General features: G+C 70.1%; 54 protein-coding genes. 27 read left to right on the forward strand and 27 right to left on the reverse strand.

Annotation, left to right across the window (positions count from 1 at the left end; translation table 11 throughout):
- On the forward strand, nt 1-486 hold a 486-nt coding region (locus ACIBQ1_RS58905; RefSeq protein WP_397292075.1), incomplete at its 5' end, for an aldehyde dehydrogenase family protein.
- A 177-nt stretch (nt 487-663) separates the two neighbouring features.
- Here ACIBQ1_RS58905 and ACIBQ1_RS58910 read toward each other — a convergent pair.
- The 4 genes from ACIBQ1_RS58910 to ACIBQ1_RS58925 all read right to left on the reverse strand — a co-directional run bounded on the left by ACIBQ1_RS58910 (nt 664) and on the right by ACIBQ1_RS58925 (nt 5,907).
- Nucleotides 664-2,106, reverse strand: a complete 1,443-nt coding sequence (locus ACIBQ1_RS58910; protein ID WP_397292076.1) for an amidase — start codon at nt 2,104-2,106, stop codon at nt 664-666.
- A gap of 577 nt (nt 2,107-2,683) precedes the next feature.
- Entirely contained in the window at nt 2,684-2,968 is a 285-nt protein-coding gene (locus ACIBQ1_RS58915; protein WP_397292078.1) for a hypothetical protein, read from the reverse strand.
- Nucleotides 2,969-3,019: 51 nt separating this feature from the next.
- Entirely contained in the window at nt 3,020-5,521 is a 2,502-nt protein-coding gene (gene hrpB, locus ACIBQ1_RS58920) for an ATP-dependent helicase HrpB (RefSeq protein WP_397292080.1), read from the reverse strand.
- Entirely contained in the window at nt 5,521-5,907 is a 387-nt protein-coding gene (locus ACIBQ1_RS58925; RefSeq protein ID WP_397292081.1) for an ArsR/SmtB family transcription factor, read from the reverse strand. The genes hrpB and ACIBQ1_RS58925 overlap by 1 nt, the downstream gene beginning before the upstream one ends.
- 87 nt (nt 5,908-5,994) lie before the next feature.
- Between ACIBQ1_RS58925 and ACIBQ1_RS58930 the strand changes: the two genes are divergently transcribed.
- From ACIBQ1_RS58930 to ACIBQ1_RS58940, 3 genes are all read left to right on the forward strand, one after another.
- Nucleotides 5,995-7,143 carry an MFS transporter gene (locus tag ACIBQ1_RS58930; RefSeq protein ID WP_397292083.1) on the forward strand — a complete coding sequence of 383 codons (1,149 nt, stop codon included), beginning with the start codon at nt 5,995-5,997 and terminating at the stop codon, nt 7,141-7,143.
- 26 nt (nt 7,144-7,169) lie between these two features.
- Nucleotides 7,170-7,571, forward strand: coding sequence for a hypothetical protein (locus tag ACIBQ1_RS58935; protein ID WP_397292085.1), 402 nt, complete (start codon nt 7,170-7,172; stop codon nt 7,569-7,571).
- Nucleotides 7,572-7,651: 80 nt separating this feature from the next.
- On the forward strand, nt 7,652-8,326 hold the full coding sequence (locus tag ACIBQ1_RS58940) for a hypothetical protein (protein WP_397292087.1): 675 nt from the start codon (nt 7,652-7,654) through the stop codon (nt 8,324-8,326).
- On the opposite strand, the gene ACIBQ1_RS58945 is transcribed toward ACIBQ1_RS58940, so the two are convergent.
- Both ACIBQ1_RS58945 and ACIBQ1_RS58950 read right to left on the reverse strand, forming a co-directional pair.
- Entirely contained in the window at nt 8,318-9,148 is an 831-nt protein-coding gene (locus tag ACIBQ1_RS58945; protein WP_397292089.1) for an undecaprenyl-diphosphate phosphatase, read from the reverse strand. The genes ACIBQ1_RS58940 and ACIBQ1_RS58945 overlap by 9 nt on opposite strands.
- Nucleotides 9,149-9,292: 144 nt before the next feature.
- Nucleotides 9,293-10,096 (reverse strand): NmrA family transcriptional regulator, encoded by an 804-nt coding sequence (locus ACIBQ1_RS58950; RefSeq protein ID WP_397292091.1) that lies wholly within the window; start codon nt 10,094-10,096, stop codon nt 9,293-9,295.
- 75 nt (nt 10,097-10,171) lie between these two features.
- Between ACIBQ1_RS58950 and ACIBQ1_RS58955 the strand changes: the two genes are divergently transcribed.
- The 4 genes from ACIBQ1_RS58955 (at nt 10,172) to lipB (ending at nt 12,604) form a co-directional block, all read left to right on the forward strand.
- Nucleotides 10,172-11,089, forward strand: a complete 918-nt coding sequence (locus ACIBQ1_RS58955; protein ID WP_397292092.1) for an AraC family transcriptional regulator — start codon at nt 10,172-10,174, stop codon at nt 11,087-11,089.
- Entirely contained in the window at nt 11,086-11,592 is a 507-nt protein-coding gene (locus ACIBQ1_RS58960; RefSeq protein ID WP_397292094.1) for an HAD domain-containing protein, read from the forward strand. Before ACIBQ1_RS58955 ends, ACIBQ1_RS58960 begins: the two co-directional genes overlap by 4 nt.
- A gap of 62 nt (nt 11,593-11,654) precedes the next feature.
- Nucleotides 11,655-11,849, forward strand: a complete 195-nt coding sequence (locus ACIBQ1_RS58965; RefSeq protein ID WP_355392851.1) for a PspC domain-containing protein — start codon at nt 11,655-11,657, stop codon at nt 11,847-11,849.
- A 119-nt stretch (nt 11,850-11,968) separates the two neighbouring features.
- Entirely contained in the window at nt 11,969-12,604 is a 636-nt protein-coding gene (gene lipB / locus ACIBQ1_RS58970; RefSeq protein ID WP_397292096.1) for a lipoyl(octanoyl) transferase LipB, read from the forward strand.
- Between the two features lie 8 nt (nt 12,605-12,612).
- On the opposite strand, the gene ACIBQ1_RS58975 is transcribed toward lipB, so the two are convergent.
- From ACIBQ1_RS58975 to ACIBQ1_RS58990, 4 genes are all read right to left on the reverse strand, one after another.
- Entirely contained in the window at nt 12,613-13,002 is a 390-nt protein-coding gene (locus ACIBQ1_RS58975; protein ID WP_397292097.1) for a type II toxin-antitoxin system VapC family toxin, read from the reverse strand.
- Nucleotides 12,999-13,226, reverse strand: a complete 228-nt coding sequence (locus ACIBQ1_RS58980; RefSeq protein ID WP_397292099.1) for a FitA-like ribbon-helix-helix domain-containing protein — start codon at nt 13,224-13,226, stop codon at nt 12,999-13,001. The genes ACIBQ1_RS58975 and ACIBQ1_RS58980 overlap by 4 nt, the downstream gene beginning before the upstream one ends.
- 64 nt (nt 13,227-13,290) lie before the next feature.
- Entirely contained in the window at nt 13,291-14,820 is a 1,530-nt protein-coding gene (locus ACIBQ1_RS58985) for an amino acid permease (protein WP_397292100.1), read from the reverse strand.
- A 97-nt stretch (nt 14,821-14,917) separates the two neighbouring features.
- Complete coding sequence (locus ACIBQ1_RS58990) at nt 14,918-15,271, reverse strand: zinc-binding dehydrogenase (protein ID WP_397292102.1); 354 nt, start codon at nt 15,269-15,271, stop codon at nt 14,918-14,920.
- Here ACIBQ1_RS58990 and ACIBQ1_RS58995 point away from each other — a divergent pair.
- The 6 genes from ACIBQ1_RS58995 to ACIBQ1_RS59020 all read left to right on the forward strand — a co-directional run bounded on the left by ACIBQ1_RS58995 (nt 15,240) and on the right by ACIBQ1_RS59020 (nt 21,395).
- A complete protein-coding gene (locus ACIBQ1_RS58995; RefSeq protein ID WP_397292103.1) occupies nt 15,240-15,503 on the forward strand; it encodes a heavy-metal-associated domain-containing protein in 264 nt (87 codons plus the stop codon). The two genes, ACIBQ1_RS58990 and ACIBQ1_RS58995, sit on opposite strands and share 32 nt — an antisense overlap.
- A 172-nt stretch (nt 15,504-15,675) precedes the next feature.
- The gene (locus ACIBQ1_RS59000; RefSeq protein ID WP_397292104.1) at nt 15,676-17,490 is read left to right on the forward strand and encodes an ABC transporter substrate-binding protein; all 1,815 of its coding nucleotides are present in this window, start codon (nt 15,676-15,678) and stop codon (nt 17,488-17,490) included.
- Nucleotides 17,487-18,542, forward strand: a complete 1,056-nt coding sequence (locus ACIBQ1_RS59005) for an ABC transporter permease (protein WP_397292106.1) — start codon at nt 17,487-17,489, stop codon at nt 18,540-18,542. Before ACIBQ1_RS59000 ends, ACIBQ1_RS59005 begins: the two co-directional genes overlap by 4 nt.
- The gene (locus ACIBQ1_RS59010; RefSeq protein WP_397292107.1) at nt 18,539-19,420 is read left to right on the forward strand and encodes an ABC transporter permease; all 882 of its coding nucleotides are present in this window, start codon (nt 18,539-18,541) and stop codon (nt 19,418-19,420) included. The genes ACIBQ1_RS59005 and ACIBQ1_RS59010 overlap by 4 nt, the downstream gene beginning before the upstream one ends.
- A complete protein-coding gene (locus tag ACIBQ1_RS59015) occupies nt 19,417-20,391 on the forward strand; it encodes an ABC transporter ATP-binding protein (RefSeq protein WP_397292109.1) in 975 nt (324 codons plus the stop codon). Before ACIBQ1_RS59010 ends, ACIBQ1_RS59015 begins: the two co-directional genes overlap by 4 nt.
- Nucleotides 20,388-21,395 (forward strand): ABC transporter ATP-binding protein, encoded by a 1,008-nt coding sequence (locus tag ACIBQ1_RS59020; protein ID WP_397292110.1) that lies wholly within the window; start codon nt 20,388-20,390, stop codon nt 21,393-21,395. Before ACIBQ1_RS59015 ends, ACIBQ1_RS59020 begins: the two co-directional genes overlap by 4 nt.
- Here the strand turns inward: ACIBQ1_RS59020 and ACIBQ1_RS59025 are convergent.
- Together ACIBQ1_RS59025 and ACIBQ1_RS59030 are read right to left on the reverse strand one after the other, a co-directional pair.
- Nucleotides 21,392-22,039 (reverse strand): response regulator, encoded by a 648-nt coding sequence (locus tag ACIBQ1_RS59025; protein WP_397292111.1) that lies wholly within the window; start codon nt 22,037-22,039, stop codon nt 21,392-21,394. The two genes, ACIBQ1_RS59020 and ACIBQ1_RS59025, sit on opposite strands and share 4 nt — an antisense overlap.
- Complete coding sequence (locus tag ACIBQ1_RS59030) at nt 22,036-23,133, reverse strand: sensor histidine kinase (protein WP_397292113.1); 1,098 nt, start codon at nt 23,131-23,133, stop codon at nt 22,036-22,038. The genes ACIBQ1_RS59025 and ACIBQ1_RS59030 overlap by 4 nt, the downstream gene beginning before the upstream one ends.
- 109 nt (nt 23,134-23,242) lie before the next feature.
- On the opposite strand from ACIBQ1_RS59030, the gene ACIBQ1_RS59035 reads away from it, so the two are divergent.
- On the forward strand, nt 23,243-24,319 hold the full coding sequence (locus tag ACIBQ1_RS59035; RefSeq protein WP_397292114.1) for an alpha/beta hydrolase family protein: 1,077 nt from the start codon (nt 23,243-23,245) through the stop codon (nt 24,317-24,319).
- On the opposite strand, the gene ACIBQ1_RS59040 is transcribed toward ACIBQ1_RS59035, so the two are convergent.
- Both ACIBQ1_RS59040 and ACIBQ1_RS59045 read right to left on the reverse strand, forming a co-directional pair.
- Complete coding sequence (locus ACIBQ1_RS59040; RefSeq protein ID WP_397292115.1) at nt 24,280-25,104, reverse strand: NmrA family NAD(P)-binding protein; 825 nt, start codon at nt 25,102-25,104, stop codon at nt 24,280-24,282. The two genes, ACIBQ1_RS59035 and ACIBQ1_RS59040, sit on opposite strands and share 40 nt — an antisense overlap.
- A gap of 60 nt (nt 25,105-25,164) precedes the next feature.
- Complete coding sequence (locus ACIBQ1_RS59045) at nt 25,165-26,343, reverse strand: FAD-dependent monooxygenase (protein ID WP_397292117.1); 1,179 nt, start codon at nt 26,341-26,343, stop codon at nt 25,165-25,167.
- A gap of 73 nt (nt 26,344-26,416) precedes the next feature.
- Between ACIBQ1_RS59045 and ACIBQ1_RS59050 the strand changes: the two genes are divergently transcribed.
- Nucleotides 26,417-26,983 carry a TetR/AcrR family transcriptional regulator gene (locus ACIBQ1_RS59050; RefSeq protein WP_397292118.1) on the forward strand — a complete coding sequence of 189 codons (567 nt, stop codon included), beginning with the start codon at nt 26,417-26,419 and terminating at the stop codon, nt 26,981-26,983.
- Between the two features lie 48 nt (nt 26,984-27,031).
- On the opposite strand, the gene ACIBQ1_RS59055 is transcribed toward ACIBQ1_RS59050, so the two are convergent.
- From ACIBQ1_RS59055 to ACIBQ1_RS59065, 3 genes are read right to left on the reverse strand one after another with little or no spacing between them, the layout of a single operon-like run.
- Entirely contained in the window at nt 27,032-27,670 is a 639-nt protein-coding gene (locus ACIBQ1_RS59055) for a maleylpyruvate isomerase N-terminal domain-containing protein (protein ID WP_397292119.1), read from the reverse strand.
- 19 nt (nt 27,671-27,689) lie between these two features.
- Complete coding sequence (locus tag ACIBQ1_RS59060; protein ID WP_397292121.1) at nt 27,690-28,004, reverse strand: DMT family transporter; 315 nt, start codon at nt 28,002-28,004, stop codon at nt 27,690-27,692.
- Complete coding sequence (locus ACIBQ1_RS59065; RefSeq protein ID WP_397292122.1) at nt 28,001-28,630, reverse strand: FMN-dependent NADH-azoreductase; 630 nt, start codon at nt 28,628-28,630, stop codon at nt 28,001-28,003. Before ACIBQ1_RS59065 ends, ACIBQ1_RS59060 begins: the two co-directional genes overlap by 4 nt.
- Before the next feature lie 72 nt (nt 28,631-28,702).
- Here ACIBQ1_RS59065 and ACIBQ1_RS59070 point away from each other — a divergent pair, with 72 nt between their 5' ends.
- On the forward strand, nt 28,703-29,263 hold the full coding sequence (locus ACIBQ1_RS59070) for a TetR/AcrR family transcriptional regulator (RefSeq protein WP_397292123.1): 561 nt from the start codon (nt 28,703-28,705) through the stop codon (nt 29,261-29,263).
- Here ACIBQ1_RS59070 and ACIBQ1_RS59075 read toward each other — a convergent pair.
- The 3 genes from ACIBQ1_RS59075 to ACIBQ1_RS59085 form a co-directional block, all read right to left on the reverse strand.
- Nucleotides 29,244-29,972, reverse strand: coding sequence for a nucleotidyltransferase domain-containing protein (locus tag ACIBQ1_RS59075; RefSeq protein ID WP_397292125.1), 729 nt, complete (start codon nt 29,970-29,972; stop codon nt 29,244-29,246). The two genes, ACIBQ1_RS59070 and ACIBQ1_RS59075, sit on opposite strands and share 20 nt — an antisense overlap.
- An 80-nt stretch (nt 29,973-30,052) precedes the next feature.
- Nucleotides 30,053-30,991, reverse strand: coding sequence for a ribose-phosphate diphosphokinase (locus ACIBQ1_RS59080; protein WP_397292126.1), 939 nt, complete (start codon nt 30,989-30,991; stop codon nt 30,053-30,055).
- 58 nt (nt 30,992-31,049) lie between these two features.
- Nucleotides 31,050-31,679 carry an HAD family hydrolase gene (locus ACIBQ1_RS59085; protein ID WP_397292127.1) on the reverse strand — a complete coding sequence of 210 codons (630 nt, stop codon included), beginning with the start codon at nt 31,677-31,679 and terminating at the stop codon, nt 31,050-31,052.
- A 133-nt stretch (nt 31,680-31,812) separates the two neighbouring features.
- Here ACIBQ1_RS59085 and ACIBQ1_RS59090 point away from each other — a divergent pair, with 133 nt between their 5' ends.
- Complete coding sequence (locus ACIBQ1_RS59090) at nt 31,813-33,612, forward strand: alkyl/aryl-sulfatase (RefSeq protein WP_397292129.1); 1,800 nt, start codon at nt 31,813-31,815, stop codon at nt 33,610-33,612.
- A gap of 23 nt (nt 33,613-33,635) precedes the next feature.
- Here ACIBQ1_RS59090 and ACIBQ1_RS59095 read toward each other — a convergent pair whose 3' ends face one another.
- Both ACIBQ1_RS59095 and ACIBQ1_RS59100 read right to left on the reverse strand, forming a co-directional pair.
- Entirely contained in the window at nt 33,636-34,100 is a 465-nt protein-coding gene (locus ACIBQ1_RS59095) for a hypothetical protein (RefSeq protein ID WP_397292130.1), read from the reverse strand.
- 35 nt (nt 34,101-34,135) lie between these two features.
- Nucleotides 34,136-35,545 carry a purine-cytosine permease family protein gene (locus ACIBQ1_RS59100; protein ID WP_397292131.1) on the reverse strand — a complete coding sequence of 470 codons (1,410 nt, stop codon included), beginning with the start codon at nt 35,543-35,545 and terminating at the stop codon, nt 34,136-34,138.
- Nucleotides 35,546-35,657: 112 nt separating this feature from the next.
- Here ACIBQ1_RS59100 and ACIBQ1_RS59105 point away from each other — a divergent pair, with 112 nt between their 5' ends.
- The gene (locus tag ACIBQ1_RS59105) at nt 35,658-37,004 is read left to right on the forward strand and encodes an MFS transporter (RefSeq protein ID WP_397292133.1); all 1,347 of its coding nucleotides are present in this window, start codon (nt 35,658-35,660) and stop codon (nt 37,002-37,004) included.
- 112 nt (nt 37,005-37,116) lie between these two features.
- Nucleotides 37,117-37,494 (forward strand): hypothetical protein, encoded by a 378-nt coding sequence (locus ACIBQ1_RS59110; RefSeq protein WP_397292135.1) that lies wholly within the window; start codon nt 37,117-37,119, stop codon nt 37,492-37,494.
- Nucleotides 37,495-37,497: 3 nt separating this feature from the next.
- Here ACIBQ1_RS59110 and ACIBQ1_RS59115 read toward each other — a convergent pair whose 3' ends face one another.
- Nucleotides 37,498-37,920, reverse strand: a complete 423-nt coding sequence (locus tag ACIBQ1_RS59115) for a nuclear transport factor 2 family protein (protein WP_397292136.1) — start codon at nt 37,918-37,920, stop codon at nt 37,498-37,500.
- 110 nt (nt 37,921-38,030) lie between these two features.
- Here ACIBQ1_RS59115 and ACIBQ1_RS59120 point away from each other — a divergent pair, with 110 nt between their 5' ends.
- The 3 genes from ACIBQ1_RS59120 (at nt 38,031) to ACIBQ1_RS59130 (ending at nt 39,654) form a co-directional block, all read left to right on the forward strand.
- Nucleotides 38,031-38,453 carry a hypothetical protein gene (locus ACIBQ1_RS59120; protein ID WP_397292137.1) on the forward strand — a complete coding sequence of 141 codons (423 nt, stop codon included), beginning with the start codon at nt 38,031-38,033 and terminating at the stop codon, nt 38,451-38,453.
- Nucleotides 38,454-38,511: 58 nt separating this feature from the next.
- Nucleotides 38,512-38,838 (forward strand): DUF4190 domain-containing protein, encoded by a 327-nt coding sequence (locus ACIBQ1_RS59125; RefSeq protein ID WP_397292138.1) that lies wholly within the window; start codon nt 38,512-38,514, stop codon nt 38,836-38,838.
- Nucleotides 38,839-39,165: 327 nt separating this feature from the next.
- Nucleotides 39,166-39,654: an NUDIX domain-containing protein gene (locus ACIBQ1_RS59130; protein WP_397292140.1), complete on the forward strand. Its 489-nt coding sequence runs from the start codon at nt 39,166-39,168 to the stop codon at nt 39,652-39,654.
- Between the two features lie 8 nt (nt 39,655-39,662).
- Here the strand turns inward: ACIBQ1_RS59130 and ACIBQ1_RS59135 are convergent, their stop codons facing one another.
- Nucleotides 39,663-40,052 (reverse strand): hypothetical protein, encoded by a 390-nt coding sequence (locus tag ACIBQ1_RS59135; protein WP_397292141.1) that lies wholly within the window; start codon nt 40,050-40,052, stop codon nt 39,663-39,665.
- 118 nt (nt 40,053-40,170) lie between these two features.
- On the opposite strand from ACIBQ1_RS59135, the gene ACIBQ1_RS59140 reads away from it, so the two are divergent.
- Complete coding sequence (locus ACIBQ1_RS59140) at nt 40,171-40,392, forward strand: hypothetical protein (RefSeq protein ID WP_397292142.1); 222 nt, start codon at nt 40,171-40,173, stop codon at nt 40,390-40,392.
- On the opposite strand, the gene ACIBQ1_RS59145 is transcribed toward ACIBQ1_RS59140, so the two are convergent.
- Nucleotides 40,368-41,537, reverse strand: a complete 1,170-nt coding sequence (locus ACIBQ1_RS59145; protein ID WP_397292144.1) for an MBL fold metallo-hydrolase — start codon at nt 41,535-41,537, stop codon at nt 40,368-40,370. The genes ACIBQ1_RS59140 and ACIBQ1_RS59145 overlap by 25 nt on opposite strands.
- A 7-nt stretch (nt 41,538-41,544) precedes the next feature.
- On the opposite strand from ACIBQ1_RS59145, the gene ACIBQ1_RS59150 reads away from it, so the two are divergent.
- Entirely contained in the window at nt 41,545-42,990 is a 1,446-nt protein-coding gene (locus tag ACIBQ1_RS59150; protein WP_397292145.1) for a beta-N-acetylhexosaminidase, read from the forward strand.
- Nucleotides 42,991-43,371: 381 nt separating this feature from the next.
- Nucleotides 43,372-43,998 carry a hypothetical protein gene (locus ACIBQ1_RS59155; RefSeq protein WP_397292146.1) on the forward strand — a complete coding sequence of 209 codons (627 nt, stop codon included), beginning with the start codon at nt 43,372-43,374 and terminating at the stop codon, nt 43,996-43,998.
- A gap of 398 nt (nt 43,999-44,396) precedes the next feature.
- Here ACIBQ1_RS59155 and ACIBQ1_RS59160 read toward each other — a convergent pair whose 3' ends face one another.
- Nucleotides 44,397-45,020, reverse strand: a complete 624-nt coding sequence (locus ACIBQ1_RS59160) for a DJ-1/PfpI family protein (RefSeq protein WP_397292148.1) — start codon at nt 45,018-45,020, stop codon at nt 44,397-44,399.
- A gap of 249 nt (nt 45,021-45,269) precedes the next feature.
- Between ACIBQ1_RS59160 and ACIBQ1_RS59165 the strand changes: the two genes are divergently transcribed.
- Nucleotides 45,270-46,064, forward strand: a complete 795-nt coding sequence (locus ACIBQ1_RS59165; RefSeq protein WP_397292149.1) for a phosphatase PAP2 family protein — start codon at nt 45,270-45,272, stop codon at nt 46,062-46,064.
- A 419-nt stretch (nt 46,065-46,483) separates the two neighbouring features.
- On the opposite strand, the gene ACIBQ1_RS59170 is transcribed toward ACIBQ1_RS59165, so the two are convergent.
- Nucleotides 46,484-46,870: a DUF6228 family protein gene (locus ACIBQ1_RS59170; RefSeq protein WP_397292150.1), complete on the reverse strand. Its 387-nt coding sequence runs from the start codon at nt 46,868-46,870 to the stop codon at nt 46,484-46,486.
- Nucleotides 46,871-46,966: the final 96 nt, after the last annotated feature.

A 46,966-nucleotide genomic window follows, 5' to 3' on the forward strand; every position in this document is an offset into this window, starting at 1 on the left:
GCCGCCGTGCGCGGGGCGGCCAATCCGGTGGCGGGCCCGTACTTCAACCTGTCCTCGCCCGAGCCGACCGGCGTGGTGGCCGTGATCGCGCCCGCCGACCCGCTGCTCGGGCTGGTGTCGGTGGTCGCGCCCGTGATCGTGACCGGCAACACGTGCGTCGTCGTGGCGTCCGAGCGCTCGCCGCTCGCGTCGATCACGCTGGCCGAGGTCCTGGCCACGTCCGACCTGCCCGGAGGCGTCGTGAACGTCCTCACCGGGCACCAGGCGGAGCTGGCGCCCTGGCTGGCGGCGCACATGGACGTCAACGGGCTCGACCTGACCGGGGTCGAGGACGCCGACCTGGCGCTGAGCTGCGAGCAGGCCGCGGCCGAGAACCTCAAGCGCGTCCTGCGGCCCTCCCGGCAGGACTGGACGGCAGACCCCGGGACCGGCCGGATGACGCGGTTCCTGGAGACCAAGACCGTCTGGCATCCGGTCGGCGTCTGAGCACGGCACTCCGCGGCGGGCGCACCGGCGTGCGCCCGCCGATCGGGGGCCGGGAGAGGGGACCGATGAGCCTCGGTGAGTTCCTTCGAGCCCGGCGCGCCCGGCTCCAGCCCCAGGACGTGGGGCTCGGGCCGGGGGTGCGGCACCGGCCAGAACTCAGGGGCCAGAACCCGGGGCTCAGAACGCGAAGCCGGGTGGCCTGAGCGGCGGATGGGCGGCCTGGAGCTGGGCGGCCAGGCCGAGGAGGTGGGGTTCGCCGCCGGGCGGGGCGACGATCTGGACGGCGATGGGCAGCGCGCTGGAATGCGTGGCCAGGGGGACCGTGATGGCGGGCCAGCCGCACATGTTCCAGGGGCCGGTGGCGGGGGCGTACCTGACGTTGGTCAGCGCGTTGCGGACGAAGCCGCGCTCGCCCCAGCGTTCGGCCTTCGGCGGGATGGCGGCCAGGGCGGGCGTGATCAGCACGTCGGCGTCCCCGAACCACTGGTCGGCCCCGTAGCCGCTCCAGCGCTCCCGGCCGCGCGCGCCGTCGAGCTTGAGCGCGCCGAGCACCCGGCCCGCGCGGGCGAGCCCGCGGGTGCGGCGTTCGAGGCGGCGCCGGTCCAGGCCGTCGGCCGACTCGGCGGCCCTGGTGAGCCAGGTGGCGATCGTGGCGGGGCCGAGCCAGGCGGGCAGCCTGTCGCGGTGCTCGACCACCGTGTGCCCGGCCTGGCGCAGCGTCTCCGCCGCCCCGCGCACCGCGGCCTGGAACTCCCTGTCCATGGGCAGGCCGACCGGGAGCGGCTGGGGTGCGTACGCCACCCGCAGGTCGAACGGCTCGGGGCTGTCCTGGGGCGGCTGCGGCTCCCAGATCTCGTCATCGTCCGCCCACACCGAGCGCAGCATGGGCGGGCGCGGCTCGACCCGCCGGCCGCCGCGCCAGGACTCGGCGAGCGCCGGGTCGGCCGCCAGCACGGACAGCGCCAGCGCCAGGTCGGACGCGGTGGTCGTCAGGGGACCGTTCTCCGAGAGCCCGTCCCAGTGGTCGCTCGGCGGGGGCACGAGCCCGGTGCCGGGCTTGATCGCCAGCACGCCGCAGCAGGCGGCCGGGATGCGTAGCGAGCCCATGCCGTCGTTGCCCAGCGCCAACGGCACCATGCCCGCCGCCACGGCCGCGGCGCTGCCCGACGACGACCCGCCGGCCGTCCTGGCCGGGTTCCAGGGGTTGCGCACGATGCCGTACGCGCTGTCGCCGAGCGCGACGAGGCCCAGCTCGGGCAGGTTCGTCAGGCCGACAACCACCGCGCCCGCGGCCCGCAGTCGCGCCACCGTCACGTGGTCCTCCGGCGCGGGCGCGTCCGCCGTGACCGCGGACCCGCCGCGGGTGGCCTCGCCCGCGACCTCCAGGTTGTCCTTCACCGCCACCGGCACGCCGGCCAGCGGCAGCTCCGCCAGGTCGCGCCGTTTCTGTACGGCCTGCGCCTCCTCCACCGCCTGCTCTCTGATCAGCCGGAACGCCCTTACCCTGGAATCCCGCTCCGAGATGGCGTGAAGGTGCTCCTCGACGACGGTCGTGGCCGTGACGTCCCCACGCCGGACGGCCGTCGCGATCTCGACAGCGGACCTGCCTGCCCACAACATGACTAGAGTCTGCATCCTGGCCGCCCGGCTCGATAGGGTCGATACGCGTGAACGGACCATCCCTCGCCCTCCGCCAGCGCTCGCTGGGCGCCCCCGCGACCGAGTTTCCGCTGGTCCCGCCGCTGACGCGGGGCTGTCCCAGGACCAGCACCGACGAGATCGCCTATCCGCTGGAGATCACGTACGACTACGGGTGGGTGGATCGGCGCCTGTTCGAGCAGGAGCCGGGTCACGGTCAGCGCCGCAGTCGCCTCCGGCGTGCAGCAGGTCACACTAAGGGCGTTGGACCGCACTCAAGCACGCCGACCACCCTAACGGCGGGAATCATGCGGTAAGTGGCTCTTTAAATCGTGGCCGCACTCGTCATCGTCCCCGTAAAGTGCTTGCTGCTGTAGCCAAATGGGCCATGCGTTCGCGTATCAGTTAACCATCCGAGCGTCGGTATTCGCTCGTGTTAAAGAGCGGGATGGGTGGGCTCACCTTCTGCAAGGCGTTGAGAATCGATCGATTCCCAACCCTCAGCGGCTGAGCTCGAAGCAGGCCGCTGAATATCCGAACTCGAGATCGGAACCGTCACCTACCCCAGCCTTTCGCTGTTGATGAGCCCGCCCCAGTCCACGCTGTAGATGATCCCACCCCAGTCCGGTTTTGCGGCAGCGGCAGCTGGTGACGCGATGAAGCTGCCAAGGGCAGCAATCGCAGCCAAGACGAGCGTGATGCGGCGCATGGCGCCCTCCCTGCAGTCGGAAATTGATGGCTTGGCGCTGGACGCTTTGTCGACAAAGCCGAAGCCGTCGGGATATTGGCCTCTTCTGCCCCATTGCATCGCCACGCTTAGGAATGGACTGTAGGAGGTGAACACGACGGCGGCTATCCAGACGGCGTCATACGAAATGCATTCTTCGGATAGCCCTCATGCTCGCCTCTCCTTGGCGCGGCGGGTGGGAGGCGCGGTCAGCGGGTCCTCCGGCCAGGGGTGCCTGGGGTAGCGGCCGCGGAGCTCCGCGCGTACGGAACGGTAGCCGTCGCGCCAGAACGACGCCAGGTCCGCGGTGACGGCCACCGGGCGGCCCGCGGGGGAGAGCAGGTGCACCAGGACGGGCACGCCGGAGATCTCGGGCGTCTCCTGCCAGCCGAACAGCTCCTGCAGCTTCACCGCCAGCACCGGCCGGTCGCCCGAGTAGTCGACGCGGATGTGGGAGCCGCTGGGGACCTCGATGCGTTCGGGGGCCGCCGTCTCCAGGCGCTCGCTCCAGGGGATCAGGCGTTTCAGCGCCGCGGCCACGTCTATGCGTTCCAGGTCGGCCCGGCGGCGGGCCCTGGACAGCTCGGGCTCCAGCCACTGGTCCGCCAGGTCGATGAGCGCGTCCGTCGAGGGCCAGGGGGCGCCGACGGCGCGGTGGCAGAAGGCCAGACGATCCTTCAGGTCCTTGGCCTGTTTCGTCCAGGTCAGGACGTCGGGCTCGGTGCGCAGGCCGTACAGGACGGCCTCGCGGACGTCGGCGTCCTTGAGCGGGGTGGCGGACAGCTCGATCGCGCCCAGGCGCTCGACCCTGCGGGCGAGCACGTCGCCGCGCCGCTCGCCCGGGGGGACGTGCCAGGCGATCTCGTCCCGGGTGGTGGCGGGGTGCGCCAGCCTGGCGGTCTCCTCGTCGATCTCCACGGCCTGCCTGATGCGGGCCGACGCCGAGCCCGTCTGCCGGTCGGCGACCGCGATGGCCAGCCACTGGGCGGTGTGCAGCTTGGACCCCTCGGGGAGCTGGGCCTGTGTGCCGGACGCCATGAGGTAACCTGCGCCCCGCCTGCGGGCCACCCGCTCGGGGAACGCCAGCGCCACCGCCGTCCCGGCCAGCTCGTCGTCGGGCAGACCACGACGTCCCTCGGCGGCCTGGCCGGTGGCCTGGTGAGCGGTCCGGCGGGTGGTCTGGTGAGCGCTCTGGCCGGTGGTCTGGTCGGTGGTCTGGCCGGTGGTCTGGTCGGTGGTTTGCTTGGCGGTCTGGCCGGGGGTTCGCTGGAGGCGCCTGGTCTCCTGGCGCCAGCGGGCGGCGAAGCCGGTGCCGCCCCGGCGGGCCGTGCGCCAGACCTCCACCAGGTCGTCGCCCGCGTCGCGCGGCAGCTGCTCCGACAGCAGGGCCACCACCTCGGCCGCCTGCGGGCCGAGATCGAGCAGGGCCCTGGCCAGGCGGGGGTGCACGCTCGCGAGCGCCATCCGGCGCCCGCGGTCCGTCACCCGCGCGGCGGGGTCGAGCGCGCCCAGCGCCTCCAGGGTGCGGCCGGCGGCGGACATGGCGGCGGGCGGCGGCGGGTCCAGCAGGGCCAGGCCCGAGGCGTCGGGCGCGCCCCAGCAGGCCGCCTGCAACGCGAACCCCGTCAGGTCCGCGAGCGCGATCTCCGGCCGCGCGTGGTCGGAGAGGCGATCGTGGTCGGCCGCCGACCAGCAGCGGTAGACCGTGCCCGGCGCCTCGCGCCCCGCCCGGCCCGCGCGCTGGCCGGCCGACGCCTTCGAGACCCTGACCGTGGTGAGAGAGCCCAGGCCGCGGGCGTGGTCGGTACGGGGTTCGCGGGCCAGGCCGGAGTCGACCACCACCCGCACGCCGGGGACGGTCAGGCTCGACTCGGCGACGGACGTGGCCAGCACCACCCTGCGGCCCGAGCCCGGTGCGAGCACGGCGTCCTGGACGTGGGCCGGGGCCTGCCCGTGCACCTGCAGCACCGGCACGCCGTCCAGCATCCCGGCGACCTTGCCGATCTCGGCCACGCCGGGCAGGAAGCACAGCACGTCGCCGTCCCGCTCCGCCAGCGCCCTGCGGACCACCGAGGCCACGTGGGACAGGAGCGCGGTGTCGACGCGCAGGCCGTGCGGCGGGGCGACCGGGCGGGCGGGCGGGGCCCACACCGTCTCGACGGGGTACGCGGCTCCGGTGGCCGCGACGATCGGGCCGCCGATCAGCCGGGACCACGGCTCGGCGTCGGCGGTCGCCGACGTGGCCAGGAGGCGCAGGTCGGGCCGGAGCGTGTCGCGTACGTCCAGGAGGAACGCCAGGGAGGTGTCCGCGTCCAGGTGCCGCTCGTGGCACTCGTCGAGCATGACCGCGTCCACCCCGGCCAGCTCCTGGTCCCGCTGGAGGCGCTGGAGCAGGACGCCGGTGGTGACGACCTCGACCATCGGGTTCGCGCCCGTGTGGCGCTCGCCCCTGATCGTGTAGCTCACGCCCATCCGCCTGGCCGCCGCGCGTACGGCCAACCGGCGCGGCTCGGCGACCAGCACCCGCATGCCCGCCTTGGCCAGGGCCAGCGGCACGACCGTCGTCTTGCCCGTGCCGGGCGGGGCCGTGAGCACGGCGCTGCCGCGCCGGTCGAGCGCGGCGAGCAGCTCGGGCAGGACGTCCCGGATGGGCAGCGAGTCGCGGCGCATCAACGCTGGGCGGGCACGCCGGCGCTCGCGGCGGCGCTCGGGCTCAGTGCGGCGGTCGGGCTCAGGACCGTGTTCGGGATCCCGGCCGCCGAGAGGACCGAGTCGAGCAGGCCGGGGAAGCGGGACTCGAGGTCGTCGCGGCGCAGGCTCATGTACTTCACGCGCCCCTCCTGCCTGGTCATGACCACGCCGGCCGCGCGCAGGGTGCGGTAGTGGTGCGAGGCGGTCGACTTGTGCACGCCGAGAGCGTCGCCCGCTTCGCCGCAGTTCATCACGCCGCTCAGGGCGAGCCGGACGACGATCTCCAGGCGGACGGGGTCTGACAGCGCCCGCAGGACCTCCGTGAGCTCGATGTCCTCCGTTGCCGGGTGAGGTAGCAGGCGCATGGTCCAACCCTACCTTCGTTCTATTGTTTGACAACGATCCAACTATAAGACAGTTTGATGTGTGTCCAACCGTGCTCTGGAGGCTTGATGACTTCGCGGCTCTACCCGCTTGCTGCCGGAAATTTCGCGATCGGCACAGGCATGTTCGTGACCGCCGGGCTCTTACCGCCCATCTCGAAGGACCTGGGGATCTCGTCCTCCGCGGCGGGCCAGCTCATGACCGTCTTCGCGCTGGCGTACGCGGTGCTGTCGCCCGTCCTCGCCGCCCTTACCGCCCGCCTGTCGCGCAGGACGCTGCTGCTGGTGGGGCTCGGCGTGTTCGTGCTGGGCAACGTCCTGACCGCGCTGGCTCCGACGTACGCGCTGGTCATGGCCACCCGGGTGGTCGCGGCGGCGGGGGCGGCGATGTTCACCCCGACCGCGTCGGGCGTGGCGAACGCGCTGACCGAGCCCGAGCGGCGCGGGCGCGCGCTGGCGCTGGTGATGGGCGGGTTGTCGGTCGCCACCGCGATCGGCGTGCCCCTGGGCACCTGGCTGGGCTCGGTCTCGGGCTGGCGGTCCACGTTGTGGCTGGTGGCGGGGCTGGGCGTGATCGGGTTCGCCTGGGTCGCGGCGGTGGTGCCGGCGGTCAGGATCCCGACGTCGGGGCGGCTGCGGGAGCGCCTCGCGCCGCTCGGCGACCGGCAGGTGCTGGCGGTGCTGGTGACGCAGCTGCTGATGTTCGCGGCGGCCTTCACCGCGTACACCTACATCGGGTCGCTGTTCGACCTGCCGCTGCCCGCCGTGCTGTGGGCGTGGGGGATCGGCGGCATCGTGGGCAACCAGCTCGGCGGGCGTTTCACCGACCTGTACGGGCCGCGCAGGATGGTGCTCCTGGCCCTGGGCGCGAGCACCGTGTTCCTGGCCCTCATCCCCGTCGCGAACCTGGCCCTGCCCGTCGCCCTCGTGTGGGCGTTCCTGTGGGGTGCGCTCGGCTGGCTGGTGGCCCCCGCCCAGCAGTTCAGGACCGTCTCCGTGGTGCCCGGCAACGTGCCGATCGGCCTGGGCCTGCTGTCCTCCGCGCAGTACGTGGGGCTGTTCATGGCCGGGCTGGCCGGCGGCGCGACGCTCGACTGGTACGGCAGGGCGGGCGTGATCGTGCTGGCCACCGCGTTCGGGCTGGTGGCGCTGCTGTTCACGCTGGCGACCTACCGCCCGGCGGCGGTTTCGCCGAGGGAGAGTGTGTCCGTCGGATAGCGACGCCGTCGGCCAGAATGGTGATCGTGGCAGATGACATCGACCCACCCGCCGACCCGGAGGACGACCCGCGTGACGAGCCCGCCCCCTTCGGGCTCGTGGTGCTTCTGACGGCCGCCTCGGCGGTGGCGGTCATGGCGCTCGCCGCGTTCCTGTCCGACCCGCCCGGACTGAAGTTCCTCCTGTTCGGCCCGGTCGCTCTCGTGGCGTTCGAGGTGATCGCCCACGACGTGTGGTGGCAGCGCTGGTGGGGCGCGATCCCCGGGGCGGTGGCGGGCCTGGCGCTCTACTTCGAGGGCCGCGCCGCGCTGAGCGACCTCATCGGCGACGCCTGGGCCCATCCCGTCGCGTACGTCGCCGCCTGGACCCTCTTCGCCGTCGTCTTCGCCGTCTGCAGCCGCTACCCCCGGACCCTCCGGCCGACCTGATCTTCTCCACCGCGCAGGGGACCCGAGGTCGGCCCGCAGGCGGACGACGGGCGGCGGGCGCGGCGCCTACCGTCGTCGGCATGTTGAACGACCAGGTGACCTTCCGGCGCGTCGCGGCGGGCGTGCTGCTCGTCGTGGCCCCGCTGCTCCAGGCCGTCGCCGTCGTCGTCGATCCCGGCACCTGGGGCGACGACCGGGAGGCGGTCAGCTACGGCGCGAACCCCGCGCTGGCCCAGACCGAGTCAGCGCTCTACCACTGGAGCTGGATGCTCATGGCCGTGGCCGCGCTCGGCCTGGCCCATCTGACCCGGCGCAAGGCCACGCGGCTCGGCCACGTGGCGGCGGGGATGACGGTGATCGGCTATCTCGCGATGTCCGCGCTGCTGATGGTGGACCCCGTGGAATGGTGGCTGGGGCAGCACCACCCGCCGGAGGAGGCGCAGCGGATCCTCGACGAGATGCTGAACCTGCCCGGGGTGGTCTTCGGTTTCCAGCTGCCGTGGATGTTCTTCGCCATCGCCGGCCTGCCGCTGCTGACCGTGGCCGTGTGGCGGGCCGGCTTCGTCGGCTGGTGGGTGCCGCTGCTCGTCTTCGTGGGGTACGTCGTCTCGTTCCCCATTCCGTACGGGCCCGCGACCGTGCTGTTCTGGGCCCTGCCCGCCGTCGCCCTCGGCTGGACCGGCTTGAAGATCCTGCGCATGGGCGACGACGCGTGGGCGGCGTACTATCCGGCTCCGGCCCTCGTGTCAGCCTAGGGACGGGATCCAGCCCGCGGTGGTCGCGAGGATGAGGAAGAAGCCCAGGATGATCCGGTAGATCACGAAGCCGGTGAAGCGGTGGGTGCTGATGTAACGCAGGAACCAGGCCACGGCCAGATATCCGACGATGAACGAGATGACCGTGGCCAGGATCGTCGGCCCCCACGCGGGGGCCGGGCCCTCGCCGATCTCACGCAGCTCGTAGACGCCCGAGCCCAGCACGGCGGGGATGGCCAGCAGGAACGAGTATTTCGCGGCGTCCTCGCGGCGGTAGTCGAGCAGCAGGCCCGCGGTCGTGGTGCCGCCCGAGCGGGACACGCCGGGGATCAGGGCGAGCGCCTGGGCGAAGCCGTACACGATGGCGTGGGCGAAGCTGAGGTGCTTCTCCAGCGTGAGCTTGTTGCGGGCGGTGCGGTCGGCGAACCACAGGAGGAGGCCGAAGACGATCAGCGTGGTGCCCACCAGGCGCAGGTCGCGGAAGACGCCCTCGATCTGGTCCTTGAACGTCACGCCGAGCACCACGATCGGCAGCGAGCCGACGATGATGTACCACCCCATGCGGGCGCCCCACCGGCCGCGCAGGTCCTTGTTGAACAGGGATCTGGTCCAGGTGGAGATGATCTCCCAGATCTCCTTGCGGAAGTAGATCAGCACGGCCAGTTCGGTGCCGATCTGGATGACGGCGGTGAACGCCGCCCCCGGGTCCTGCCAGCCGGCGAAGGCGGAGACCACCCGGATGTGGGCGCTGGAGGAGATCGGCAGGAACTCCGTGAGCCCCTGGACCAACCCCAGAACCACCGCTTCTAGCCAGCCGATCACGACGACAACCTTCCGAGAATGCGGGAGTGACGAGGGTGAGGCTAGCGGATGCGGGGGCCGATCAGTTGCTCGCGTAGCGTACGGACTCCCGGCCGGCCCCCACGAGCATCGCCGAGTCTCACGCCTGTCTCCCTCGCCGAGATCTCACGGGCGCTGCCACATCGCGGCGGCGGCCGCGGCGTAGTCGGTGAAGTCGCGGGCCGGGCGGCCGAGGGCCTGCCGCACGCCGTCCGCCACGGAGGAGTTGCGGCCGTCCAGGATGCCGGTGAACAGCGCGGCCAGCCCCTCGGCCTCCTCCTGGGGCAGGCCGTCCTTGACGGCCGCGGTCACGTACTCCTCCCGCGTCACCTGGACGGACGAGATCTCCCTGCCGGTGGCCCCGGACAGCTCCTCGGCCGCCTGCGCGAACGTCAGCAGCCGCGGCCCCGTGAGCTCGTAGAGCCGGCCCGCGTGGCCGTCCCGGCTGAGGGCGGCGGCGGCCACGTCCGCGACGTCGTTCACGTCCAGGAACGGCTCGGGCACGTCGGCGACCGGCAGCGCGATGACGCCTTGGAGCACCTGGTCGAAGAGGAAGCCTTCGCTGAAGTTCTGCATGAACCAGCTGCAGCGGACGATCGTCCACTCGGCCCCGGACTCCTGGACGGTCCGCTCGCTGGCCTCCGCCTCCGGCTCGCCCCGCCCGGACAGCAGGACCAGCCGCCGCACGCCGCCGCTCACGGCCAGCTCGGTGAACGCCTTGATGTCCTCGTACGCGCCGGGAAAGGTCAGATCGGGGTAGTAGGCGAGGTAGACGGCCGTCGCGCCGTCGAGCGCGGTCCGCCACGTGGAGCGGTCCCGCCAGTCGAAGAGGGGCCGGGAGCCGACCCGCACGGGCAGGCCGAGAGCGTTGAGCCGGTCAACCACACGGCGGCCGGTCTTGCCCGTGCCGCCCAGAACCAGAATCGTCATGCGTCCAGTAAGCCGCCATACCCATAAGACTCTCCATGGTTGAGAAGCGCATTGGCATATGCGATCGTCTAACTCATGGACCAGCTCGCGGCGCTACTCGACGGCCCGCGGGCCCGTGGCGCCTTCCTGCTCCGCTCGATCCTGGATCCGCCCTGGTCGATGCGCATCCAGGACGAGGCCCCGCTGTCGTTGATCGCGCAGGTGCGCGGGGAGTCGTGGATCGTGTTCGACTCGGCCGAGCCCGTGCGGCTGTCGCCGGGGGAGGTCGCGATCACGCGGGGGCCGGAGCCGTACACGGTGGCCTCCGACCCGGACCTCAAGCCGCAGGTCGTCATCCTTCCCGGCCAGCGGTGCAGCACGGTCGACGGGGAGTCGCCCTACGACACCATGTCCATGGGCGTGCGCACCTGGGGGAACGACGCGTCGGGCGGCACCGTTCTGCTCACCGGCACGTACAACCTGGAGGGCGAGGTGAGCAGGCGGCTGCTGGACGCGCTGCCACCGCTGCTCACCCAGCCCGGAGACCCGATCATCTCGCTGCTCGGCGCCGAGATCGTCAAGGACGAGCCGGGCCAGGAGGCGGTCCTCGACCGGCTGCTCGACCTGTTGCTCATCGCGGTGCTGCGCTCGTGGTTCGCCACTCACGCGGACGAGGCGCCCGGCTGGTACCGGGCGATGGGCGACCCGGTGGTGGGCAGGGCCATGCGCCTGCTGCAGAACAACCCGGCCCACCCGTGGACGGTCGCCGCCCTGGCCGGCGAGGTGGGCGTGTCCAGGGCGTCGCTGGCCAGGCGCTTCACCGAGCTGGTCGGCGAGCCGCCGATGTCCTTCCTCACGGACTGGCGCCTCGCGTTGGCCGCCGACCTGCTGCGGGAGCCGGCCGCGACGATCGGCTCGGTGGCCAGGAAGGTGGGGTACGGCAGCCCGTTCGCGCTCAGCGCGGCCTTCAAGCGCGTGCGGGGCATCAGCCCGCAGGAATACCGGGCCGGATGAAACCACTGCTGCTGCTGGACGTGGACGGCGTGCTCAACCCGATGGGACGGCCTACGCCGGACTTCCGGCGATACCGGTGCACGATCGACGGCGACGTCTACACCGTGCACCTCAATCCGCGCCACGGCCGCAGGCTTCTCGACCTGGCCATCGCGACCGGCTCCGAGCTGGTCTGGGCGACGACGTGGGAGCAGCACGCCAACGAGTGGATCGCTCCCAGGATCGGCCTCCCCTCGCTGCCCGTCATCCCCCTGAACCCGGACGTGGTCTCGGAGCAAGGGGAGATGTTCAAGACGCGGCACGTGGCCCGGTACGTCGGCCGGCGGCCGTTCGTCTGGTTCGACGACCAGGTGTGGGCGGAGGACGAGGAGTACCTCAGGGTGCGTCAGGGTCTGGCCGACTTCCTGCTCATCCACGTGGACCCGGCGCGGGGGCTGACCAGCCGGCATCTGGGCATGGCGCATGAATGGCTGACCCTTACAGGGTTTTCTCAGGGTTCCTGACGGGAGTCCGTGGGCCCGGCCGTCCGTTGAACAGGTAGGTCGTCACACACGGAGGGAACATCATGTACCGCTCACGAGAGCACAGGATTCTGGCCGGCGTCTGCGGCGGTCTCGCCGACAAGATGGGCCTGCCCCCCACTCTCGTCCGGATCCTGTGGCTGCTGCTGTCGCTCATCCCCGGGCCGCTGTGGGTCGTCTACGTCGTCATGTGGATCCTCATCCCGGAGGAGCCGAAGGGCTACCGCTCGGCCGCGTAGCGCCCGCCGTGTCTCGGCCGAGATCGTCCTGCGCGCCACGCCAGGCGATCTCGGTGCCGAGGCCGGGAGCCGCCCGGGGCGCGTGCGCCGATGCCCGGAACGCGGCTTATCCTCGAAGGATGAGGGCAAGGCCGCTGACGCTCATCCAGGATGATCTCGTCGACTACGACACCGCGATGGAGCGCATGACCGACCTCGTCGGCCAGCGCCAGCGGGATGAGCGGCCGGACACGCTGTGGCTGCTCAGCCACCCGTCGGTCTACACGGTCGGGCGCCGTACGCCGCTGTCCCACCTGCCCGCCCCCGAGCGCGGCATCCCCGTCATGGAGACGGGGCGCGGCGGCCAGCTCACCTACCACGGGCCGGGCCAGCTCGTCGGCTACCTGATCGTCAAGCTCGCCGAGGACCAGGGCATCGTCGACTACGTGCGCGAGGTCGAGCTGCGGCTGGTGGAGGCGCTGGGCAAGCTGGGGCTGCCCGCCGAGCGCCGCGACACGCCGCGGGGCTCGGAGCTGCTGACCGGGGTCTGGACGACCGGGACCAGCCGCAAGATCATCTCGATCGGGATGCGGCAGAGCCGGGGCGTCACCAGCCACGGGTTCGCGCTCAACGTGGACGGCGACCTGCAGCCGTGGGACTGGGCGGTCGCCTGCGGCATGCCCGACGTGGACATGACCTCGCTCAAGCGCGAGCTGGGCACGGCCTCGATGGACGAGGTCCGCACGGTCGTAGCCACCGCCTTCGAAGCCTCCTGACCGCTCCTTCAGCCGCGCGGGAAGACCCGCACGTCGGCGCCGTGCCCGCCACCGCCGAGTTTGCCGTCGCAGGTGTAGAGCGGGGCCTCAAGCGCTTCGGCGAGCGCGAGATAGGACGCGGCGTAGGACGTGTAGTCGTGCCGCAGCTCCCAGACGCGTTCCGCGACACCCTTGATCTCGTAGCGGGCGATCCCCAGCGTGAGATAATCGGCTCGCGCCTGCTCCGCCGCGGCCGTGCTGAGCTTGCCGCCGAGCGCGAGACCTCGCAGGGCCGAGAGCACCTCGACGTCGAGCAGGTGAGGGGCGTGGATGCTCCCCTGGAGGGCATCGATGAGCTCGGCATCCGCCTCGCGTCCCGCCAACGCCTCGACCATCGCGGACGAGTCGATGACGATCATCGTCTGCCCTCGTGGGCGGCGTCGAGGATGTCAGCGGTGGACGGCCCTTGGGATCGATCGCGAGACTTGAGCCGCTTGACTATTTCGGCATTGGTCGGCCTGGCAGCGATGTCTGCCAACTCCCGCGCGACGTAGGCCGAAAGGGACAGGCCTGCTTCCGCCGCGCGCTCCTTCAACGACTCGGCGACAGGCTCAGGCACATCACGGATGTAGAGCGTTGCCATACAAGGATGCTAGCAGGTTGCAAGCAGGCGGGTACGGCCGTGGCGGCCGTACCCGCCTGGCGGGTCAGGAGATCGGGACCTCGTCGATCGTACGGCGGGGGCCGGTGAACCAGTGCTTGGCCGACAGGGTCCACCACAGGGCGATGCCGATCAGCACCACCCCGACCGCGATCGGGGCGTAGTTGACCGAGGTCCAGGTGAAGGTCTTGTCGCCGGGCACCCCGGCGGGCGAGATGGGCAGGATGAAGTAGATCGACACGACGACGATCTCGACGCAGGCGATCCAGCAGAGGGCCTTGTACTTGCGGCCGAGCGTCCACGGGCCCGGCTTGAAGGAGTCGCCCGCGCGGAGCCGGAGCCAGATCGGGATGAGGAAGGCCAGGTAGAGGCCGACGACCGCGATCGACACGACGGCCAGGAACGCGACCGGCGTGGTCAGCCCGGGAGGCGCGTAGAGGGCGGGCAAGGTGATCAGGGCGGCCACGACGCAGCCTCCGATGATCGCGTTGACCGGGGTGCGGTTGCGGTCCACCTTCGACCACAGCCGCCAGCCGGGCACGCCGCGGTCGCGGGAGAACGCGTACGTCATGCGCGACATCGACGTCACGCAGCTCATCCCGCAGAAGAACTGGCCGATCGTGGAGATCGCGAACACCGCCGTGGCCAGCGGGGCCGAGAGCGCGGTCTCGAAGATGGCCCCTACGAACCCGCCTTGTTTGTTGATCTCGTCCACGTTCGTGGCCGCGAACAGGAACGACAGCAGCAGGATCCAGCCGCCGATCGCCGAGTAGAAGATCGACTGCCACAGCCCGCGGGCGGCGGTCCTGGCCGCGCCCTGGGTCTCCTCCGACACGTGCGCGCAGGCGTCGAAGCCGGTGATCGTGTACTGGGTGAGCAGGAAGCCGAGCGGCAGCACGTAGAACCAGAACGGCAGCCCGTCGGAGCCGGAGCCGAAGCCGGAGTTGTTGTTCGTGCCGCCGAAGACGAAGCCGAGCGACTGGTGGTGGTCGGGCGCGAAGATCAGGATCCCGACCACGATCGCCGCGCCCGCGACGTGCCACCAGACGGAGATGTTCTGCAGCAGCGAGATGAGCTTGTGGCTGTAGATGTTGATCAGGGCGTGCGCCACGAGGATGATCACGAACAGCAGGAACGCCTGAGACAGCGTGGCTTCCCACGCGCCGTCGGTGACCAGCTTGAGCGTGGTGTTGAGGAACGTGGCGCAGCCGTAGTCGACCGACGCGGTGACGGCGATGAGGCCGATCAGGTTGAGCCAGCCGGTGAACCAGCCGTGGATCGGCTTGCCCAGCGTGGCGGCCCACCAGTAGATGCCGCCCGCCGTCGGGTACGCCGATACCAGCTCCGACATGCAGAAACCGATGATCAGGATGAACGCGGAGATCAGCGGCCAGCCCCAGGAGATGGCGATCGGGCCACCGTAGTTCCAGGCTTGACCGAAGGTGGTGAAACAGCCGGCGAGGATGGAGATGATCGAGAAGGAGATGGCGAAGTTCGAGAAACCGCTCCAGGTGCGGGCCAGCTCCTGCTTGTAGCCGAGCTCGGCCAGTCGCCTGGAATCCTCTTCAGTGGTCATTGAGGTCTCCCTGGGGGGGCGGAGGACGCTCCATTTGGACTACATCTAGACCATTTCTTACGAGAGGACAAGGCGTTACAGGGGGGTTTCGGCCTCGTCAGGGCGTGTGGCCAACCTGCAGGACGATCTTCCCGGTGACGGCACCGCCGAGCTGGGCGGCCTTCGCGTCGTCCAGGTCCTCCCATGAGCCGTGCCGCCCGATCTCGACGGAGAGGCCGCCCGTGGCGACGAGGGCGAGCAGGTGGGCGAGGTCGTCGGCGGGGTGGCGCGGCTCAAGTCCTCGGTCAGGGGTCTGGCCGAGGCCCTGCTCTGAACCGCGTGGCGGCCTGGCAGGACGCCATGAGGTCTGCGCGTGCTGAGCATATTTACCCCTTGGGGGTATAGTGGGCGGCCGAGGATCAAGAGTGAAGGAGCGAGGCATGACCGTCACGACGTACCAGGTTGAGGGCATGACCTGCGGCCACTGCGTGAGCGCCGTGACCGAGGAGGTCGGCAAGGTCGATGGCGTGAGCGGGGTCGAGGTGGACCTGGCGACCAAGGCCGTGACCGTCACGAGCGAGGCGCCGCTCGACCGCGGGTTGATCGACGCGGCGGTGGTGGAGGCCGGCTACGAGCTGGCGGGCGCGATCGAGATGCTGCCGCAGGCAGGGGGTTCGTGCTGCGGCTCGGGCGGCTGCCACTGACGCCGCGCAGTCCCCTTGGGAGCGCCGGACCACGGCGGCCCCAAGGGGACTGAAAATTTACACCGCGAAAGGAAACGAGAATGAAACAATTTTCCGCAGCGCGTTGACACGCGGTCTCCGTATGGTGTGCCTTTCTCTACACAGGAAAACCCCGCCTGAAGGTGAGGCACATATGAGGAAATGGATCGCGCGCCTGGCAGTGCTGGGTGTCGCGCTGTTAGTGGCGGGTCAGGGCGCGACGGCCGCCCATGCCCAGGAGCCCGCGGCGGGGAAGAAGGTCCTGCGCGTCGGGGCCACGCAGTCGATGGACTCGATGAACCCGTTCCTGGCGGTCCGCCTGGTCTCGACGTCGATCCACCGCTGGATGTACGGCTTCCTCACGGTGCCCGACTCCAAGACGCTCCAGCCCAGCGCGGACCTGGCCGAGTCGTGGACCACGTCGCCCGACGGGCTCACGTGGACGTTCAAGATCCGTGCGGCGAAGTGGTCGGACGGCAAGCCGATCACGGCCGATGACGCGGCCTGGACGTTCAACAAGATCATGACGGACGAGGCCGCCAAGACGGCCAACGGCCCGGCGGTCGAGAACTTCGAGAGCGTCACCGCCAGCGGCCAGGACCTGACGATCAAGCTCAAGGCGCCGCAGGCGTCCATGCTGGACAACCCGATCCCGATCATGCCCAAGCATGTCTGGGAGTCGGTCACCGACATGGCCAACTACGACGCCGAGAAGTACCCGGCCGTCACCAGCGGCCCGTACATCGCGATCGAGCACAAGAAGGACCAGTACGTCAAGCTGCAGGCCAACCCCAACTACTGGCGGGGCAAGCCCAAGATCGACGAGCTGCAGGTCATCTTCTACGACAACCCGCAGGCCGCCATCGCCGGTCTGAAGAACGGCGACATCGACCTGATCGGCCGGCTCGCCCCGCCCGAGTACCAGGCCATCCAGAACGACCCGAACATCGAGGCGTGGAACACCCAGGGCCGCCGCGCGGCGTACCTGCAGCTCAACCACGGCGCCACCACCACCGACAACAAGCCCGTCGGTGACGGCCACCCGGCCCTGAAGGACGTCAAGGTCCGCCAGGCGCTGCACTACGCCATCGACAAGCAGAAGCTGGTCGACGAGGTCCAGAACGGCCTGGCCAAGCCCGCCGACGGCTCGATCGTTCCGCCGATGTACAAGGACTTCTTCTGGGAGGCCACGGGCGACGCGAAGGTCACCTACGACCCCGCCAAGGCCAACAAGATCCTCGACGACGCCGGCTACAAGAAGGGCTCCGACGGCGTCCGCACGATGCCCGACGGCAAGCGCAAGCTGGAGTTCCGCTTCAGCATCCACACCGACACCCCGATCGAGGACAAGCTCGCCGAGTACCTGACGGGCTTCTTCAAGGAGATCGGCATCACGCTGACCACCAAGAAGGTCGACTCCAGCAAGTTCTCCGAGGAGACGGGCGTCACCGGTCTGTTCGACATCGCGATCAGCGGCTGGTCGGTCAACCCCGACCCCGAGGAGGTCCTGGCCACGCACCTGTGCAGCCGCAGGCCGGCCCCGGGCGGCGAGGGCGGCGGCACCGAGTCGTTCTTCTGCGACGAGACCTTCGAGAAGCTCTACCAGGAGCAGCTGAAGGAGCTCGACCGGCCCAAGCGCGCCGAGACCATCAAGAAGATGGAGGAGCGGCTCTACACCGAGGCCCCGATCATCGCGATCTACTACCCGAACGACCTTGAGGGCTACCGCAAGGACCGGGTCACCAGCATCACCCCGATCCCTGAGGACAAGGGCCTCCTGTACGGCGGCAGCGGCTACTGGCCGTTCTACACCGTGGACGTCAAGGCCGCGGCGGCGAGCGGCGGCAGCGGCGGGGGCGGCTCCAACACCGGCCTCATCGTCGGCGTCGTGGGCGGCGTCGTGGTCATCGGACTGGCGGTGTTCCTCGTGAGCAGGCGGCGTAAGACCGTCGCCGACGAGCGCGAATGACCACTCCGCTGGAAGCAGCAGAGCCCGCCGCCCAGGCGGCGGGCCCTGGTGATGACGAGCGCTCCACCCACCGCGGCACGCTGCAGTACGCGCTGTCCAAGGTCGGTGGGGCGCTGTTCAGCATCGCCATGGTGATCGTCGGGACGTTCTTCGTGTTCCGGCTGCTGCCCGGCGACCCGGTGCGCAACCTGGCGCAGGGCCGCAACATGACGCCGGAGCAGCTCGACCTCGAACGCCACCGGCTCGGCCTGGACAAGCCGGTGCTCCAGCAGTTCTTCGACTTCGTGGGCAACACGCTCAGGCTCGACCTGGGAACGTCCTACGAGTACAAGCGCCCGGTCCTGGACCTGATCGGCGAGCGCATCGGCCCGACGGTGCTCCTCGCGGGCACGGGTCTGGTCATCGCCGTCAGCCTCGGCATCTGGCAGGGCACGCGGGCCGGATGGCGGCCGGGCACCAGGACCGACCGCTTCTCCACCGGCGTGTCGCTGGTGCTCTGGTCGGTGCCCACGTTCTGGCTGGGGCTGCTGCTGATGATGGTGCTCGGCGTCGGCATCGGGCCCATTCCCGGGATCTTCCCGTTCAGGGGCATCGAGAGCGTGGACGCGCCGGACGGCATCGCGTACGTGCTGGACGTGGCCTCGCACATGGTGCTGCCGTGCCTGACCCTGGTGGGCGTGGTCTACGCCCAGTACCTGCTGGTCATGCGCTCGTCGCTGCTGGAGGAGATCAGCCAGGACTACGTGACCGTGGCCAGGGCCAAGGGGCTACGGGACGACGAGGTCCGGCGCCGCCACGCGGTGCCCAACGCCTTGCTGCCCACGGTGACGCTGGTGTTCATGCGCATCGGGTTCGTGGTCGGCGGCGCGGTCACCGTGGAGACGATCTTCACCTGGCCGGGCTTGGGGCAGCTGTTCTACCGCGCGATCAAGGTGCCTGACTTCACCCTCATGCAAGGGACGTTCCTGCTGATCACCGTGGCCGTGATCGTCATGAACACGCTGGCCGACGTGGTCTACCACATGCTCGACCCGAGAGTGAGGTCGGCATGACCAGCGTCGCCGCGGCCCGCAGAAAGCTCGCCATGAGCCGGTTCTGGGCCGACTTCCGCACCCACAGAGCAGGCGTCGCCGGGACGGTGGTCCTGCTCGTCGCCGTGGTGCTCGCACTGATCGCGCCGCTGTTCATCGACGAGGGCGTGACCAGCGTCGTCGATGCCCCCGGGGACGAATTCGCCGCGCCGAGCCTGGCCTTCCCCTTCGGGACCGACGAGTCCGGCCGCTCGATCCTGCTGATGGTCTGGTGGGGATCGCGCACCTCGCTGCTCATCGGCTTCCTCGCCGCCGTGCTCAGCATCGTGATCGGCACGGTCATCGGCATCGCCGCGGGGCACTACCGCGGATGGGCCGGCGGCGTGCTCATGCGGGTCACGGACTGGTTCCTGGTGCTGCCTTCGCTGGTGACCGCCCTGGTGCTGGCGGCCATCCTGGGCGGGACCACGTTCACGGTGATCATGGCGATCGCGGTCACCTCCTGGCCGTCCACCGCCCGCCTGATCAGAGCCCAGACGCTCGCCGTCGAGGCCAGGCCCTACATCGAGCGGTCGAAGGCGCTCGGCGCCGGGCACTGGCACATCACGACCAGGCACGTGCTCCCCAACGTGGCGCCGCTGCTGCTGGCCAGCACCACGCTGGAGGTGGCCAGTGCGATCGTCACCGAGTCCACGCTGGCCTTCCTGGGCGCCAGCGCGAACAAGACGTCGTGGGGGACCATGTTGCGCTCCTCCTACGACTTCGGCGCGGCCACGCAGGGCGCGTGGTGGTACATCCTCATCCCCGGTCTTGCCATCCTGGCCGTCGTCATGGCGTTCACCCTGGTCGGGCGGGCGCTGGAGGCCGTGCTGAACCCGCGGCTCAGGAGGGCGGCATGAGTCTTCTCGAACTGGACGACTTGTCGGTGACGTACCGCATCGCCTCGGGCGAGGTGCCCGCCGTACGCGGTGTGTCGCTGAAGCTCGACTCCGGAGCGGCACTCGGAGTCGCCGGCGAGTCAGGGTCCGGCAAGTCGACGCTGGCCATGGCGCTGTTGCGGCTCCTGCCCCGCGACGCGCGCGTCGAAGGCCGGATCCTGCTCGACGGTGAGGACGTGCTCACCATGAAGTGGGGCCGCATGCGCGCCGTACGGTGGGCGGAGGCCTCGATCGTGTTCCAGGGCGCGCAGCACGGGCTCAACCCCGTGCGCAGGATCGGCGACCAGATCGCCGAGCCGCTGCTCGTCCACGGCCTGGCCAAGCCGGAGGCCGCCCGCAAGCGCGTGACCGAGCTGCTCGAACAGGTCGGCCTGCCCGCCTGGCGGGCGCGCAGCTACCCGCACGAGCTGTCCGGCGGTCAGCGGCAGCGCGTGATGATCGCGATGGCGCTGGCCTGCTCGCCCCGGCTGATCATCGCCGACGAGCCGACCACCGCGCTCGACGTGATGGTGCAGGCCCAGGTCCTGAGCCTGATCAAGGAGCTGGTCGCCGAGCACGGCATCTCGCTGATCATGATCTCGCACGACCTGTCGGTGCTGGCGGACGTGTGCGACCGGCTCGCGGTCATGTACGCGGGCCGCGTGGTCGAGTACGGGCCGTCCGCCGAGGTGTTCCACGACGCCAAGCACCCCTACAGCCGGGCGCTGGCGGCGGCGTTCCCGACGGTGGGCGACCCGGCCTCGCGGCTGGCGCCGAAGGGCCTCGGGGGCGACCCGCCCGACCCGATGCAGCTTCCGGGCGGGTGCTCGTTCCACCCGCGCTGCCCGGTCGCGCTGGACGAATGCGCCACGCTGGACGTGGAGCTGTGGCCCGCGGGTGAGCGCCGTACCGCCGCTTGCGTGCACGTACGCGAGAAGGAGGGGGCCTCATGACCGAGACGCAGACCACCGCCGAGGCGGTCTCGACGGCCCGGCCGAGCCTGCTGGAGGCCCGCGACCTGCACGTGGAGTTCTCCTCCCGCGGTCGCCGCGCCAAGGCCGTGGACGGCGTGAACCTGGCCGTCGGCGAGGGCGAGATCGTGGCCCTGGTCGGCGAGTCCGGCTGCGGCAAGACCACGCTGGCCCGCACGCTGCTCGGCCTCGAACGCCCCACCTCGGGCGAGGTCCGGTACGGCGGCGCGGCCCTGGACTACGGCTCCAAGGCGCTCAAGGCGTACCGCAGGCAGGTGCAGCTCGTCCTGCAGGACCCGACCGGCTCGCTCAACCCCAGGCACACCGTGTACGAGGCGGTCGCCGAAGGGCCGCGCATCCACGGACTGCCGGACGAGCGGGAGGTCGTGGCCGAGGCGCTGTCCAGGGCGGGGTTGCGCCCGCCCGACCGGTTCTTCCTGCGCTACCCGCACGAGCTGTCCGGCGGGCAGCGGCAGCGCGTGGTGATCGCCGGCGCGCTGGCGCTGAACCCGAAGGTGCTGGTCGCCGACGAGCCGGTGGCCTCGCTGGACGCCTCCGTACGCGGCGAGATCCTGGCCCTGCTGCTGCGGCTGCGCGACGAGCTGGGGCTGTCGGCGCTGGTCGTCACCCATGACCTCGGCCTGGCCTGGAACATCGCCGACCGGGTGGCGGTCATGTACCTCGGCAGGATCGTCGAGTCGGGGCCGGTGGAGCAGGTGCTGACCGCGCCGCGGCACCCGTACACGCAGGCCCTGATGTCGGTGCTGCCGGAGTCTCCCGAGCGGGTGGTGCTGACCGGCGAGCCGCCGGACCCGACCAGGATCCCGGGCGGGTGCCGCTTCCACGCCCGCTGCCAGGTGCTCGCCTCCGGGAAGGCGGCCGAGGCGGGGGTGGACGCCAGGTGCCGGTCGGAGCTGCTGGACATCCTGCCCGCCGTGCCCGAGGCGCAGGCGGCCTGCCACTACGCGGACGCCGTCGGCGGTTAGCCCAGGTCGGCGTCGTGGACCAGGATGGCGGCCTGGACCCGGTTGGCCAGGCCCAGCTTGGCCAGCACGCGGCTGACGTGCGCCTTCACCGTCGCCTCGGTCAGGCGTAGCTCGCGGCCGATCTCGGCGTTGGACAGGCCGCGGGCGAGGGCCCTGATCACGTCCTCCTCCCGCCCGGTGAGCTGGGCGAGCTGCCTGCGCGCCACCTCGGCGCGGGAGGGGGCGCGGTTCGCGTACGAGGCGATCAGGCGCTTGGTGACCGAGGGCGAGAGCATGGCCTGGCCGCCGGCGACCGTGCGGACGGCGGCGGCCAGCTCTCTCGGCGGGGTGTCCTTGAGCAGGAACCCGACCGCGCCCAGGCGCAGCGCCTCGTGCACGTACTCGTCGAGGTCGAACGTGGTCAGCATGATCAGTTTGGGCGCGTCCGGCTCGGCCAGGAGCCGCGCGGCGGCGGTCAGGCCGTCCATGCCCGGCATGCGGACGTCCATCAGCACGACCTCGGGCCGCAGCCGCCGCACGGCGGACAGGGCCTCGGCGCCGTCGCGGGCCTCGCCGGCGATGGCGATGTCGCCCGCCGCCTCCAGGATCAGCCGCAGCCCCGAACGGACGAGCTCCTCGTCGTCCACGACCAGCACCCTGATCATGCCGGGATCCTGGCGATCACGAGGAAGCCGCCGCCGTCCTGCGCACTCGTGCGGAGCGTGCCGCCGAGCAGCTCGACCCGCTCCCGCAGTCCCACCAGCCCCCAGCCCGCGCCGGGCAGCTCCTCGGGCGGCTCCTTGGGCGCCTCGTTGCGCACCTCCACCTCCAGTTCCTCGGGCCGGTAGCGGATGAGCACGTCCGTGGCGGCGTCGCCCGCGTGCTTGTGCACGTTGGTCAGCGCCTCCTGGACCACCCGGTACGCGGTCCGCTCCACGGCCTGCTCGACCGGTCGCGCCTCGCCCTCGTCGTGCCTGGTCACCGTGATGCCCAGGGCACGGGACTGGTCCAGCAGCCGGTCGAGGTCCTCCAGGGTGGGCGGCGGCCGGAGCGCGGAGTTCTCAGGCGTGCGCAGGACGCCCAGCACGTCGCGCAGGTTGGCCAGCGCCTCGCGCCCGATCCCGCCGATCAGGGCGGCGGCCCGCTCCGTCTCCTCGTCGGGCGCCCGCAGCTCCAGCGCCCCCGCGTGCAGCACGACGAGCGAGACCCGGTGCGCCACCACGTCGTGCATCTCCCTGGCGATCCTGGCCCGCTCCTGTGCCCTGGCCTGCTCGGCCCGCATGATCTGCTCGTGTTCGAGGCGTTCCGCGCGCTCCCTGGCCGCGTCCAGGCGGGCGCGCACCAGGAGACCGAGCGCCAGCGGCAGCCCGATCACGGCCAGCGCCAGGAACAGGGCGTTGCCCGTGGTGGCGGTCATCAGCTCGTACGGGCCGCTCCGCCGCGCGCCCGCGAGCGCGGCGATCCCGCACACCGCCAGGCAGCCGCCGAGGTACGCGCCCAGGCGCCGCCCGCTCAGGGTCAGGCCCGCGTAGTAGGAGGCCACCAGCAGCGGCGGCCACATCACCAGCCACACGTAGCCGACGGCGCCCACCGCGGCCAGCGGCCACCAGGACCGCCGAACCTGCCAGGCGGCCAGGCCCGCGACCCCCGCGACCGCGACGAGCACCGGGAAGGGCAGGCTCGACGCCACCCCGCCCTGCCCCATCACCACGAGCAGCGAGACCCCGAACACACCTCCGCCGAGCAGCACGAACCGCATGCCTCACAGCGTATGGGCCGACCGGAAAGGGACATTACGACGAAAGTAGTAGGAGCCGATCGACGATCGGGGCGTCCCGGGCGGCGGCCCCCGGCACCAGCCTGGGCCCATGCGTAAAACCCTTGCGACAGTCGTGACGTCCCTGGCCGTCCTCGCCGGAGCCGCTCCGGCGCATGCCGCCGACCTCTCTCTTCCGAAGCCGACCGGGCCCCGGCCCGTCGGCACGACCAGCCTGCATCTGGTGGATTCGAGCCGCCCCGACCCCTGGAACCCCGAGGCGTCCCGGCGGGAGCTGATGGTCTCGCTCTGGTACCCGGCCGAGAAGGCCGCGGGGCGGCCCGCGCCGTACGTGACGCCCCAGGAGTCGGCCGCCATCCTCAAGAGCTTCCCGGACGTCTCCCCGGAAGCGCTCACCAGGACCAGGACGTACGCCAGGCTCGGCGCCCCCGTCAGAGGGGGCAGGCTGCCCCTGGTCGTCATGTCGCCGGGCTTCTCCTTCCCGCGCGCCACCCTGACCTCCCTGGCCGAGGAGCTGGCCAGCAGGGGATACCTGGTGGCGGCGGTGGAGCACACGTACGAGTCGGTCGCGACCACGTTCCCCGACGGCCGGACCACCACCTGCCTGGCCTGCGTGAAGGGCCAGGACAACGTCAAGGTGGCCGCGAGCCGGGTCAAGGACGTGCGGTTCGTGCTCGGCGAGCTGCTCAAGGGCCGGTGGGGCAAGGTGATCGACCGGTCGCGGATCGCCATGGCAGGCCACTCCATGGGCGGGTTCGCCACCGCTCAGAGCATGCTCGCCGACACCCGGATCAAGGCCGGCGTCAACCTGGACGGCACGTTCGAGCTGGACGAGCCGCTCGACCGGCCGTTCATGCTGGTCGGGGCGCCGGCGCACGCGCCCGGCTACGGCTCCTGGGACAAGGCCTGGGTCAACCTGAAGGGCTGGAAGCGCTGGATCACGGTCGCGAAAACCGACCACTCGGCGTTCGTCGACTACGCCGTGCTCAGGCCGGCGCTCGGTCTGCCCGCGCAGGAGCTGGACGGCGCGCGGGCCCTGCGGATCACCCGCGCTCACCTGGTCAGCTTCCTCGACCGGCACCTGCTCGGCAAGCGGACCCCCGTGGAGGACTATCCCGAGGTCACCGATCACGCCCGGAAGGCGTCGGCGTTCTCCGAGGCCCACTGAGCGAAACCGAGCGCGTCCCGGCCGGTGACCTCGCGCACGGTCGGGACCACCGTGTAGCCGACCTCCGGGGTGTTCCCCAGCGCCTGGATCAGGAACTCGATGGTCTGCTCGCCCATGCCGTCGGCGGCCCACTTGGCCCGCGCCTCGTCCACGGTCAGCTCCACGTACGCGACGTCGCGGCCGATCGACGCCGCCAGGATCTCGACCTTCTGCCTGAGCGTGATCGCCTCGGGGCCCGTCAGCACGTACGTCCTGCCGCCGTGGCCGCCCTTGACCAGCACCGTCGCGGCCACGGCGGCGATGTCGCGCTCGTGCACGAGGGCGCTCAGCCGGTCGCCGAACGGCTCCTTGATGACGCCTTCCGTCTTCACCGTGTGCGCCCACCAGCGCAGCGTGTTGGACATGAACTCGACCGGGTGGAGCAGCGTCCACTCCAGGTCGGTCGCGGCCAGCGCCTGCTCAAGGGGGCCGTCCTCGCGGCCGCCCAGCACGGTGACCCGCCGCACGCCCGCCTGGACGGCCAGCTCCACGATCGCGGCGCCGTCCGGCAGGGGCGTGTAGTCGTCGCCCGCGAAGTTGATGAAGTGCGCGCCGGTGACGCCCTCGAAGGCGTCCTTCAGCGAGTCGGGCCGGGCGAGGTCTCCGGCGACGACCTCGACGCCCTCGGGGAGTCCGGCCTTGGCGGGGTTCCTGGTCAGGGCGCGTACGCGCTGCCCGGCCGCGAGGAGCTCGTCGACGACGAGACGGCCGACGGTCCCGGTGGCTCCGGTGACGAGGATGGTCATGGCGAACCCCTTTTCTTTGGAACGGAACGTTCTGCTCTTAGATTAGCAGAACGGAACGCTTTATTCCACATAGTTCTTGAGCGAGATGGCGTTCGCGGCGCGGTGGATCGGGCCGGTGATCCTCTCGATCATCCGGTCGCGGCCGGGCAGGTGCGGGAGCAGCCTGATCATCCTGGTCTGGAACCAGACGGCCGCGGCCGAGCCGATCACCATGCCCTTGACGTTGGCCGGGCCGAGCGCCTGGTTGGCGTCGACGTACTCGCGCATCTCGCGTTCGTAGCCCTCCACCCCGCTGCCCTTCGCCAGCTCGCCCGCCAGCACGTACGCGCCCACGAGTGCCAGGCTCGTGCCCTGTCCCGAGGCCGGCGAGGCGCAGTACGCCGCGTCGCCCACCAGCACGACGCGCCCCTTGGACCAGCGGTCCATGTGGATCTGGCTGACCGAGTCGAAGTAGAAGTCCTTGGCGTCGCGTACGGACTCCAGCAGCTCGGGCACCTCCCAGCCGACGCCCGCCATGGCCTTCACCAGCAGGTTCTTCTGGCCCTCGATGTCGCGGTGGTCGTAGGCCAGCGGCTCGGACGACCACATGAACAGGGCCTTGGCGCCGGTGCCCCGGCGGGTGCTGTAGACGTTCGCGGTCCGGCCGGGGGCCACGTGCACGGCCTCCTCGCGGTCCAGGCCCAGCGTGTTGGGGACGGTGCAGATGGAGATGTAGTAGCCGAGGTCGCGGGCGTATTCGGACTCCTCGCCGAAGGCGATCCTCCTGGTGTTGGAGTGGGCGCCGTCGGCCCCGACGACCAGGTCGAACCTGCGGGGCGCCGAGCGCTCGAACGTCACCGTGCCGTCCTCCGCGATGCCCGTGACGGAGTCGCCGAAGACGTACTCGACGTCGTGGCGGGTGAGGTCGTACAGGAGGTCGTTGAGGTCGCCGCGCATGATCTCGGCGTCGTCGCCCGTGCGCCCGCCGAACAGGTCGGCGTCCATGCTCGCGACCTTCCTGCCCCTGGCGTCGTAGTGGGTGGCGATCCGCATGTCCGTGCTCGCCTCGCGAACCGCCGCCATGAGGCCCATGCGCTCGACGACCTGGAGCGCCGCGCCCCGGATGTCGACCTTGTAGCCGCCCTCGCGGATCGCGGGGGCCCGCTCGACCACGGTCACGTCGAAGCCGTGCCGCCTGAGCCAGTACGCGGTGGAGGTGCCGGCGATGCTTGCGCCCGAGATGAGGATGCTCTTCGTCATGGCCCTGACGGTACATGTGTCTCAGACGCTTGTCTAGGACGAATTTTCCAGACACTTGTGCTAGTCTGCGAGCATGGGAAACAGGGAAGATCTGCTGGCCGGGGCCAAGCGGTGCTTGATCGAGAAGGGTTACTCGCGTACGACGGCGCGCGACATCGCCAACGCGTCCGGGGTGAGCCTGGCGGGCATCGGTTACCACTTCAAGTCGAAGGAGGCGCTGATGAACGAGGCGCTCTTCGAGGCGATGCGCGAGTGGGGGGACGACCTGGCGGTGATCCTGTCGACCGACGTCAAGCCGGATGCGACGCCGCTGGAGCGGTTCGAGGCGGCCTGGGATCGGGTGGTGGAGTCGTTCACCCGCCTCCGGCCGCTGTGGCTGACGCAGTTCGAGCTGCTGGGGCAGATTGACCACCTGCCGGAGGTGCGCGAGCAACTGGTGGCCGCCACGGCGGAGGCGCGGCAGGGGCTGGCCGAGCTGTTCGAGGGGGTGGCGCCGGGGGGCGACCCGGAGCGGGAGCGGCTGGCGGGGACGCTCTACCAGGCGCTGCTGACGGGGTTCCTGTCGCAGTGGCTCCTCGACCCGGACAGCGCGCTGTCGGGCCGCGAGGTCGTCACGGCCCTGCGCTCCTTCGCCTCCTGACCCCGCCCATCCCAACGTCCAGTGGTGGTGCTGGCCGGTGGCTGTGGGTCAGAAGGCGCTGATGGTGGCCGGGGCGCGCTCGGCGCGGCTCAGCGTGCGGATGACCGCCGTGGCCCCGTGCCGGTGGACGGCGAGCCGGGCCAGCAGTTCGACCACGGGGTCGATGATCGAGGACGGCAGCTCCGGCGTGTCCAGGCCCACGCTCGCCGCCAGGTCGTCCGAGTGCACGACCAGCTCCATCAGCCGCGTGAGCAGGAAGTCGTCGAGCCGCAGCGACCAGCCCGTCCACGGCAGGTGCACGACCCGGTCGCCGGGCTCGGCGGGCAGTGCGGCGGTCAGCAGGTCGAGCAGTGCCTGCGTCCGGTCCACCAGCGCCGCGGGCCCGTCCGCGGCGGCGGCCTGGCCGCCGCGCCGGACGCTCACGTTGCTCTCGTGGTCGAGCCCCGCCTGCACCCACGGCGACCTCGTAAAGTGCTCCAGCAGCTCGATCGGCTCGCCGGTCTCCCCGTCCGGAGTGAGCACGTCGCGAACCCTGACGAGCTGGTGGGCCAGGTGCCCCGCCAGCCCCGCGACGCTGAACTCGGTCAAGGCGCTCGGCTTGTCCCAGGCGGACGCCACGGCAGGATCGCTCAACAGCGACACCGCCGACGCCGCGGCCACCAGATAGGACTGCCTGATCTCCCCCATTTGCCGCCCTTTCCCTGGTTTAGGTGGTAATTCGCGCCAAGACTATCCCTCCGACGATCAGGGCGAGCGCCGCCAGCCTGCCGAGAGAGACGGGGTCGCCGCTGACCGCGATGCCCAGGGTGATCGCGCCGACCGCGCCGATGCCGGTGAAGACGGCGTACGCGGTGCCGACGGGGAGCGTGTTCATCGCCTGGGAGAGCAGCCAGATGGCGGCGGCCATCAGGACGAGGCACACGAGCGTGGGCGCGGGGCGGGTGAAGTTCTGTGTCGGTTTGATGCTCTGCGACCAGGCCACTTCGACGAGGCCGGCGAGGAGCAGGACGAGCCAGTTCACCGGGCCGCCTCCTTGAGCGCCGCGGTCAGGGACTCCTCGTGCCGGTCGCGCAGGTGTGCCAGGGCCGGGTCGAGCCGCGCGTTGACCAGCTCCGCGTGGATGAACGTCACGTCCTCGACCCTGAAGTGCCCCTTGAAGAAGTCGCGCAGGTAGCGCTCCTGGTGGTCGTAGGGCTCGCGGGGCGTGCCCGGCCCGTACGCGCCGCCCCGCGCACTCGTCACCACGAACGAGCGGCCTTCGAGCGACATCTTCGGGAACGTGATCTGGTCGAGCCAGGCCTTCAGCGATGAGGGGATCGAGTAGTTGTACATCGGCGTGCCGATCAGGATCACCTCCGCCGCCACCACCTCGTCGAGCAGCGGCTCCACGACGGCCCACGCCTGCCGCCGGGCGGGCGTCCGCACCGCCTCCCGATATCGCGAAATGTCGGTTATCTCGTGTTCGAGGATGTGGTCGCAGAGCTCGGTCCACGCCTCGCCGATGTGCGGCACCGGCTGTTCGGCCAGGTCCCGGTAGACGTACCGGCGATCGGGATGCGCGGCCCGCCACGTGTCGGCGTACACGGCGGACAGCCTGCGCGAGAACGACGACGCCCGGCGCGCGCTCGCGTCCAGATGCAGCAACATGGTCTCTCCTTGAAGTGGACACGCTGTCCACTTCAATATAACCGGACGATGCGTCCACATACAATCGGAGGCATGGAGAGAGCCGACGCCGCGCGGAACCGCGCGCGGATCCTGGAGGCGGCCGCCCGGCTCTTCGCGGAGCGGCCCCCGCAGGACGTGACGATGGAGGACATCGCCAAGAAGGCCGGGGTGGGCCGGGGCACGCTCTACCGCCGCTACCCCGACCGGGCGTCGATCGCGGTCGCGCTCCTCGACGAGCACGAGCGGGCGCTGCAGGAGCGGCTGCTGCGCGGCGACCCGCCGCTCGGCCCGGGAGCGCCGCCCGGCGAGCGGCTGGCCGCCTTCTACGCCGCGATGGTGCGCCTGCTGGAGGACCATCGGCACCTGGTCCTCGGCTCGGAAGTGGGCCGCTCGCGCTTCGAGACGGGCGCGTACGGTTTCTGGCGGGCGCACGTGCGCGCGCTCCTGGTCGCCGCCCGCACCCCGGACCCCGACGCCCTGGTGGACGTCCTGCTCGCGCCCCTGGCCCCCGAGGTGTACGGCTACCAGCGCTCGGCGCTCGGCCTGACCCCGGAGCAGATCACGCGGGCGCTGGCCGAGCTCACGGCGACCCTCAGGTCAGGGCCTTCCTGATGGCGGACCTGACGAACGCGCGGGCCAGCCTCCCCCTCCTGAACCGGCTCAGCACCGGCCGCTCCGTGCCGTAGCGGCGGGCCCGGATGTCGGCCACCACGTTCTCCGGGGCCCCCAGCTCGGCGAGCACGTCGAGGGCCTCCCGCTTGGTGATCATCCGCCCTTCCCGGAGCGTGACCGTGGCGCGGGCGACCGTGAGCAGGCCCAGGTCCACCCAGATGTCGCGCAGCCAGCGCCGCCGGGCCCGCGTCTTGACGAGCCAGTAGTCGCGCAGGTCGCCGCGGACGAAGTCGGCCAGCTCCTCGTCCGGCACCGGCGGCAGCAGCCCGGCGGGCGACGGCCCGTACAGCTCCAGGGCGCCCTCGTGCAGCTCGCGGCGGGTGACCGCGGTGACGGGGCGGCGGAAGATGCGCTCGTGCGCCCAGGTCACGTGCTCGATCGAGGGGTCGGCCAGCTCTTCCCTGGCCAGGTACGAGCAGTGCAGCTGGGCGGTCAGCGGCCCGTCGAGCGCCCGGTGGGCGGCCTTGATCCGGCGCCACTGCTCCATCGTCACCGGTGTGTCGACGATCGCGATCAGGTCGAGGTCGCTGCGCCCAGGCTGGTAGTCATCGGTGGCCAGCGAACCGTGCGCCCATAACGCGACCAAGGGCACGGCCGGTTCGACCGCCCGGAGAAAGTCGCTCAGCAGTCGTTCGGTCCCCGCGTGCATACTGGCAACTATGATCGATAAAGGGTGGAGTGGGAAAGCCGCGCAGATCACAGCGGGTCCCCGCGGCTCCGGTCAGGCCCTCACGACGCGTTGAACAGCGCGCTCACCGACTCCCCGTCGTGGATGCGGCGCATGGCCTCGGCCAGCGCGGGCGCGATCGACAGCACCGTGAGCTTGTCGCTGGGCCTGGGCGACGGCACGGTGTTGGTGCAGACGATCTCCGTGACCTCCGGCAGCGCGCTCAGGCGCTCCACCGCCCCGCCGGCGAACAGCCCGTGCGTGCAGGCCACCCGCACCGAGCGCGCCCCGCGCTCGCGCAGCCGGTCGAGCAGCTCGATGACCGTGCTGCCCTTGGCGATCTCGTCGTCCAGGATGATCACGTCCTTGCCCCCGACGTCGCCGATCACGGAGCTGATCACCACGCGGTCGTCGCTGAAGCGCTGCTTGGCGCCCATGGCGACCTCGGTGCCGAGCAGGCGGGCGAAGTGGGCGGCCTCCTTGGCGTTGCCGAGGTCGGGGGAGACGACGACCGTGTTCGACAGGTCGTACCGGCGGAAGTGCGCGGCCAGCTCGCGCAGCGCGTGCAGGTGGTCGACGGGGACGCTGAAGAAGCCGTGCACCTGCGGCGAGTGCAGCGTCATCGCCAGCACCCGGCTGGCGCCCGCGGCCACCATCAGGTCGGCGACCAGCCGCGCGCCGATCGAGATGCGCGGGGCGTCCTTCTTGTCCGACCTCGCGTAGGCGTAATGCGGGAGGACGACCGTGGTCCGCGCCGCGGACGCGCCCCGCGCCGCGTCCAGCATCAGCAGCAGCTCGACCAGATGCTCCTGTACGGGCGGCACGAGCGGCTGGATGAGGAACACGTCGCGCTCACGGCAGTTGGCCTGGAGCTGCACTTCGAGGACGTCGTTGGCGAAGCGCTCGATGCGCACCGGGTGGAGCGGCGTGCCCAGGTGCTTGCAGATCTCTTCCGCCAGCTCAGGATGGGCACTACCAGAGAAAACCGTGATGTCTCGCACGATTCCGTAAGCATAGCCACCCGACCTCGGCGTTCACGAGAGCGACCCGGCGCTGTGCTCAAACAAGCAGCAGATCGGGGGTCAGCTCGTCGAGACCGGGCAGGACGCGCCAGGCCAGCGCCAGCGCGTCGGGAGTGGGCGGATAGCGCGGGTGCGGCACGGCGATCACACGCATGCCCGCCGCGTGCGCCGACCGCAGCCCGTTGCTCGAATCCTCCACCGCCACGCACTTCCGCGGATCCGCCCCGATCCGCCGGGCGGCCTCGAGATACCCGTCGGGCGCCGGCTTGCCGCGGGCGACCTCCTCGGTCGAGACCGTGGCCGCGAAGCACTCCTTGAGCTCGGCCGCGTCCAGCACCGCGTCGATCAACCTGCGCGGCGAGGAGCTGGCCAGCCCGAGCGTGACGGCGTCGGACAGCCGCCGTACGGTCTCGACCGCCCCCGGCATCAGCGGCACCTCGTCGCGGTAGCGGGCGGCCATCTGGTCCACCACGCCCCGCGCGATCTCGTCGGGGGGCATCGACACCCCGAGCGAGTGCAGGTACGCGGCCCACTCCCCGGTGCTCATGCCCATGAGCCTTGACTGCGTGTCGGGCTGCCAGGTGCCGCCGTGCTCGGCGACGAACGCCCGGCGCACCTCCTCCCACACGGGTTCGGAGTCCACCAGCACGCCATCGAGGTCGAACACGCACGCTTCCACCCGACAAGCCAACCACACGGCCTCGCGAACCCGAGCCAGGACTGTCCTTATTGCCCTAGATTCATGCTATTAGGGGTGTTTGTTGAGCTACCTGGTGTGATTCCCGGGCACTCGGCTAGACATGGCAGACCTTCCATTTCACGACAAGGACGACTTCGCCGACGCGGACCGCGGGTTCATCGCGAAGCTGAGTCCGGCAGTGATCCAAACGGTGGACGGCCGGGTCATCTGGGACAACGACTCTTACGACTTCCTTCAGGCGGAGTGCCCGGCGACGGCCCACCCCAGCCTCTGGCGCCAGGGCCAGCTGTGCGCCAGGCAGGGTCTGTACGAGGTCGCCGAGGGGGTCTACCAGGTACGCGGCCTGGACCTGTCGAACATGACCCTGGTCGAGGGCGAGCGCGGCGTCCTCGTGATCGACCCGCTGATCTCCACGGAGTGCGCCGCCGCCGCGCTCCGGCTCTACCGCGAGCACCGCGGCCACCGCCCGGTCACCGGCGTGGTCTACACGCACTCGCACATCGACCACTTCGGCGGCGTACGCGGCGTCACAGGGGGAGGCGTGCCGATCCTGGCCCCGGAGGGGTTCATGGAGCACGCGGTGTCGGAGAACGTCTACGCGGGCCCCGCCATGACCCGCCGGGCCGTCTACATGTACGGCCCCGCCCTGCCCCGCTCGCCCGAGGGCCAGATCGGCTGCGGCCTGGGCATGACCAACTCGACGGGCACCGTGTCGCTCATCCCGCCCACGGTGGACGTCACCCGCACCGGCCAGGAGGAGACCGTCGACGGGGTCCGGATGCTCTTCCAGCTCACGCCCGGCACCGAGGCCCCCGCCGAGATGAACTTCCTCTTCCCCGACCGCCGCGCCCTGTGCCTGGCCGAGAACGCCACGCACAACCAGCACAACATCATCACCTTGCGCGGCGCGATGGTCCGCGACGCCCGCGCCTGGGCGCGCTACCTGGACGAGGCCGTCACGCTGTTCGCCGGCCGGGCCGACGTCGCGTTCGCCTCGCACCACTGGCCCACCTGGGGCCGCGACGGCATCGTACGGTTCCTGGAGCAGCAGCGGGACATGTACGCGTACCTGCACGACCAGACGCTGCGGCTGCTCAACAAGGGCCTGACCGGACCCGAGATCGCCGAGGTCATGCACATGCCGCCCGAGCTGGAGCTGGCCTGGCACACGCACGGCTACTACGGCTCGGTCAGCCACAACGTCAAGGCCGTCTACCAGCGCTATCTGGGGTGGTTCGACGGGAACCCGGCGCATCTGTGGGAGCACCCGCCCCGGGAGAGCGCCGTCCGGTACGTCGACTGCCTGGGCGGCGGCTCGGCCGTGGTCGCGTTCGCCAGGCGCTACATCGACGAGAACGACCTGCGCTTCGCCGCCCAGCTGCTCAACCACGCCGTCTTCGCCGACGAGGGCAACAAGGAGGCCCGCGACCTGCTCGCCGAGGTCTACACCAGGCTCGGACACGGCGCCGAGAACGCCGTGTGGCGCAACTTCTACCTCATGGGCGCCCTGGAGCTGTCAGAAGGCATCGTGCCCGCCACCGTGGACTCCACCTCGCTCGACCTGCTCACCGCGCTGTCCGTGGAGCAGATCTTCGACTCGCTCGCGATCCGCGTGGACGGGCCGCGTGCCTGGCACGAGCGGCTCTCGATCGACTGGCACCTGACCGACCTGGGGGAGCGCTACCGTACGACGCTCTCGAACGGGGCGCTCATCCAGCAGCGGGAGCCCGCGGACGAGAGCGCCGACCTGACGCTCCGGCTGACGAAGGACCAGCTCGTGGGGCTGCTGGCGGGCAAGGGCGTCGGGGGCGTGGAGCGCGAGGGCGACACGGGGGCGCTGCAGCGGCTGGTCGCCGTGCTCGACCGCTCGGTGCCCGACTTCGCCATCGTGACCGCCTGACCGGGCCCTCCCCTCCGGGCCCTTTACTCCGGCCGTTCGACCTCGCGGCGCAGCGCCTTGCCGGCCAGCGCCAGCAGCGTCACCACCGCGGCCCCGATGCCCGGCCCGACCACCAGCGGCAGGGTCAGCTCGCCGGCGTGCCACGCCGCCGCGAGGATCGCCGCCGAGGTCAGCACCGTGACCCCGAACATCGCCCCCCATAGCGGCAGCACGTCCAGGTACGCGAACAGCAGCGGAAAGGCCAGCCACACGTACGGCGGCGCCGCCACGGCCAGCACCACCCACCCGGCGGTCACGACCCCGAGCCACACGCCCCGCCGGCCTCCGGACACCACCAGGCCGGCGGCATGGGCGAGGCCGAGCAGCAGACCTCCGGCGGCCACGGCCATCTGGCCCTCGCGCAGCGAGCTCACCACTGCGAGCACGAGAAGCCCGCAGGCCGTGACATGCACAGCCCACCGCAGCAGCCGCGACGGAATGTCCATCATTACTCACCAAGAGTAACCCCAGGGCCTCGGCGGCGTCACGTCCCGCTGCGCCGCCGGGTGAAGACGGTGATCAGGAAGTACAGCAGCCCGGCCGACACGAGGGCGATGACCACGCCGATGTTCGCCCCTGCGAACGTGCCCGTCCTCATCTCGTCGCTCATCAGGAAGCCGACGATCCTGGCGATGTTCGGGTCGGCCGACGTGATCAGCCCGAGCCCCACGGCCGACGCCACGACCAGCGACACCAGGCCGGCCCAGCTGAGCGCGGGCGCGCCCGGCCGCAGCAGCCGCTCGTCGTAGGACCTGCCGCCCGCGCGCAGCCGCCACATGTCCACCAGGAAGATCGCCACCCAGGCCGCCATCACCACCCCGATGATCGCCAGGAACGCCTGGAAGGTGCCGAGGAAGCTGCCGGACACGAACAGCAGGTAGTAGCCGCCGAGCACCATGAGCACGCCGTCGATCAGCACCGCATAGTGCCGCCTGACCGGGACGCCGAGCGCCAGCATCGACAGCCCGGACGAGTAGATGTCCATGATCGCCCCGGCCAGGAAGCCGCCGATGGCGGTCAGCAGGTACGGCAGCAGGAACCACGTCGGCAGCGCCCCGGCCAGCGCGCCCACCGGGTCGCCGCCGGCCGCCTCGGCCAGCTTCGGATCGCCGCCCGCCAGCAGCACGCCGAACACGAGCAGCACCATGGGCGGCACCGCGCCCCCCAGCGTCGTCCACAGCGCCACCGATCGCGGCCGGGAGTTCGCGGGCAGGTAGCGGGAGTAGTCCGCGCCGCAGTTGACCCAGCCCAGGCCCAGCAGCGTCATGGCGAAGACGACCCCGCCGACCCATTCGCCGGGACTCCCGCCACTCTTCAGCGATCCGCCGAGCTTCGGCAGCATGAGGGCCATGTAGACGATCGTCAGCACGACGAACGCGTACGTCAGGTACCGCTGGACCGCCATGATCATGGCGTGGCCGTACACGCCGACCGCGATCACCACGACGGCCGCGACGGCGAAGCACGCAGCGGTGGCCGTGGTGGCGGGGATGCCGGGCGCCAGCCGCGCGAGGATCGCGGCGCCGCTCTGCGCGGAGAGCGTGACGAGCACGATCTCCCAGCCGACGTTCGAGACGTAAGACAGTACGGCGGGCAGCTTGTTCCCCTGGTAGCCGAACGGCGCCCGGCCCAGCGTCATCGTCGGCACGCCCGACCGCGTGCCCGCGACCGCGACCAGGCCCACCAGCAGGAACGACAGCGCGTACCCGATCGCCCCGGTGATGATCGCGGGGATCACGCCCAGGCCGAGACCGACCATGTACACGCCGAAGGCGACCCCGAACAAGGAGAGGTTGGAGCCCGCCCACGGCCAGAAGAGATCCCCCGGCCGGCCGTGCCGCTCGGCCTCGGGGACCGCGTTGATGCCGTTCTGCTCGACGGTCATCGTGTCCATGATCGGACGTTACTCGCCCTCTACCCGGTAAGAGAACCCTAAGGAGGGCGGTGAGAATCTGGGCACGACGAGCGCGGGGACCGGGTTCGGCAGGCGGCGGCGCGCGCTGGCCGTGTGCCTGGTCGCGGCGTTCATGACCGGCCTGGACGTGAGCATCGTCAACGTGGCGCTGCCGTCGATCCGCGCCGGCCTGCGCGCGACGGAGGACGGCCTGCAGTGGACGGTCTCCGGCTACGCGCTGACGTTCGGCCTCCTGCTGATCCCGGCCGGGCGCTTGGGGGACGCCAGGAGCCGCAGGACGCTGTTCATGTGGGGCGTGGCGCTGTTCACGCTCTCCAGCGCGGCGTGCGGCCTCGCCTGGGACATGACGGTGCTGATCGTGGCCAGGCTCGTGCAGGGCCTGGCGGCCGGAGCGGTGAACCCGCAGGTCTCGGGGCTGATCCAGCAGATGTTCCAGCGGCACGAGCAGGGCCGGGCGTTCGGCGCGCTGGGCGCCACCATCGGCGTCTCCACGGCCGCCGGGCCGCTGATCGGTGGCGCCCTGGTCACCCTGTCCGGGCCCGAGCTGGGGTGGCGATGGGTGTTCCTGGTGACCGTGCCGATCGGGCTGGTGCTGCTGCCCCTGGCCTGGCGCGTCCTTCCGGCCCCGCGGCAGGACGTGCCGCGGCGGCGGGAGAGCATGGACCCGGTGGGCGTCCTCCTGCTGGGCGTGGGGGTGGCGGGCCTGCTGCTCCCCTTCATCCAGCGCCACCAGTGGGAGGGGAACGCCAAATGGCTGCTCATCCCCGCCTCGCTCCTGGTCCTGGCGGGGTTCGTGACGTGGGAGCGGTTCTACCGCCGGGAGCCCCTCGTGAACCTGGCGCTGTTCAGGAAACGCTCATATCGCCTCGGCACGGCCATAGCGCTGTTCTACTTCGCCGGATTCACCGGCATCTTCTTCATCTTCACGATGTACCTGCAGAGCGGGCTCCACTACAGCGCCCTGCTGGCGGGCCTGTCGATCACGCCGTTCGCCCTCGGCTCGGCCTCGGCCAGCGTGGTGGGAGGGCGGCTGGTGTCCCGCGCGGGGCGCCGCGTGGTGGCCATCGGCCTGATCACGGTGATCGTCGGCCTGGCGGCGACGACGGCCGCCACCGTACTGGTGCCGGGCCCCGGCGCCGGCCTGGCCACCGCCCTGCCCCTGCTGGTCGCGGGCATCGGCAGCGGCCTGGTCATCGCGCCCAACCAGGCCATCACCCTGTCGGAGGTCCCGCCCGAGGGCGGCGGGAGCGCGGCGGGGGTCCTGCAGACGGGCCAGCGGCTGGGCTCGGCGATCGGCATCGCGACGGCCGGCTCCACGTTCTTCGGCGGGCTCGGGGCGGGCTGGGCGACCGCGTTCCGCCACGGCCTGCTGGTGGTCCTGCTGTTCGTCCTCGTCGCCCTGTCGGCCGCCGCGTACGACCTCGCCCGTACGCGTTGACGCTCGTTCCGGGACCCCTCCCGGCGGATGGCTTGTAGAAAGGCCTCACCCCCTGCGGCCGAACTACGCGAATACGTACGAACCGGCCGCGACAGCCGACGAAAGGGAGACCATGCACCCTCGGATGGCCATCACCGCCCTGACCCTCGCCTGTGCCATGGTCGCGACGCCGGTCCTCGCCGCGGCCCCGGCCGCCGCCGCGGCCAAACCGAACCTGCGGGCCTGCTACGACGGGAAGTGTAAGTTCACGTTCACGAGGGCCGTGAGCTTCCGCGTCTCCAGCCGGTACGGGTTCACCAGAGTGCGCGTCTCCAAGGAGTACATGGGCGGCATCTTCAACCAGGACATGGTCGTCGTGCGGGCCCCCGGCCTGACCTCGTCGCTGGGGGAGGGCGCCAGGGGGGAGTTCCGGTACGGGAAGAAGCGCACCCTCAACTTCCGCGTGTTGTCGATCACCGACGGAGGGGCGACGATCCGGTTCGAAGGATGACCGTCACCGGGCCGTGCCGAACACCATGCGGTGCCCGCGCGCGGTGTCCATGTACTCGCGGACGCGGTGGATCAGCCCGTCCTTCAGCTCGAAGACGAAGCAGTAGTCGTTGACGTAGGCGTTCCCGTTCGCCAGGGTCGCGCTCATCGTCTCCTCCACGATCACGCGATCACCCGCCGCGTAGACGCCGTGGAACTCGACGGCGACATCTCGTACGAAGAGCCGGGGGAAGTCGTCGGCGATGAACCGGGCGATCGCCTTCCTGCCGATCATGTGGCTCGGGCCGTCGAGCGCGAGGGCGGTCGCGTTGCCCTCGGGGGCCAGCCACTCGGCGTCCTCGGTGAAGAAGGCCGCGATCTGCTCGGCGTCGTGAGCGGCGAAGGTCCGCCACGCGCTGATGACGGTGTCCCGGTTGTCCTGTGCCATCCTCAAGATCGTAGGGAGGCGCCGGACACCGGACTGGCGGAAATCGGACCTCATCGCCGGTGCCGGGTTGGCTAGGCTTCGACACGGGGGTGATCACCATCCGGACGAGGTTGCGGAAGCTTCACGCGGGCGGGCGGGAGTTCGTGTGGAAGGGCGAGCTCCATCACGTGTCCGGCGGGCGCGACTGCCACAGGTGCGTCCGCCTGCGGGTCTGGGGCGCCGGGAAGAACAGCCGCGTGCTCCAGGCGGACCTGCTGTCGACGGCGGTCCTGCCGTGGGGCTGCGCGAGCGACGGCTCCTACCCGACGCCGGGGGACGTGCGGAAGGTCGTCGACCACGCCCTGACGCGTGGCTGGGACCCGGACGCCGCCGGCGGGGTCTTCTTCCTGGGCGAGGAGGAGCACGCCGCCGGGTTCGAACTGACCGGCTTCCTGCTCACCGAGCGCCTCAGAGACGAGAGCGCACCGGACCCGACCGCCCGCGTGCTCGCCGTCTTCGAACGCACGCGCTCTTGTGAGGGCGGCGGCTCTTGATCGGCGGGAAGAAGTGGGAGATCGTGGCGGCTCGAAGCCCTTTCAGGACGGAGACGAGATGCAGCCGCCGCGGCAGTTTCCTCCCGGAAATCCTGCGCCGACGTCGGGCCTCGCCGTCGCCAGCCTCGTCTTCGGCATCATCGGGCTGGTCAGCAGTTGGTGCCTGCTCGGCATCCCGTCCATAGTGGCCATCATTCTGGGCCATGCCGCCACCGGAAAGACGAAACGCGGCATCAGGCCGGGCCACGGCATGGCCGTAGCCGGTCTCATCCTCGGCTATGTCGTGGTCGTACCGGCGTTTCTCGTCATCGGGTTCTTCGCCCTCACGCAGCCCGATGAGCTCGCTCAATTGGTCAACCTGGGTTTCGACTGGCTCAACCTCTGACGGTGCCGGCCAGTGCGTTGACGCCTTCCGGGGCCCAGGCGTACTCGATCACGGGCAGCTCGAAGCCTCCAGGCACGCGCTCCCAGAAGTCGCCGCGACGAGGTCGGCGTCGCGCGGGGTGCCCGTTCTGAATCGCATGGGACAGAGCGTGCCATAGCGTGAAGGCCTATCAGGCTCTCGACCTCAGCCGTTGCCACCACGAAGGCCGCTGGGTGGCGGGGCCTGCCGCGACTTCCTGCGCACCATCCACTCCTACGTCCCGGTCCGGATCCTGCTCCGATCTTCCCATCGCTGCGGGCGCTGATTCACGGCGTTAGCCTCATGATCGTGGCAACCAGAAACTCGCACTGCTCCTCCTGCGGCACGCCCTACCTCCCGGACCAGGCCTGGCCCCGAACCTGCACCACCTGCGGGCACACTGGCTACCTCAACCCGCTGCCCGTCGCCGTGATGGTGCTGCCGGTGGACGAGGGCCTGCTGGTGATCCGCCGCGGCATCGAACCGCACCGTGGCGGTCTCGCCCTGCCCGGCGGCTTCATCGACATGGGCGAATCCTGGCAGCAGGCGGCCGTTCGAGAGCTTCGGGAGGAGACGGGCATCGCCGTCGACGCGGACGACGTCCGGCTGTTCGACGTGCTCAGCGCCCCCGACGGCACCGTACTGGTCTTCGCTCTGGGGCCGCGTACGAGCTCGGCCGCCCTGCCGCCGGTGACCGCCACGGCCGAGACGACGGAGTGGCTGCTGATCGACCGGCCGCGGGAGCTGGCGTTCCCGCTGCACACCCGGATCGTGACGAAGTACTTCACCACGCAGTGACGCCGGATTCAGTCGGGTAGGGAGGGCCTGGTGTCGTTCCAGCCCGAGTCCACGACCAGCCAGTTGTCCAGCGTCCTGCCGGGAACCTGCCACTTCTCGCTGTCGGGCCCCGGTTCGAGCTGGACGTCACGCCGGCCCAGGAGCTTGCCGGTCCGCTGGTCGAAGAACACCTGGTTCTGGATCGTCCCGCGACCGTCGGCGCTCTCGAACGGGGCGGCGAGGGCGACCGCGGCGCGGCCGAGCGGATCGGTGACGGTGCCCAGCTGCCGTACGCCGGGATAGTCGGTGATCAGGCGCATGAGCCCGGCTCGCACCTTGGGCGGCACGGGTGTGGCCGCGAGGACGGTGAAGACCCGGCCGAGCACGCCCGGGGGATCGGCCAGGTATGGCTCATTCATTCAGAGGCCTTGTGGTTAGCGGACATCGGTCACCTGTTGTTGTCCGCAGCCCGCTCTCGCCTTCCCCTGGAATTCCGCCCGTACGTGTCCGGAAGTCATAGGGGTGACGACCACTCGCGTGAACCTGGACGAAGCCGGTGAAGCCCTGCTGGACGGCACGCTCGCCCCGGCGGAACTGGCCCGGGCATTGTCGGCGGCGCAACGCTTCGCCGACTCCTACCTGCACAGGGGCGCCACTTTCCCACCGCCGCCGGTCAAGGAGCTGTTCTCGCCCGACCACCGATATCCGGATTGGGCCGAAGAACCTGTCGCGCTCTACAGCTCGCCGGATGCGGATTGATGCTGCTCTGGCAGATGGCTTTCCGCGTGCGCCCACACCACGACGTTGTCGTGCCGTTCCCGCTGAAAGAAGGCCAGCACCTCCTCATCGGAGTGGCGCAGGCTGAAGTGCGTCAGAACGAACAGCGTGTCCGGGTGCGCCTCGATCGCCGGTTTGAGCCGGCTCCAGACCGTGTGCCCGACCCGGTCGGCGCGCGCCAGCTCGCTGTCGTGCAGAAAGGTGCACTCGGTGATGATGACCGGATAGGTGAACAGCCAGGGATTCCGCTCGAACACCGACACATGCGTATCCCCGAGGAAGGCGAACAGAGGACGGCGCACCTGCCGGTCGACCTCCACGCCTTCTCGCCGTTTCTGGGCCATGATCCGGCCGAACGCCTCGCCGCGTCCGTCCCGTACGAGGCCGTCCCGCAGGTCCTGGAATTCGGGCAGCAGTTCCTTGCCGCTCTCGCTGAACGCGTAACCCACGCAGGGCACCTTGTGCTCGCATCGCACCACGCGAACGTGGTGGCCGCGGGAGCCGAAAGTGAATTCGTCGTCCTGCCGAACGCCGTGCAGGCGGTAGGCCGGGGCCAGCGCCGGATCGTACGGCGCCGCGTGATTCAGCTCGGCGGACGCGCGCAGGAATGCCTCCACATACGGCAGCGCCTCGGCCGGCAGGTAAATGTCGGCCCCGGAGGCCCTGGAGGCGAGGTAGTCGAGATCCTTGGCGTGGTCGTGGTGCGTGTGCGTCAAGAAGACCGTCTCGGGTTGCCGCCCTTCGCACAACCCGGCGTCCAGGGCACAACGCAGCTCCGGTACGTGGAAGAACGTCTTGTCGTTCGCCCGGGAGTATCCGGTGAGGGTGAACACGGTGCCGGGAATCCGCCACGTCTTCCACTGCCGGAAAGGGTGTCCCTTCACCAGTAGGTCCGGATGTTGGGAGGTCTGTGTCATCAGGTGCGCCTTCCAGATGTTCGGACGTGGTTGCTGGATAGATTCGCGGTCCGACGGCGAAATTTCCAGCGGATATCTCCGCCCGCGGCCGTACAGGCTCCGCCTTCCTCGCGCCGTCGGCCGAGCGCAGAATGGGCCGGTGACGATCGAACCGAGTTTGATCCCCGCACCGACCCGACTCGAATGGGCCGGGGGCTCCGGGACGTTCACAGGGGCTGTGCGTACCCGCGTCGATCCGCTGCTCCGGCCCGAGGCATATCGACTGACCGTATCGGCGGACGGCGCCGAGATCGTCGGCGGCGACGAGGCCGGTGTCTTTTGGGGACGTCAGACGTTACGGCAGCTCCAGGGCCTGGACGCCTTTCGCCGCGCTCCCATCACCCGGGAACCGGTCACGGTGCCGTACGTGACCGTACACGACGCGCCACGTTTCGCCTGGCGCGGATTCATGCTCGACGTCGCGCGCCATTTCCTGCCGAAGGAAGACGTAATGCGTTACGTCGACTTGCTGGCGGCTCACAAACTCAACGTGTTCCACCTGCATCTCACCGATGACCAGGGCTGGCGCGTCGAGATCGAGCGATATCCCAAGCTGACCGAGGTCGGCGCCTGGCGGCCGCGTACCCGCATGGGCTGGGGCGAGCCGGTGACCTGGGAGGAACGGCCGCACGGCGGGTTCTACAGCAAGGATGACTTACGCGAGATCGTCGCGTACGCCCGGGAGCGGCACATCACGGTCGTCCCGGAGATCGATATCCCAGGCCATTCGCAGGCGGCCATCGCCGCCTATCCCGAACTGGGAAACACCGACGTCATCGACACCGCCGCGCTGGAGGTGTGGACCGAATGGGGAAAGAGCCCCAACGTCCTCGCCCCGACCGATGCCGTACTGCGTTTCTACGAGGGCGTCCTGGAAGAGGTGCTGGAAGTTTTCCCCAGCCTGTTCATCCACCTCGGCGGCGACGAGTGCCTCAAAGGCCAATGGCGCGAGTCGTCCACAGCGCAGGCCCGCATCAGGGAACTGGGCCTCAAGGACGAGGACGAGCTCCAGTCCTGGCTGATCCGCCACTTCAACCGCTGGCTCGCCGAGCGCGGACGTCGCCTGATCGGCTGGGACGAGATCCTGGAGGGCGGCCTGGCGGAGGGCGCCGCCGTCGCGTGCTGGCGCTGGTACACGGGCGGCATCGCCGCCGCGGAGGCCGGGCACGACGTGGTGATGTGCCCTCAGCAGGAGGTGTACCTCGACCACGTCCAGTCGCACGATGCCGGGGAGCCGGTGCCGTTCGGATGGGTGCACACGCTGGAGGACGTCTACCGGTTCGAGCCCATACCTCCCCGGCTGGCGGGAACGGCACACGCGGCCCGCGTCATCGGCACCCAGGCCAACCTGTGGACGGAAGTCGCCGAAAATCGCGGTCGAGTGGACTACCAGGCATTTCCCCGGCTGGTCGCATTCGCCGAAGTGGCCTGGTCGGACCTACCGGCTCCCGACGAACGCGACTTCGCCGACTTCGAACGCCGAATGAACGCCACCCACTACGCCCGCCTGGACGCGCTGGGCGTCGCCTACCGCCCACCCGACGGCCCCCACCCCTGGCAACGACGCCCCGGCATCCCCGGCCGCCCGCACCACAAACCCCGCCGCACCTGGCGCATGGCCTGACGGCACGGGCTCTGGCACGGGCGAACAGACGCCGCCGCCCGATATCTGGCCGGCTGCATCTCGAGCAATCGGCGGCAACGAGGGGCTGATGTTCAGCGGGGCCGCAGGAAGCAGCAGCTTCCGGCGGCCCCAATCTTCCACTCACGCGACATGGTTGGAAGGCCTCCAGCCTATGCTTCGAGCGGATGCCTGGCGATGAGCCGCACCGATCCGTCGCCACTGCTTCCCGCAGGGCAGCGACCTTCAAACCGGCCGTTGTTCAGACCCTGACCTCGGGAGCCCTCTGCTCGACGAGTCCGTGCGTGGCCGTGATCGACCCCTCGCCACCCTGGCTCATGGCTCGCTGAGGCCCCACTACAAGGGGCCTGACCGTGGAGGCTCGTGATCGGTACGGTGATCGTCATGGGAACTGGTGAGGCCTCTCTGCGACTGGTGGACGTAATGTCGGCGTTGGAGACGACTCTCACCGCCCTGAGGGTCATGGGGGCCGACCCGATGTACCGCGTGGGCGGCACAGGTGCCGCTCTGCTGCAAGGCGTTCATCTTCCTGTCGGAGATGTCGACCTTTTGGTGGCTCGGCGCGAGGACGTGGACACGGTCGCTGCCGCCCTCTCGTCCTTTCCCTGTCTGTACGCGGCATCTTGGATCCCCGAGAGCTCGCAGTACTTCGCTAGGTACGACGTAAACGGGGTCCATTTGGAGGTCAGCACGGTTGAGCAGGAGACCGACTCCGATGGGATGGAGTGCATTGGCCGCGGCCCGTGGCAGCACTACGTCTTGATCACGTGTGGCTCTTATCGTGTTCCTGTGGTGCGCCTGGAACTGCGGTTGGCCACAGAACTCCTGCGTGACCGGTCCGATCGATACGAACCTCTCATCGACCATATGGCGACGCAGGGGTTCGACGCAGATCTTCTGCACAGGGCCATGACTGCTCGCGGTCTTTCGATGGAACGCCGGCGTTTGGTCGACGACCGCCTCGCCCATTCTTCTCACCGCCCCCGATAGCTGCCAAGGCGGACGGGGCGGGCTTCAAGGCGTTCGACGGCGTCTCCTGATCGGCGCGTGTCCCGGACAGGGCCAGTAGGGCTGACTGGCCATCGGCAACGCCATGGACCGGCAGCTCGAAGGATGATCGTGACGACGATGACAAAGGCACAGCCGGCGCCCTGGTCGCCGCAGGGTGATCACAAGCCGATGACCCGTCAATGGCCCGCGAAGCCGACAGATCCAGGCAGGCGGGATCCACACCCCTACCTGGACCTCGGCACATGGGGCGAGTGACGGGGATCGAACCCGCGCTGAGCTTCCCCCGTTCTCCGGACACTTGACCTGAGGTCGGCCTTGCACGCTGGTCATGTCGTCTACCAGGCGCGTAACCTCGCCCCGGCATGGTCGCTCGGACGTCAGCGGATTCCTCTGGCGAGAAGATCCTTGGCGGCCTGCGGTGCTTTGGCCGGGGAACCTGCGTCGAACGGTGGCTGAGGGTCGTACTCGATCGCGAGCTGGATCGCCTCGGCCGTGGTCTGATCAGCGATATGCGCCGCCAAGGCGAGCGCCATATCGATGCCCGAGGACACTCCGGCAGCGGTCACGATCTTTCCCTGGAACACGACTCTCTCGGGTGTATAGGTGGCCCCAAACGACTCCAGGACGTCGATCGCTCCCCAATGGGTCGTCGCGGAAAGCCCTTTGAGCAGCCCGGCCGCAGCCAGCAGCAGCGAGCCCGTACAAACAGACGTCGTCCAGATACTCCTCTCGTGCATCCGACGGATCCAACCGAGAAGCTCGTCATTCTGGAGAAGTCCTCGACTGCCGGGACCCCCTGGAACGAGCAGCACGTCACAGGAATCGACATCGGCGAACGCGGCGTCGGCACTGATGGCCAACCACTTGGGAACATCGCGCACAGGCCCAGGCTTTTCGGCGACGAACACGATCTCTGCACCAGGGAGGAATTTGAGCACCTCGTACGGGCCAACTGCGTCAAGGGCTGTGAATCGATCGAACAGCGGGATGGCGATGCGCACGAGGACTCCTCCGGTTAGCTTGATCATGCTACGAGAGCGGCACATTCTCTGTCGTACCAGATTCGGCACTTGCGCATGCCCCCGTCTGTCTGCCCTTCCCCTTTGGGCGGCTCGATGGCGGGCGAAATGATCAGGCTTCTACCTGAGCCAGTGACCAACCCCGGCTCGCGTGTGGCCATCACCCCGGAGCCGGAGGCTCTTTCGGCTGACATGATCAATACCGAAATGGGGTGAGTTAGTGTGACCCGCGTGAGCCTGCGGGAGGTGGCCGCCGACCGGTTATCGCGCTTGATCGCATGGGCCCGGTCAGCCGCACTCGTCGGGAGGACGGGCGAGCGCCCCGCACCCCTCCTCGAAGTGGCCGGTCTGCTGCTCGTGATCTTTCTCTTCTCGCGGCTTCATGCCGCCGCCGGGAAGGACGTGGCAGCCGCCACCGCCAACGCTCTGGCCCTGCAATCCATAGAGCGGGCCCTCCACCTGGACATCGCGCTGAGGGCGAACCAGTGGCTGACCGAGCATCCAGCCCTCATCCAGCCGGCGGTGTACTACTACCGCCTGTACTACCTCGCGATCATCGGCGTGCTGGCATGGGTCTTCGTCCGGCACGCCGATGCCTACATCAAGGTCCGCCGGACCCTCGTCGCGATGGTCGTCCTCGTGCTGCCCGTTTTCTGGGCGCTGCCCATGTCGCCCCCACGGTTCGCCCTACCGGGCGTCGTCGACATCATCGCCGAGCATGACATCCTGGGCGGCCATGCCTCACGAGAGGTCGAGAACGGCCAGAACCTGTATTCGGCGATGCCCAGCATGCATGTGGGGTGGTCGTTGTGGTGCGCGTATGCCGTGTGGTGCGCGCTGCGGGCCTCCCACCCGCGATCGGCCTTGCTGCCGTGGATCTTTCCGCTGGGCATGGCGGCAGTCGTGCTCATCACGGGGAACCACTATGCCCTCGACATCGCCGGAAGCGCCGTGTTGCTGGCCGTCTCCATCGCTGTCGCATCAGTATGGGGCCACCTCGCCGAACGCCGGCGTGCTGGGGACTGAGCGCCGCGGACATACCTGCGATGCGCGCGGGCCTGGTGAAGGTCTGGACTCTCGACCCGAAGCCGACAGAGCTGTCGTACGGTTGGGCAGTTCTTCGGCGGCCGATCCCGCAGACTGCGCTGACCTGCTCGACGAGGCCGTGGGGGACGACAATCCGCCTGGCCCGCCGGCCCCCGCCGGATGACCGAGAGCACTGCCCAGGTACCGAATCCGCCGGTCTACCTGGGCTTTCACGATGAGAGCAGGTGACGGGAATCGAACCTGCGCTGTCGGCTTGGGGATTGCAGGGATCTTGCCTCGTAGGGGCGTTGATCTGGGTCTGAGGCCGGTCGTGCGTGACCGTGGTTGACCCCTCGTCACCGCCCTTAATGGCACACTAATGGCACGACGATCAAGGGCTTGACCTCGGCATGCATAGCTCACTCGTCGTAGAGGAAGCTGCGAACCTCTCGTGCGAGATTGGTCAAGGCCTCTCCAGGGAGAACTGGGGTGCGAACTGTGGCGGACCACATGTCGTCCGGATCTTCGCTCGGATTCGGAAAACGGAGGGTCCAGCGGAGATCCACCCAGTGACCACGGTGGATGGATTCCAGCTGAAGATCAGCTCTATGGGACGTCCATGTCCGTGTTCCGCGCCACCCTCTGAAGTCGGTTACCAGTTTGTCGAGGAAGTCGGCGAGCCCGTCTCCCATGATGGTCTCCACGGTCACTGCGGCGCGGAGCCCAGCCGACTCGGCCTGAGCATGGAAGAACATCAAGGCGTCGTCATGTGGCCGCTCGCACTGCGCGAGCCTGATGAAGGTCACTCCTGCGTTCCGCATAATTCGCTCGGGCTGGAGCGAAAATGTGTGTGTTGACCTGGGGAAACACGTAGAGACACGCTGGCGAGGCGTGTCTCTAGG

The organism is Nonomuraea sp. NPDC050153 (assembly GCF_044460125.1).
Taxonomy (GTDB): domain Bacteria; phylum Actinomycetota; class Actinomycetes; order Streptosporangiales; family Streptosporangiaceae; genus Nonomuraea.

Excerpts from the sequence above, each read along its gene's own strand:
- ACIBQ1_RS59045 (WP_397292117.1), bottom strand. The coding sequence starts at position 26,343 with ATGACGAAGAGCATCCTCATCTCGGGCGCAAGCATCGCCGGCACCTCC.
- ACIBQ1_RS59125 (WP_397292138.1), top strand. The coding sequence starts at position 38,512 with ATGCAGCCGCCGCGGCAGTTTCCTCCCGGAAATCCTGCGCCGACGTCG.
- ACIBQ1_RS59090 (WP_397292129.1), top strand. The coding sequence starts at position 31,813 with ATGGCAGACCTTCCATTTCACGACAAGGACGACTTCGCCGACGCGGAC.
- ACIBQ1_RS58960 (WP_397292094.1), top strand. The coding sequence starts at position 11,086 with ATGAAACCACTGCTGCTGCTGGACGTGGACGGCGTGCTCAACCCGATG.
- ACIBQ1_RS59005 (WP_397292106.1), top strand. The coding sequence starts at position 17,487 with ATGACCACTCCGCTGGAAGCAGCAGAGCCCGCCGCCCAGGCGGCGGGC.
- ACIBQ1_RS59030 (WP_397292113.1), bottom strand. The coding sequence starts at position 23,133 with ATGCGGTTCGTGCTGCTCGGCGGAGGTGTGTTCGGGGTCTCGCTGCTC.
- ACIBQ1_RS59015 (WP_397292109.1), top strand. The coding sequence starts at position 19,417 with ATGAGTCTTCTCGAACTGGACGACTTGTCGGTGACGTACCGCATCGCC.
- ACIBQ1_RS59070 (WP_397292123.1), top strand. The coding sequence starts at position 28,703 with ATGGAGAGAGCCGACGCCGCGCGGAACCGCGCGCGGATCCTGGAGGCG.
- ACIBQ1_RS59135 (WP_397292141.1), bottom strand. The coding sequence starts at position 40,052 with ATGAATGAGCCATACCTGGCCGATCCCCCGGGCGTGCTCGGCCGGGTC.
- ACIBQ1_RS59035 (WP_397292114.1), top strand. The coding sequence starts at position 23,243 with ATGCGTAAAACCCTTGCGACAGTCGTGACGTCCCTGGCCGTCCTCGCC.
- ACIBQ1_RS59025 (WP_397292111.1), bottom strand. The coding sequence starts at position 22,039 with ATGATCAGGGTGCTGGTCGTGGACGACGAGGAGCTCGTCCGTTCGGGG.
- ACIBQ1_RS59050 (WP_397292118.1), top strand. The coding sequence starts at position 26,417 with ATGGGAAACAGGGAAGATCTGCTGGCCGGGGCCAAGCGGTGCTTGATC.
- ACIBQ1_RS59110 (WP_397292135.1), top strand. The coding sequence starts at position 37,117 with ATGCACCCTCGGATGGCCATCACCGCCCTGACCCTCGCCTGTGCCATG.
- ACIBQ1_RS59020 (WP_397292110.1), top strand. The coding sequence starts at position 20,388 with ATGACCGAGACGCAGACCACCGCCGAGGCGGTCTCGACGGCCCGGCCG.
- ACIBQ1_RS58925 (WP_397292081.1), bottom strand. The coding sequence starts at position 5,907 with ATGCGCCTGCTACCTCACCCGGCAACGGAGGACATCGAGCTCACGGAG.
- ACIBQ1_RS58980 (WP_397292099.1), bottom strand. The coding sequence starts at position 13,226 with ATGGCAACGCTCTACATCCGTGATGTGCCTGAGCCTGTCGCCGAGTCG.
- ACIBQ1_RS58950 (WP_397292091.1), bottom strand. The coding sequence starts at position 10,096 with ATGACGATTCTGGTTCTGGGCGGCACGGGCAAGACCGGCCGCCGTGTG.
- ACIBQ1_RS58965 (WP_355392851.1), top strand. The coding sequence starts at position 11,655 with ATGTACCGCTCACGAGAGCACAGGATTCTGGCCGGCGTCTGCGGCGGT.
- ACIBQ1_RS58910 (WP_397292076.1), bottom strand. The coding sequence starts at position 2,106 with ATGTTGTGGGCAGGCAGGTCCGCTGTCGAGATCGCGACGGCCGTCCGG.
- ACIBQ1_RS58955 (WP_397292092.1), top strand. The coding sequence starts at position 10,172 with ATGGACCAGCTCGCGGCGCTACTCGACGGCCCGCGGGCCCGTGGCGCC.
- ACIBQ1_RS58995 (WP_397292103.1), top strand. The coding sequence starts at position 15,240 with ATGACCGTCACGACGTACCAGGTTGAGGGCATGACCTGCGGCCACTGC.
- ACIBQ1_RS58930 (WP_397292083.1), top strand. The coding sequence starts at position 5,995 with ATGACTTCGCGGCTCTACCCGCTTGCTGCCGGAAATTTCGCGATCGGC.
- ACIBQ1_RS58990 (WP_397292102.1), bottom strand. The coding sequence starts at position 15,271 with ATGCCCTCAACCTGGTACGTCGTGACGGTCATGCCTCGCTCCTTCACT.
- ACIBQ1_RS59075 (WP_397292125.1), bottom strand. The coding sequence starts at position 29,972 with ATGCACGCGGGGACCGAACGACTGCTGAGCGACTTTCTCCGGGCGGTC.
- ACIBQ1_RS59065 (WP_397292122.1), bottom strand. The coding sequence starts at position 28,630 with ATGTTGCTGCATCTGGACGCGAGCGCGCGCCGGGCGTCGTCGTTCTCG.
- ACIBQ1_RS59010 (WP_397292107.1), top strand. The coding sequence starts at position 18,539 with ATGACCAGCGTCGCCGCGGCCCGCAGAAAGCTCGCCATGAGCCGGTTC.
- ACIBQ1_RS58985 (WP_397292100.1), bottom strand. The coding sequence starts at position 14,820 with ATGACCACTGAAGAGGATTCCAGGCGACTGGCCGAGCTCGGCTACAAG.
- hrpB (WP_397292080.1), bottom strand. The coding sequence starts at position 5,521 with ATGCGCCGCGACTCGCTGCCCATCCGGGACGTCCTGCCCGAGCTGCTC.
- ACIBQ1_RS59095 (WP_397292130.1), bottom strand. The coding sequence starts at position 34,100 with ATGATGGACATTCCGTCGCGGCTGCTGCGGTGGGCTGTGCATGTCACG.
- ACIBQ1_RS58975 (WP_397292097.1), bottom strand. The coding sequence starts at position 13,002 with ATGATCGTCATCGACTCGTCCGCGATGGTCGAGGCGTTGGCGGGACGC.
- ACIBQ1_RS59040 (WP_397292115.1), bottom strand. The coding sequence starts at position 25,104 with ATGACCATCCTCGTCACCGGAGCCACCGGGACCGTCGGCCGTCTCGTC.
- ACIBQ1_RS58940 (WP_397292087.1), top strand. The coding sequence starts at position 7,652 with ATGTTGAACGACCAGGTGACCTTCCGGCGCGTCGCGGCGGGCGTGCTG.
- ACIBQ1_RS59000 (WP_397292104.1), top strand. The coding sequence starts at position 15,676 with ATGAGGAAATGGATCGCGCGCCTGGCAGTGCTGGGTGTCGCGCTGTTA.
- lipB (WP_397292096.1), top strand. The coding sequence starts at position 11,969 with ATGAGGGCAAGGCCGCTGACGCTCATCCAGGATGATCTCGTCGACTAC.
- ACIBQ1_RS59115 (WP_397292136.1), bottom strand. The coding sequence starts at position 37,920 with ATGGCACAGGACAACCGGGACACCGTCATCAGCGCGTGGCGGACCTTC.
- ACIBQ1_RS59055 (WP_397292119.1), bottom strand. The coding sequence starts at position 27,670 with ATGGGGGAGATCAGGCAGTCCTATCTGGTGGCCGCGGCGTCGGCGGTG.
- ACIBQ1_RS59100 (WP_397292131.1), bottom strand. The coding sequence starts at position 35,545 with ATGGACACGATGACCGTCGAGCAGAACGGCATCAACGCGGTCCCCGAG.